At 59.9% G+C, this 57,671-nt stretch carries 48 protein-coding genes (1 of these 48 running past the window's edge); 25 read left to right on the top strand and 23 right to left on the bottom strand.

Annotated features, from left to right (window positions below):
- The 7 genes from NUH19_RS09755 to guaA all read right to left on the bottom strand — a co-directional run.
- A protein-coding gene (locus NUH19_RS09755; RefSeq protein ID WP_125712223.1) for a replication initiation factor domain-containing protein crosses the window boundary here: on the bottom strand, nt 1-492 show its start. 789 nt of this gene lie to the left of the window's left edge; 492 of the gene's 1,281 nt are visible here — the first part of the coding sequence; its start codon is at nt 490-492; the stop codon falls past the left edge of the window.
- A 783-nt stretch (nt 493-1,275) separates the two neighbouring features.
- Nucleotides 1,276-4,386: a type I restriction endonuclease subunit R, EcoR124 family gene (locus NUH19_RS09750; RefSeq protein WP_262316369.1), complete on the bottom strand. Its 3,111-nt coding sequence runs from the start codon at nt 4,384-4,386 to the stop codon at nt 1,276-1,278.
- Between the two features lie 399 nt (nt 4,387-4,785).
- Nucleotides 4,786-5,997 (bottom strand): restriction endonuclease subunit S, encoded by a 1,212-nt coding sequence (locus NUH19_RS09745; protein WP_262316368.1) that lies wholly within the window; start codon nt 5,995-5,997, stop codon nt 4,786-4,788.
- Nucleotides 5,994-7,619, bottom strand: coding sequence for a type I restriction-modification system subunit M (locus NUH19_RS09740; protein WP_262316367.1), 1,626 nt, complete (start codon nt 7,617-7,619; stop codon nt 5,994-5,996). Before NUH19_RS09740 ends, NUH19_RS09745 begins: the two co-directional genes overlap by 4 nt.
- 101 nt (nt 7,620-7,720) lie before the next feature.
- A complete protein-coding gene (locus NUH19_RS09735) occupies nt 7,721-9,235 on the bottom strand; it encodes a nucleotidyltransferase (RefSeq protein WP_262316366.1) in 1,515 nt (504 codons plus the stop codon).
- Between the two features lie 9 nt (nt 9,236-9,244).
- Complete coding sequence (locus NUH19_RS09730; RefSeq protein WP_262316365.1) at nt 9,245-9,964, bottom strand: SMODS-associated NUDIX domain-containing protein; 720 nt, start codon at nt 9,962-9,964, stop codon at nt 9,245-9,247.
- A 297-nt stretch (nt 9,965-10,261) separates the two neighbouring features.
- Nucleotides 10,262-11,812, bottom strand: coding sequence for a glutamine-hydrolyzing GMP synthase (guaA, locus tag NUH19_RS09725; protein WP_262316364.1), 1,551 nt, complete (start codon nt 11,810-11,812; stop codon nt 10,262-10,264).
- Nucleotides 11,813-12,380: 568 nt separating this feature from the next.
- On the opposite strand from guaA, the gene NUH19_RS09720 reads away from it, so the two are divergent.
- Together NUH19_RS09720 and NUH19_RS09715 are read left to right on the top strand one after the other, a co-directional pair.
- Nucleotides 12,381-12,536: a hypothetical protein gene (locus NUH19_RS09720; RefSeq protein WP_225047704.1), complete on the top strand. Its 156-nt coding sequence runs from the start codon at nt 12,381-12,383 to the stop codon at nt 12,534-12,536.
- A gap of 1,054 nt (nt 12,537-13,590) precedes the next feature.
- Nucleotides 13,591-14,796, top strand: a complete 1,206-nt coding sequence (locus tag NUH19_RS09715; RefSeq protein ID WP_262316363.1) for a hypothetical protein — start codon at nt 13,591-13,593, stop codon at nt 14,794-14,796.
- Between the two features lie 337 nt (nt 14,797-15,133).
- Here NUH19_RS09715 and coaA read toward each other — a convergent pair whose 3' ends face one another.
- The 7 genes from coaA to NUH19_RS09680 all read right to left on the bottom strand — a co-directional run bounded on the left by coaA (nt 15,134) and on the right by NUH19_RS09680 (nt 23,230).
- Entirely contained in the window at nt 15,134-16,057 is a 924-nt protein-coding gene (coaA, locus tag NUH19_RS09710) for a type I pantothenate kinase (RefSeq protein WP_262316362.1), read from the bottom strand.
- A 451-nt stretch (nt 16,058-16,508) separates the two neighbouring features.
- Complete coding sequence (locus NUH19_RS09705) at nt 16,509-16,682, bottom strand: FeoB-associated Cys-rich membrane protein (RefSeq protein ID WP_262316361.1); 174 nt, start codon at nt 16,680-16,682, stop codon at nt 16,509-16,511.
- A gap of 13 nt (nt 16,683-16,695) precedes the next feature.
- Nucleotides 16,696-18,789 carry a ferrous iron transport protein B gene (gene feoB / locus NUH19_RS09700; protein ID WP_262316360.1) on the bottom strand — a complete coding sequence of 698 codons (2,094 nt, stop codon included), beginning with the start codon at nt 18,787-18,789 and terminating at the stop codon, nt 16,696-16,698.
- Nucleotides 18,782-19,267: a FeoA family protein gene (locus NUH19_RS09695; RefSeq protein ID WP_262316359.1), complete on the bottom strand. Its 486-nt coding sequence runs from the start codon at nt 19,265-19,267 to the stop codon at nt 18,782-18,784. Before NUH19_RS09695 ends, feoB begins: the two co-directional genes overlap by 8 nt.
- Before the next feature lie 233 nt (nt 19,268-19,500).
- Nucleotides 19,501-19,977 (bottom strand): acyl-CoA thioesterase, encoded by a 477-nt coding sequence (locus NUH19_RS09690; RefSeq protein WP_262316358.1) that lies wholly within the window; start codon nt 19,975-19,977, stop codon nt 19,501-19,503.
- Nucleotides 19,978-19,981: 4 nt separating this feature from the next.
- Nucleotides 19,982-22,273, bottom strand: coding sequence for an RNA polymerase recycling motor HelD (gene helD / locus NUH19_RS09685; protein ID WP_262316357.1), 2,292 nt, complete (start codon nt 22,271-22,273; stop codon nt 19,982-19,984).
- Nucleotides 22,274-23,056: 783 nt separating this feature from the next.
- A complete protein-coding gene (locus tag NUH19_RS09680) occupies nt 23,057-23,230 on the bottom strand; it encodes a Tat pathway signal protein (RefSeq protein WP_262316405.1) in 174 nt (57 codons plus the stop codon).
- 56 nt (nt 23,231-23,286) lie between these two features.
- On the opposite strand from NUH19_RS09680, the gene NUH19_RS09675 reads away from it, so the two are divergent.
- A complete protein-coding gene (locus NUH19_RS09675) occupies nt 23,287-25,107 on the top strand; it encodes a monovalent cation:proton antiporter family protein (RefSeq protein WP_262316356.1) in 1,821 nt (606 codons plus the stop codon).
- A gap of 279 nt (nt 25,108-25,386) precedes the next feature.
- Here NUH19_RS09675 and NUH19_RS09670 read toward each other — a convergent pair whose 3' ends face one another.
- Nucleotides 25,387-26,019 carry a nucleoside/nucleotide kinase family protein gene (locus tag NUH19_RS09670; RefSeq protein ID WP_262316355.1) on the bottom strand — a complete coding sequence of 211 codons (633 nt, stop codon included), beginning with the start codon at nt 26,017-26,019 and terminating at the stop codon, nt 25,387-25,389.
- Nucleotides 26,020-26,458: 439 nt separating this feature from the next.
- Here NUH19_RS09670 and NUH19_RS09665 point away from each other — a divergent pair, with 439 nt between their 5' ends.
- The 4 genes from NUH19_RS09665 (at nt 26,459) to NUH19_RS09650 (ending at nt 30,427) form a co-directional block, all read left to right on the top strand.
- Nucleotides 26,459-26,923: an RNA polymerase sigma factor gene (locus NUH19_RS09665; protein WP_262316354.1), complete on the top strand. Its 465-nt coding sequence runs from the start codon at nt 26,459-26,461 to the stop codon at nt 26,921-26,923.
- Nucleotides 26,913-27,815, top strand: a complete 903-nt coding sequence (locus NUH19_RS09660) for a sigma factor regulator N-terminal domain-containing protein (RefSeq protein WP_262316353.1) — start codon at nt 26,913-26,915, stop codon at nt 27,813-27,815. The genes NUH19_RS09665 and NUH19_RS09660 overlap by 11 nt, the downstream gene beginning before the upstream one ends.
- Nucleotides 27,816-28,827: 1,012 nt before the next feature.
- Nucleotides 28,828-29,694, top strand: coding sequence for an AAA family ATPase (locus NUH19_RS09655; RefSeq protein WP_262316352.1), 867 nt, complete (start codon nt 28,828-28,830; stop codon nt 29,692-29,694).
- A gap of 19 nt (nt 29,695-29,713) precedes the next feature.
- Nucleotides 29,714-30,427: a class I SAM-dependent methyltransferase gene (locus tag NUH19_RS09650; RefSeq protein WP_262316351.1), complete on the top strand. Its 714-nt coding sequence runs from the start codon at nt 29,714-29,716 to the stop codon at nt 30,425-30,427.
- A 48-nt stretch (nt 30,428-30,475) separates the two neighbouring features.
- On the opposite strand, the gene NUH19_RS09645 is transcribed toward NUH19_RS09650, so the two are convergent.
- Nucleotides 30,476-31,519, bottom strand: a complete 1,044-nt coding sequence (locus tag NUH19_RS09645; protein WP_262316350.1) for a hypothetical protein — start codon at nt 31,517-31,519, stop codon at nt 30,476-30,478.
- Nucleotides 31,520-31,531: 12 nt separating this feature from the next.
- Nucleotides 31,532-32,704, bottom strand: a complete 1,173-nt coding sequence (locus NUH19_RS09640) for a DNA cytosine methyltransferase (protein ID WP_262316349.1) — start codon at nt 32,702-32,704, stop codon at nt 31,532-31,534.
- A 443-nt stretch (nt 32,705-33,147) separates the two neighbouring features.
- On the opposite strand from NUH19_RS09640, the gene NUH19_RS13200 reads away from it, so the two are divergent.
- The 7 genes from NUH19_RS13200 to NUH19_RS09610 all read left to right on the top strand — a co-directional run bounded on the left by NUH19_RS13200 (nt 33,148) and on the right by NUH19_RS09610 (nt 39,220).
- Nucleotides 33,148-33,288 carry a type I toxin-antitoxin system Fst family toxin gene (locus NUH19_RS13200; RefSeq protein ID WP_420844683.1) on the top strand — a complete coding sequence of 47 codons (141 nt, stop codon included), beginning with the start codon at nt 33,148-33,150 and terminating at the stop codon, nt 33,286-33,288.
- Between the two features lie 439 nt (nt 33,289-33,727).
- Complete coding sequence (locus NUH19_RS09635; RefSeq protein WP_262316348.1) at nt 33,728-34,633, top strand: proline-specific peptidase family protein; 906 nt, start codon at nt 33,728-33,730, stop codon at nt 34,631-34,633.
- A 90-nt stretch (nt 34,634-34,723) separates the two neighbouring features.
- Nucleotides 34,724-35,557 (top strand): aminoglycoside 6-adenylyltransferase, encoded by an 834-nt coding sequence (locus tag NUH19_RS09630; protein WP_262316347.1) that lies wholly within the window; start codon nt 34,724-34,726, stop codon nt 35,555-35,557.
- Between the two features lie 46 nt (nt 35,558-35,603).
- On the top strand, nt 35,604-36,266 hold the full coding sequence (locus NUH19_RS09625) for a histidine phosphatase family protein (protein WP_262316346.1): 663 nt from the start codon (nt 35,604-35,606) through the stop codon (nt 36,264-36,266).
- The gene (locus tag NUH19_RS09620; RefSeq protein ID WP_262316345.1) at nt 36,266-36,823 is read left to right on the top strand and encodes a TetR/AcrR family transcriptional regulator C-terminal domain-containing protein; all 558 of its coding nucleotides are present in this window, start codon (nt 36,266-36,268) and stop codon (nt 36,821-36,823) included. Before NUH19_RS09625 ends, NUH19_RS09620 begins: the two co-directional genes overlap by 1 nt.
- Before the next feature lie 152 nt (nt 36,824-36,975).
- Complete coding sequence (locus NUH19_RS09615; RefSeq protein WP_262316344.1) at nt 36,976-37,101, top strand: hypothetical protein; 126 nt, start codon at nt 36,976-36,978, stop codon at nt 37,099-37,101.
- A 424-nt stretch (nt 37,102-37,525) separates the two neighbouring features.
- The gene (locus NUH19_RS09610) at nt 37,526-39,220 is read left to right on the top strand and encodes an oleate hydratase (protein WP_262316343.1); all 1,695 of its coding nucleotides are present in this window, start codon (nt 37,526-37,528) and stop codon (nt 39,218-39,220) included.
- 321 nt (nt 39,221-39,541) lie between these two features.
- Here the strand turns inward: NUH19_RS09610 and NUH19_RS09605 are convergent, their stop codons facing one another.
- Nucleotides 39,542-40,561 carry an aldose epimerase family protein gene (locus tag NUH19_RS09605; RefSeq protein ID WP_262316342.1) on the bottom strand — a complete coding sequence of 340 codons (1,020 nt, stop codon included), beginning with the start codon at nt 40,559-40,561 and terminating at the stop codon, nt 39,542-39,544.
- A gap of 417 nt (nt 40,562-40,978) precedes the next feature.
- On the opposite strand from NUH19_RS09605, the gene NUH19_RS09600 reads away from it, so the two are divergent.
- From NUH19_RS09600 to NUH19_RS09580, 5 genes are all read left to right on the top strand, one after another.
- The gene (locus NUH19_RS09600) at nt 40,979-41,320 is read left to right on the top strand and encodes a nucleotide pyrophosphohydrolase (RefSeq protein ID WP_262316341.1); all 342 of its coding nucleotides are present in this window, start codon (nt 40,979-40,981) and stop codon (nt 41,318-41,320) included.
- A gap of 307 nt (nt 41,321-41,627) precedes the next feature.
- Nucleotides 41,628-43,037 carry a DHA2 family efflux MFS transporter permease subunit gene (locus NUH19_RS09595; protein ID WP_262316340.1) on the top strand — a complete coding sequence of 470 codons (1,410 nt, stop codon included), beginning with the start codon at nt 41,628-41,630 and terminating at the stop codon, nt 43,035-43,037.
- A 121-nt stretch (nt 43,038-43,158) separates the two neighbouring features.
- Nucleotides 43,159-43,965, top strand: coding sequence for a Cof-type HAD-IIB family hydrolase (locus NUH19_RS09590; RefSeq protein WP_262316339.1), 807 nt, complete (start codon nt 43,159-43,161; stop codon nt 43,963-43,965).
- Between the two features lie 67 nt (nt 43,966-44,032).
- Nucleotides 44,033-44,611 (top strand): hypothetical protein, encoded by a 579-nt coding sequence (locus NUH19_RS09585; RefSeq protein ID WP_262316338.1) that lies wholly within the window; start codon nt 44,033-44,035, stop codon nt 44,609-44,611.
- A 742-nt stretch (nt 44,612-45,353) separates the two neighbouring features.
- The gene (locus tag NUH19_RS09580) at nt 45,354-46,484 is read left to right on the top strand and encodes a hypothetical protein (protein ID WP_262316337.1); all 1,131 of its coding nucleotides are present in this window, start codon (nt 45,354-45,356) and stop codon (nt 46,482-46,484) included.
- Between the two features lie 62 nt (nt 46,485-46,546).
- On the opposite strand, the gene NUH19_RS09575 is transcribed toward NUH19_RS09580, so the two are convergent.
- On the bottom strand, nt 46,547-46,747 hold the full coding sequence (locus tag NUH19_RS09575) for a hypothetical protein (protein WP_262316336.1): 201 nt from the start codon (nt 46,745-46,747) through the stop codon (nt 46,547-46,549).
- Nucleotides 46,748-46,806: 59 nt separating this feature from the next.
- Between NUH19_RS09575 and NUH19_RS09570 the strand changes: the two genes are divergently transcribed.
- Together NUH19_RS09570 and NUH19_RS09565 are read left to right on the top strand one after the other, a co-directional pair.
- On the top strand, nt 46,807-47,499 hold the full coding sequence (locus tag NUH19_RS09570; protein ID WP_262316335.1) for a Tim44 domain-containing protein: 693 nt from the start codon (nt 46,807-46,809) through the stop codon (nt 47,497-47,499).
- 47 nt (nt 47,500-47,546) lie between these two features.
- Nucleotides 47,547-47,924, top strand: coding sequence for a hypothetical protein (locus tag NUH19_RS09565; protein WP_262316334.1), 378 nt, complete (start codon nt 47,547-47,549; stop codon nt 47,922-47,924).
- Between the two features lie 101 nt (nt 47,925-48,025).
- On the opposite strand, the gene NUH19_RS09560 is transcribed toward NUH19_RS09565, so the two are convergent.
- Nucleotides 48,026-48,502, bottom strand: coding sequence for an S-ribosylhomocysteine lyase (locus tag NUH19_RS09560; RefSeq protein WP_262316333.1), 477 nt, complete (start codon nt 48,500-48,502; stop codon nt 48,026-48,028).
- A gap of 217 nt (nt 48,503-48,719) precedes the next feature.
- Complete coding sequence (locus NUH19_RS09555; RefSeq protein WP_262316332.1) at nt 48,720-49,844, bottom strand: vitamin B12 independent methionine synthase; 1,125 nt, start codon at nt 49,842-49,844, stop codon at nt 48,720-48,722.
- 445 nt (nt 49,845-50,289) lie between these two features.
- Here NUH19_RS09555 and NUH19_RS09550 point away from each other — a divergent pair, with 445 nt between their 5' ends.
- Together NUH19_RS09550 and NUH19_RS09545 are read left to right on the top strand one after the other, a co-directional pair.
- On the top strand, nt 50,290-50,799 hold the full coding sequence (locus NUH19_RS09550; protein WP_262316331.1) for an NUDIX domain-containing protein: 510 nt from the start codon (nt 50,290-50,292) through the stop codon (nt 50,797-50,799).
- Nucleotides 50,796-51,098, top strand: coding sequence for a hypothetical protein (locus NUH19_RS09545; protein WP_262316330.1), 303 nt, complete (start codon nt 50,796-50,798; stop codon nt 51,096-51,098). The genes NUH19_RS09550 and NUH19_RS09545 overlap by 4 nt, the downstream gene beginning before the upstream one ends.
- A 75-nt stretch (nt 51,099-51,173) precedes the next feature.
- Here the strand turns inward: NUH19_RS09545 and NUH19_RS09540 are convergent, their stop codons facing one another.
- Nucleotides 51,174-52,457: a hypothetical protein gene (locus tag NUH19_RS09540; RefSeq protein ID WP_262316329.1), complete on the bottom strand. Its 1,284-nt coding sequence runs from the start codon at nt 52,455-52,457 to the stop codon at nt 51,174-51,176.
- A gap of 116 nt (nt 52,458-52,573) precedes the next feature.
- Nucleotides 52,574-53,446: an alpha/beta hydrolase gene (locus tag NUH19_RS09535; RefSeq protein ID WP_262316328.1), complete on the bottom strand. Its 873-nt coding sequence runs from the start codon at nt 53,444-53,446 to the stop codon at nt 52,574-52,576.
- Nucleotides 53,447-53,595: 149 nt separating this feature from the next.
- Here NUH19_RS09535 and NUH19_RS09530 point away from each other — a divergent pair, with 149 nt between their 5' ends.
- Both NUH19_RS09530 and NUH19_RS09525 read left to right on the top strand, forming a co-directional pair.
- Nucleotides 53,596-54,030 (top strand): MarR family winged helix-turn-helix transcriptional regulator, encoded by a 435-nt coding sequence (locus NUH19_RS09530; protein WP_262316327.1) that lies wholly within the window; start codon nt 53,596-53,598, stop codon nt 54,028-54,030.
- Nucleotides 54,031-54,346: 316 nt separating this feature from the next.
- Nucleotides 54,347-57,671, top strand: a 3,325-nt coding sequence (locus tag NUH19_RS09525; protein WP_262316326.1) for a KxYKxGKxW signal peptide domain-containing protein, incomplete at its 3' end; no start/stop codon positions are given.

Raw genomic sequence — 57,671 nt, 5'->3', positions numbered from 1 at the left:
GTACGATTCAACGTAGCGGCAGCCTTGACCTTTCAACTCAATCATCGTGCCACTATCCTCACTAGGATCATAACCGTCTGCATTTACATCTTGATATGGCGACAGCAACACGTCGATTTCGCCACATTTGAAGGTCGCACTGTAACCATAGCGCGCGCCTTCCTTAAGACTGAAGTGATTGAGGTTGAGCTGGAACAACTCCGTCACCAGCTCTTCATAGTCGTGTGACTTGAAGGTGACGCCCAAATAATCAATACAGACGTCAATATTGTTCTGACCGGTCAGCGATCGCAGTGCCAACGTCAATCGCAATCGCGCTTGCTTGTTAATCGGACTCTTCCCTGTCAGCAACTGGTTCAAATGCGACCGACTATAATCAGCCGTCTTCGCTAATTGACCCTGAGTAATCTTGTGCATGCGCATCTCATCATGAAACTGGTTTAGCCAGTCGGTATTCGTCATCCCGCCGACTAAGTTCAAATCTTTCAGCATGTTAGCTCCTTTCGAAGCAACCTGACAGCAAAGCCACCTATCTGCCTACGCAAAGTGGCTTGCCACCGGCGCTTTCGTCCTACTTACGTGTATTTTGTCTCTAATATTTGCCCCCCTATTAGAGACCGGGGGCTTGTGGCGGCCGGCTAACGCCGACCGCCGCCGCTCGCGCTAGCGGCTTTCGCGCTGCACGCCGCGCGCGGCGGCGATACGTTTCAAGACCCTTCCGGAAGGCCTGTGAGAACTTTCGCTCTCACCATATACAGACGGTTTGTAGGACGCGTTTTGAAACTGAAAGCTGAACTGTAACAGGATCTTAATGTGATTGACGCGAACGGTCAATACGAGAACATTACAGGATTGGAGACCGCAATGATTAATAACATGTACAGTGTCGAATTGCGAATTACTACATGGAAATCACAATGAGCGCATACGAGTACTCCACAGTGGCGGGAGCGCTGATTGATAGAATCTGGACAACAGATGAACGGGCGACAAATGATGAACTGGTGAATATTGGTGTGAAACTGATTAATGGCTTGACCATTAATTTAAACGAGAGGGGAAAGTGGAAATTAAGAATTCCAACGTCCACACAATGGCATTCTAGACGATGCCGATTCATGGATGTTTTTGAATGGCCTGAATAGTATTCTAAGTGGACAGCTTTCTGACGTGGGTGAACGAAAACTTGGTAGAAGTGGATGATTGCAATGTCCCCCTTCAGTATTTCAAGATAAAAAGGCATCCCCTACGCTTTAGTTGGAGATGCCTTTGTCTTTAAAAGTAAATTAAAGGTGCCACGTCTTCACGCAACGTTGACGCTAGATCTTGGTTAAAGTTTTTCGCATACTTGAACGGGAAATGTTCCTTCTTGCCACCATGTTCCAAGTATTGATCAATCGAAAATGAACCCTTTAATTCCGGGTAGCCCGGCTGCTCTTGTACCTTATCGGCTTTAGGATCGAAGTGACGCGCCGTATAGGCCAACTTATCACTATCAATTTGCCACTTATCAGAGAAACCATCAAGCGCTTCATGAAGCTTGTCACCGACTTCCTCATTAAAGCGATTCATCAAATCCGCTGAATGCAAATCACCGGCGTCAACTGCACCCCACAAATCATTAATGATGGCTGCAATCTTTGGATTATCCTTGGACATCTTGTCGATTGCGTCAGCAATTTCAGCGGCACGCTTGTCTTGCTGAGCATCGGTTAAGTCGTCCACTTCATCAGAATACGCAGCGATCAATCGCATGATGTAATTGTAGTCGATAATATCAGAACGATATAGCGACAGCTCAAAGTCCAACTCTACCAGTTTGCGGACATCATCGGAGTCGCCATCATCGGTCACACGCGACTTCAAGTGCTCCAACACATTTTGATAATTGCCGTTATACTCGTCAAAGAAATTGTCATCAATGCCGAACTGTTCTTTGACCTGGTCAGCATCGAACTCCGCATAGAATTTGGCATCCTGGTAAGCCTTGGCAAACGATTGGAATGCCTTCACAAAGTCCGTTTGCTCAGTGACTGTAGATTCTTCGGTCACGGTGTTCCACTCAGGCGCCACTTGTTTGAGTTTAGCTACCGCATCATGTAGCTTAATGCGCGCGGGCTTCCATTCTGGTGCCAAAGCCACTGATTCACCACCATGGGCATACAACGTAATAGCGGCGTTTACCGCGTGTCGATACGTTACTGGTGATTGGAACGTCACAATTTGGCCGTGCGGCTTGTCGCGATCATCAAACGTTCGGTTTGTCCGCGAGAACGACTGGATCAACTCTGCTGCGCTCATCACTGGCCGATCAACGTATAACGTTGACAGAATTGGTGCATCAAATCCCGTTAGTAATCGCCGCGCAACAATGACCAAGTCCAATTGTTCAGAGCGCGACGTATACTTAGATTCCTTACGAGACAGGCGTTTTGACAAATCGGAATTGTATGATGCAATGCCTTTTTGGTCGTGCTGGAAAGTGGTCCCAAACATCTCGTTGTAGTCATCAATTGCGGCATACAAGTCTTCGGCCCGTTCAACATCACCGGTCTTATTGTTATCCGCTGCGGAGTATGTCAGCGCAATCTTTGGAAATCCATCCGGTGCCATCAGCTTAATGCGCTTCTTCATGGCATCAGGGTTCTGCAAGGCTTCCTTGAACCGTTTATAATACGCGATTGCCCGAGGAATCGTCCCGGTGGTCAGAATCCCTTCAAACGTATTGCCGGACCCACGCTGGAAACCAAGCTTTTGGCTAGACTTGTTCAGAATATAATCGATGACGCTATCCAAATGCTTTTCGTCGTCAAAATATTCAGATGGCAACAAGGATTCCTTTTTCATCGGGTCCATATCAGTCAGTTCAGCTTGCGTTTTCCCACTGGCTGCCGCGACCGCCGCATCCAGATCATAGTCTTCAAATGGCCGCTGATAGTCTGGCTGGAAGTCCAACACGCTGCCATCCCTCAACGCATCTTGGATGTTATACGTCGATAGGACTTCACCGAACTGCTTTTCGGTGGTATCAGGCAATTGTCCCTTTACGTTCTTCTTGTTTTCATCGAAGATCGGCGTCCCGGTAAACCCGTACCAGTCACTTTGCGGGAAGAATTCCTTAATGTAGGCCATCTGTTCCGCGGAAATTGACCGATGACACTCATCGACAATCATCTCAAGGCGCAAGCCATGCAAGTGCTTAGGATCTTGATCCCCGTATCGTTTCTTATAGTAATCGATCAACTTGCCAAGCTTTTGCGCCGTGGTGATAATGGCCGTTTGCTTCTGCTCATGCAGGGCATCGATCAATTGGCCAGAGTTGTCCGTACCTTCCACTGAGAAGTTCTCAAATTTGGCGTAAGACTGGAACGCATCCGTCGCTTGGTCATCCAAGTCAACGCGATCAACGATATAAACCGTGTGATTGACCGATGGAATCCACAATAAGCGCTGGGCGACCTTGTAGGCTGTAATGGTCTTGCCAGAACCAGTTGTATGCCACACAAACCCAGACTTACGGTGCTTCGCCGCCTCAAAGACAGCCTCTAGGGCATGGATCTGATAAGGGCGCATCAGCATCAAGCGTTTGTGGGCGTAGTCAATGACGGTGAAATGAGCTACCATCTTATGACCCATTGGAATCGTCAAAACATCCTCTGCAAACGTCTGAAGATTCTCCACTGGCCGGTTCTTATCATCAGACCAGCGAATCAAGAAACGTCCGTCAAAGTCTGTCGCAGCAGCTGGTGCGAAATACCGTGTGTTGCTACCGTTTGAGACAACAAACATCTGCACGCAACTAAACAACCCATGGAAATGGCCTTCACGCGTGTACTTCTCGAGCTGACGGTAAGCATCCATGTAGGGATGATTTTGTGTCTTCAACTCAATGTGAATCATCGGAATGCCGTTGATCAGCAGCGTGACATCAAACCGCCGGTCATTGGCATCCTCACCAACCGCCTTCGACTTATTGGAAATATACTGGTTGATGATCTCGTAGCAAGACGTTCCACCGGCAATATCACGCGCCACAAAAGCCACCAAGGATTGCCGCTTGCGACTGGCATCTGATGGTTGGTAAGGAATATGGGCCACGCCGTTTTCGCCTTGAAGCCATGTAGCCGCATCATAGGCTGAGTTGAACGATAGGAACGTCTTCACCTGGGCAAACTCATTATCAGTAAGCTTTTTGCCGAGTAAAACATCCTTGTTAGTGGCATCGAGCTTCTGGCGTAAATTGTCCCACAGTTCATTATCGGTGGTAATGTCGCCACGATAAACCCACTGACCGATATTGGACTTAGTGTCCTTGACCAGTTGGTCGATTAGATTTTCTTCAAGAATGGCTTCAGCGCCAACCTCATCTTTGAAATAGACAGACATACAGTGCCTCACTTTTAATTAGTGTGATTCGGATTCTTTCGACCACAACTGAACAAGAAGATCAAGTCGTTGGCGTTCCGGCAACTGATTCCAATTCTCTGTTGCCAGTTGCAATTCCTGGTCGGTCAAGAGCTGCTCAGCATAGGTAAACCCATCAGTAGGCCGAACGCCAAATTCAACGCGTCCAATAACCAGTGCTCATCTGATAAATATGACGTGCCCACGGCTTCAAAGGAGACGGAACATTGGCCCGTTGAGTCTTGAGATCATCATCAAGATAAGACAGCCGATACGCATCAGCGCCCGTCTTTTCGATGGTAATGACTTTTAAGATTCGTCCTGACATGGACTTTGGCAAATTCTGCAATGGGTTTCCCACGGCAATCATCTTCTCTCCTATTATACGAACATGTTATCCAGCGCCCAACGCTTAACCTCTTGGAGATCTGCGATGAGTTGTTGTTCTGACTTGATACGAGCATCGATTGTAGTGAAGACCTTGGCAATAGCCTGCTGCTCAGCCAATGACGGATAGCTGATGCGAATTTTTGACAATTCTGGATACTTCAGATTCCAAGTGTCAGAGGTGAGCCCCTTTGAATGACGCCGAAAGATAAACACCAGCGGATCATTCTTAAATAAGAGACTGATAAAGTTCCCGTCAACAGTCGGCTCTAACTTAACTACCGTATAAGCTGGACTTACGATACCATCATACTTCGACAAGCCACTGGCACCTTGCCACATCCGCATTGAGTTATAAACTAAATCACCTTTAGAAACCCACTTATAGTTAGACTTGTCATTGCTGGAATTATCCTTACGACCAGTCTCAGAGAAACGTACCACACCATTGTGCCGAGTTACAGATAGGAGCTCACCATTTGCTGAACGATCTTTGATCTCTTTACAAATATCACCAATATTGGTACTCGTCCATGCACCGTCGAATTCATCAACACGAACTTTCGGGGTAATTTTATTCGATGTCGGAAACAAATTCTGTTCTGCCCAGCTGCGTGCTTGCTGCAAACCTGAAAGTTTATGCTGATGAGAAATAACAGTATCATCTAGCTTCTGAATTAAAGTGCAGTTTTTTAACTGTTCGTTAAGTGACGGAATCAAAATTTCTTTATTCATCCACATCCGAACGTTAAACACCAACTTCTCGATATCGATACCATATGAACTCAAGAAATATAATAAATACATTTGAGGACGCTCACTAAGTATCCGAAAAAAATCAGTATTCAGCATACTGTTTCCGCGAAGGACGAGATACTCGTTGGAAACAATAGCACCATCAAGAGAACGAGGGACTATCCCAGTTGCGCCATGAACCACTTGTCGTTTCGAAATAAGAAAATCTCCAGATCGTAATTCAAACTGTGATTTGACAAGGACTTCATTACCCTTAAACTTACCTCGAGATACAACACCGCCATTTCTACGCTTAACGGTAACTAGCTCATATTCCGAATTGGCTTCCATATTTATCGGCCGTGATTGCGTTTCAAATAGCCCACTGAGCTTACGCTGTTCCCAATCACCGGTAAATCCAGCAGCTCGAACCGCAGGCGTCATCTTCGGGCTTTCATTATTCAAGCTCATTCAAACAACCCCCGAATCTTATCTACCTCAGCTTGCTTAGCAGCGTCTTCACCAACAAACTGCCCGAACAAGTCGTGCAGCTGCTTGTTCTGGTCTACAATCTGCCCTTGCACGTCATTAACGTCTGAGACAAGCGCATTGACGTCAACCGGTGCCTCTGGCAGGTACGTATCAACGTACATTGGGATGTTCATATTGAAGTCATTGGCTTCCAGATCTTCAAACTTCACCAGGTGGCTAAACTCGGTCCCGTCCTCGTTATAGGTCACGTCTTCACGATCCACGAGCGTCTTCAAGATTAGATCCGTATGCTCTGGACCCATCACATTTTGGTTCTTAGCCTTGCGGAATTGCTTGGACGCGTCGATGAACAGCACGTCATTGTCGTCGCGTTGCTTCTTCAGCACGATAACAACCGTCGGGATACCCGTGTTGTGGAAGATATTTGACGGCATGCCGATCACTGCCGAAATATTGCCCTTCTTCAACAGTGCTTCACGGATGCGCCCTTCAGCGCCACCACGGAACAAGACGCCGGTAGCCAAAACAATAGCCATCGTCCCGTCAGCCTTCAAGTGATACAAGCCATGCGTCAAGAACGCATAGTCGGCGGCGCTCTTAGGCGCTACGTCATACGCTTGGAAACGCGGATCAGTTGACATTGCCTTAGTTGGCTTCCATGACAGGCTGTACGGAGGGTTCATAGTTACAATATCAAAGTTGGTTGGTTCATCACTCGGCCAATCTGTACCCAACGTGTTGCCAAGGTTCAAATGCTGGTTAGATACTGGCACATCGTGAAGCATCATGTTCATGCGCGCCAAGTTATAAGGCGCGGTCTTCACTTCTTGACCGAAATATTGAATCGAGTCAGGATGCGAGTTGTAGCGCTTTGCATTCAACAGCAGTGACCCTGACCCCATGGCCGGATCATACACGGAAACCCCTTGAACGTCTTCGCGCCCTTTCATGCCGATCTGCATCATCAAGCGACTAACGGCTTGAGGCGTGTAAAATTCCCCTGCCTTTTTAGCAGATTCCGTTTGAAACTGGGAGATCAGGTACTCGTATGCGTTACCCATCACATCAAGGCCGGTATCAGCGGCGAAGTTGATTTGGTCTAACGCACTCATCACATCACCGATGACGCTGTTACGCTCTTGTTCGGTGCTACCAAGCTTGGTGGCATTGAGGTCAAGATCATCAAACAAGCCCGCAAATACAGGATCAGAGTCTTCAAGGTTCTTCAAGGCTTGCGCCAAGTCAGCGGTTTGAAAAGTCGCGGCGTGCACGTCCTTAACCAAATGATGAAACGTCTTGTCAGGATCAATCATAAAGCCGATTGCATCCTTAACGTAATCAACGACTTCCTTGGCATCGTCATCTTGCAAAGCGGCCTCATACGTAGCCTGCGCATCGTCTAAATTGGTAAAGTCAACGCCTAACCCTTCAGAGATTTGGCGCAAGAAGCGGTCAGACTCGTACTTATAGAAAATAAGCCCTAACGTGTAATCACGATAGTCGTTGGCTTCCATGCCAGAATTACGCAAAGCATTGGCTGCTTGCCAAATACGGTTCTGCAAATCTTGAGTTACTTGTTGCTGTTCTTGTGACGTCATCATTGAGAGATTCTCGCTTTCATTTTTGTAATTAACTCTCCGGCTCTAATATTATCCAACTGACAATTTTAACTCGCTATTGATACCTCTACTCAACATGAGTTTCAAATACTTCGTACAATATTGACTTGAAACGGTGCTGACTTACCAACGCATTTACCATTTTCAATTAAAAATGCCTGAACGTAATGTTGTCCCACGTATCGCGTGCTTTCCATTCGAAAGTATGAACCGCCGTCTCGACTGGCCGCCTGAAATTCACCTCTCAAATCACCCGCATATTTCGCCTCAGCACCAGTATTCGTAACTTGCCAGTAGATATTCTGACTAGAACTAATAACATCATTAACACGAAATCGAATCGATCTATTAACTAAGACTCTCTGCGCGTCGCCAATTGGAACGGGCATAAATTTATTCGTGTAGTCTTCGACGGATATTTGAATTTTTCTTTCACCAATAATAGGCCATCTAAGTGCTTGATGATATGGCAGATAATTCAGAAATTGCTCACGTTGCGCCGAAGATTGCACTTTAAAATCAAGTCCCATCGATTTGCGAACTTCAATGTGATTCAAATCATCATTTTGAGATTGAGAGCCTATTCCGAAGTCTTTAAGAAGCTGCTTATGCCAATCTTGAAACGCTGAAAAATAACGAGGTTCTTCTGACCATTTATCTGCAAAGTTTTCATTTGGATTGACAGGATTTAGTATCTCAATTTTCTCAGAAGAATCATGAATGATGTACTTCGGCATTATCTTGATGATTTCTCGAAGTAAACTGTCCAGATTGTGATGCTCAACTTTTTCTAAGTCCAAATAAGCGTGGGCGGCAAGAGTTGTAATAATAATTGATGTCGGACAGTACTCCATTCTTCCATCAAACATTACTTCAGCATGTCGTTTTAACAGTTGTACGAAACGTTGCAATGGTGTCTTTACTCGATACGCTGGAATCTTTTCAATTGACTCCTGGTTTTCAAACGCCATCGACTTTCTCATTTCATAAAACTTTGATACATTTTGGAACCACTGATAATATCCTTTTGGATTACTAAGGTTCCAATCATTTGCAATTTGATAATAATGAGGATGCCGCTTATCTGTGATGTTAATACCTGAACTATCCGCATCACTAACAATTTTCCTCAGTTGATAAGAATCAACAATTTCTGGATATCTCTTTCTGGAGGGAACCGCGACAAGTACATCAATGTGGAAATTGTAGCTATCTTGATACAAAAGTGTCCAGCATCGTTTCCCGTCTTTAGCTTTCTCCTTGATTCGCTTTGAAGCAACATAGTCCTTTATTTCGATACCAAGTTTATGTTTCAGGTCCGCTTGCGAAATCTTATTTATCGACTCCTCTTGCAGTACACATACGACGTCCACATCATAGCTTCCATCCTCAGTAACTGGCCTCACCGCCGTTCCAAGTTTGATTGAACCTTGGAGGAAGATATCAAGGTTGTACCGCTTGATTCTAGAGTTGTCCCTCACCAACCATTCAGATAATGATCGGTAACTCTGTTCAGCCCGTTTATATGCATCTTCTGGGATTTCAATATCAGCAAGAGTTCTCTGCAACTCCTTTGAAAAAGTTAACGAATTAGGCATTTGATCTCCTCACAAAATATATTCAGTATGGGCACCAATACTGAAAGATTTTCCATTGATTACAAGATTCTGCTTTCTTATCTGATCCTCAGTAATTTTCATAAGGCTTCCAGCTCCAACTGCTTGTAAAATTTTTTGCTTGATAACTGCCGTCAGATTCAGTTCATATATATCAAAAATATGAAGCTCATCAGCGTCAAAGTATACAGAATGTGAAATTGGCAGTTTCGTTCGTCGCAAAAATTCAATTTCCATCTGTGCCAAGTCGGCATAGTCTAAAATGCCAGTTTCAATAAGTTCTTCGATAATTTCTCGTTGGACTGTAACTTCCCGATTTTTCTCACTTTCAAACCAAGACAAAAATTTACCAAGATATTTCCCTTTAATTTTAATTCGAAGGTCACTTTGCTCATAGAATCTTTGGCCCGGTTCCGCCTGAATTTGCCACTCACTCTTCTTTTCGTCAAAACTTGAGAACGTCTTATACACTCCACCAACCGGTTGATATTGTTCAATGTGTTTACCTGGCATCAAGATGTACTCTCCATCAACTTGAATCCGAAACAAGTAGGCTGCGCTTACTCGAATGAGTTTATTGTATCTTACTGTGGATTGAAGCCATATCTGTAACCGACGTCTGTTAAACCAGACCGTGGTCAATCCAGCTACTATCAGATTCACACAAATACTACTAATAATCCCCCACGCTCCCGAAAGAAAAATCGGCATCTATTTATCCCCTCTGATTTTCGTTCTACATTCACAATCTAGCATTGCTTCCTCTGAGACAATTATCGTCGATATTGACCAATGGTTCAACGTACTTTTCATTGGATTTCAACATCACCGTACCACCGAATTAGACTCTAAGAGAAATAAAGAATCCCCGCCAACTCAGCCCTCATTCGGCCCAAACTTGGCGGGGATTTTGGCGGGGAACGTAACAATTTCCCCGCCAATCGTATCCTTTGTATCTTCCGAAAATGCCGTTAAATCAACATTCCGGGTTCAATTTACATGTACCTTTTATTCCCATTCAACCGTTGCCGGCGGCTTGCTCGTGATGTCGTAAACCACGCGGTTGATGTGCCCGACCTCGTTGACGATGCGGGCGGAGATCTTTTGGAGCACTTCCCAGTCGATGCGGGCGAAGTCGGCGGTCATGCCGTCGATGCTGGTGATGGCGCGGATTGCGATGGTGTAGTCGTAGGTGCGGCCGTCGCCCATCACGCCGACGCTGCGGAAGCCTGGGAGCACGGTGAAGTACTGCCAGATGCTTTCGTCCAGGCCCGCCTTTTTGATCTCGTCGCGCAGGACCCAGTCGGATTCGCGGACGATCTCGAGCTTGTCTTCCGTGACCTCACCGAGGACGCGGATGCCGAGGCCCGGGCCCGGGAACGGCTGGCGCCACACGAGTTCGTGCGGGATGCCCAGGCGTTCGCCGAGCTCACGCGCCTCGTCCTTGAACAGCTTGTTCAAAGGCTCGATCAGCTTGAATTTCAGGTCCTTGGGCAGGCCGCCGACGTTGTGGTGGGACTTGATGGTCTGAGCGGTGTCGGTGCCGGACTCGACCACGTCGGTGTACAGCGTGCCCTGGGCGAGGTACTCGATGCCGTCGAGCTTGCGGGCCTCTTCATTGAAAACTTCGATGAAGTCGCGGCCGATGATCTTGCGTTTTTGCTCGGGGTCGGTCACACCCTTCAGGTCGCCGAGGAAGCGGTCGGCGGCGTCGACCTTGATGATGTTGACGCCGAGGTCGCGGGACAAGGCGGCCATCACCTGGTCGGCCTCGTTCTTGCGCAGCAGACCGTGGTCGACGAAGACGGCGGTGAGCTGGGAGCCGATGGCCTTGTTCAAAAGTACGGCAACGACGGATGAGTCCACGCCGCCGGAGAGGCCTAGCAGGACCTTTTTGTCCCCGACTTCCTGGCGAATCGCGGTCACCTGCTGCTCGATGAAGTCGCCCATGTTCCAGTTGGCGGTCGCGTGGCAGATGTCGAAGGCAAAATGGTGCAGGATTTCGTGGCCGTAGCGGGTGTGCTGCACCTCGGCGTGGAACTGGATGCCGTAGAACTTGCGGACATCGTCGTCCATGGCGGAAATCGGGCAGTTGTCGGAGGTGGCGGTGACGCGGAAGCCCTCCGGCACCGCGCGAACCAGGTCGCCGTGGCTCATCCACACGGTTTGCTCGGCCGGCAGGTCTTGGAAGAGCTTGGCGGAATCGTCGGTCACCTTGATGTCGACCTTGCCGTACTCGCGGTTTTTGGCGGATTCAACGCGGCCGCCGAGGCGCTGCGCCATCAGCTGCATGCCGTAGCACACGCCCAGAATCGGAATGCCCAGCTCGAAAATCTCGGGGTCGACGTCGAGCGCCCCTTCATCGTACACGGAGTTCGGTCCGCCGGAGAAAATAATCCCCTTCGGCGCGATATCACGCACTTCTTGAGCGGAAATACTGTGCGGCTTGAGCTCGGAGTAGATGCCGAACTCGCGAATGCGCCGCGTGATCAATTGGTTGTACTGACTGCCGTAATCGAGAACGATGATCTGGTCATAGTCCTGGGTCGTCTTAGCCACGTTTATGCCACGCTCCTTATTTGAATTATATCAATGATACTGAAAAGTGCCGGCAAGGTCAACCGTTGCCGGGCTTAGATGAGGGAAATCGCGACCATCGCCGCGGCAGTTCGCGCCATTGTCCGGAGCTGGCCGGCAAACCAGGGCGTGGCCGCTGGGATATGCCGGGATTCGCGAACCGGAGCCGCCGGGATTTGCCGGGATTCGCGAACCGGAGCCGCCGGGATTTGCCGGGATTCGCGAACCGGAGCGTGGCCGTCGGGATATGCCGGGATTCGCGAACCGGGGCGGTGGCAAGGCGGCCGGTCGTGGGTGAAAAAGTCCAGAATTGGCGAACCGTGCCCGGTTGCAGGGTTGCTTGCGCTGCTTGGCCGCCCGGCCGGCGGCGTGGTGACCGCAGCGCTTGGGCCTCCCGTCACCGAGTCGTGAATGGCGGCGGCCGCGGCGGCGCAACTTGTTAAGCTTTGCTCAAGCCGCGGCCTGGGAGGCGCCACGACCGTCAGTCCGGGCTTATACTAGGGGCAACAAGTCACGTGGGCGCCCTTGCCCGCCAGTCAGGAGGTCCAACATGTTCTTACCTTTCACAATCACCGGCATTTTGGTCCTGGGCCTTGCGGTGTTCGGTCTGGCCACGCACCGCGGCCGGCTGGCCAAGGTCGCCTTGGCCGTCGGGATGCTGGCGATGATTGCGCCACTGTTCATTTTCTTCATCATTCCCTGCTAACGCAGAAGCGACGGGCCACCGATGACCCGCCGCTTTTTTGTTGCGCAGACCAAAAGCGCCGGCAGAATCGCCGGCGCCGGACGCGCCGAAGCCACCGCGGGGTACACCCGCGGCAGCCTCGGTGTTTTTTTGTTGCTTGGTTGCGAGAATCTTGGTTGCCGCAAGTGGCGTGGTGCGACTTGCGTGCGAGTGGTTCAAGCCACCGGTCAATGCACCGCCGCAGCTACCTCGCAAGCGAGTGGGCAGTACACTAAACAGCCGGTGGGTGGAGGTCCAACCCTGGTATTCGGGCCCGCAGGTGGGCGCCGTTACGCGAAAACACGTGTGTTGAAAGCCAGATTCGGCTTGGTATGAGCGGGGTACTGGGAATGCTTATGTCCCGGACCGTTCCCCATGGGCAGTGGACACGCAACGACCAAGGCCTTTGGCCGCCTCCCTGTCCTAGAATAATCATCCAAGTTCAGTGTAAGCCCTGTCTTTTTACCCGTCAAATTTTACGCTCAGTTGCGGCGCAGGCAGATTTCGTTACAAATCGTGCCGTCACGATTATACTAGCGGAAACGGGAAAGAAGGTGTCTCGATGCCGCTGCACGCGCTTCAGCTCACCACCACAATCACCGGCAGTTTCTCTGGGACCTTACTTACAACGTCACTGTCTCCAATTCGGCGCCGGTGGCTCGCGGTCACATTGTCCGCACTAACGCTTGCCGACGGAACCAGCCACTTTTTCGGGTCAGTCCCCGCTTACCTGGCGTTCAAACCTGAGCTTGCCCAACTCGGGCTGCTGTGGCGAACCGGTGACACTTTGAGCGTTACCGGAACTGTGACGCAATGGCGCGAACTACCGGGATCAGCCGCCTTCAAAAAGGTGGTGCATGTCTGGCGCCGCACAAAGGCCCAAGTCGTCGACGACACCGCGCGTTGGCTTGGTCAAATCTCGGACGTAACTTGTCGTCGCAACCTCACGGCAACGCTGTCCGATTATCAAAACAATCGGTTATCGTTCGCCGAATGCCAGACCAAGCTGCTTGAGCAAGCCCAAGTGCTGCCCCCAATGGCACGGTCACAGCTCGCCCACCTCCAGCAGGCCCAAATCGCCTTGATGCGCAAGGTCTACGCCGCGCTCGACGCCGTGGCGCCGGAGCACCTGGTGATCGCCGCGCCGACCCAGCTGCGGCTGCTGCAGGCGACGCCGCCGGACAACCGGCCGGTGTACCAGGTCGACGCCGCCAGGCTGGGCGACCCGCAGTACCAGGCCGCGCTTTTGGCGACCATCACTCCGGCCGCCAATTGGCCCACCGCCCTGCCGCTGGATCCACGGCCGGTTGCGCCGTCGCAGCTCACGCCTTACCGCATCAGCCTGCACACCAGCCTGGCGCAAACCCGACCGCGGCCGCAGCGCCAGCGACTGCGGGTGACCGTTCAACGCGCCACCACCACGCTGTTGCTGGACGATAACGACCACACCCACGCGCAAGACGGCCTGCTGGCAACGGTCGAAGCCGCCACCGCCGTGGAAAAAATCAACGCGCATGAGGAGACGTTCAGCGGCGACCTGCACCTGACGCCGCACGTGCCGGTGGTGCTGGCCTTCGACGCCGCCTTGATTCGCCTGCAGCTCAGCCTGGGCTGGCAAGGCGGCCTGACCGGCAGGCTGCGGCTGGCCCGGGCCATCGCGCCCAACCAGGTGGCGGCGCTGCGCCGGGCCCGGGCGGCGGCGGTGGCCGCCATCGCCAAGCTGACCCGGCGTCAGGCTGGGGCCAGTAAGTACGATGCCGGTGAGAAGCGCAACGCGGTTACCGATCAAAACCTTGGCGTCAAGCCCAAACACGCCACCGACCGGACGGCCACCCCACGCGCTCACACATCCGCCCAGACCGTAGACATGCGCCATCAGGCTGCCAGCCGGACCACCGGTCAGCATCCGCCAATCGCTGCGGCGACCGTCGCCCAGCTGGCGACCCAGCTGCAGGCCGGCCGCCTCACGTTTGCAGCCTACCAGGCCCAAATCGCCGCCTTGCTGCCACCCGCAGACAACCTGGTGGCGGCGCGACAAGCCGTCTGGGACCGCTACCTCACCAAGCGCGAGGCGCTGAGCCATCCCGTCTACCTTTTGGCTGGAGTGTCCGCCCATGACTTTGCAGACGGCGGCGCGATGATGCGCCAGCTGGCAATCGATCCCGCCAGGCTGAAGCAGGCCGCCTACCGCCACCGGCTGTTCACCCAGTGGCGGCAAAACGCCAAAAACGCCGTCTGGTGAGCGACGCCACCAGGACCACCACCCCACCGATTGTATCTCCGCACAGACCACCACCCCGACCGGCGCCGCCCCGGGCCACCAAAGCCAACGCGGCCGACTGGTTGCCAACGCGGCCGACACCAAAGGCGGTGCGACCTCCCCATTCGGGAAGCCGCACCGCCTCTGTCGTGTGCCGCCGCCTACTCGGGAAGCCGCACCGCCTCTGTCGCGTGTCGCCGCCTACTCGGGAAGCCGCACCGCCTTTATTGCGTGTCGCCGCCTATTCGGGAAGCCGCACCGCCTCTGTCGCGTGTCGCCTCTGCCGCTTTTTGTCGCTGCCGCGTGTCGCCGCCGACCGCTAGAACTTGCGCAGGCTGACGCGGTCGATCACGTGGTTGTCGGTTTTGTGCAGAATCACATCCGCGCGGTTTTTGGTCGGCAAGATGTACTCGTTGAGGTTCTTCAGGTTGACGTCCTTCCAGACCTGCCGCGCCATGGCGAAGGCGTCTTGGCGGTCGCCGATGGCGTATTGGTAGTAGTAGTTGGTCGGGTCGGTGAAGGCCGTGTCCAACAGCATCCCGAACCGCTCGAGGTACCACTGCTCGATCAGGGCCGGGTCGGCGTCGACGTACAGCGAGAAGTCGAAGTAATCGGAGACGTAGATCGGCGCCTGACTGGGCAGCTGCAGCACGTTAATGCCTTCGACAATCAGGATGTCGGGGTGGTCGATGACCTCCTCTTCGCCGGGCACGATGTCGTAGATCTGGTGGCTGTACTTGGGGGCCCGCACCACGCCCGAGGCGTTTTTGACGTTGTTGAGAAAATGGATCAGGAGGTCCATGTCGTAGCTTTCGGGAAACCCCTTGCGGTCCAAAATGCCGCGGCGTTCGAGCTCGGCGTTGGGGTACAAGAAGCCGTCGGTGGTGATCAGTTGGATGCGCTTTTCCGGGTAGGCCCGGGCCAACAAAAGCTGCAAGAGCCGCGCCGTCGTGCTTTTGCCCACCGCCACGGAGCCGCAGATGCCGATGATGAACGGGTGCGGGTGGTGCGGCGCGGCCATGAACTGGCTGAGGTTGAACTCGGCGCGTTGGTAGTCGCGGTAGCGGATGTGCAGCAGGTGGCGCAGCGGCGAGTAGATCGCCTTGACGTCGTCCATGCTGATGGTGTCGTTCAAAGACCGCAGCGACTCCAGCTCCTCATCGGAGACGCTGGCGAAGTTGTGGGCGTGGAAGGTCGACCACTCCGCGCGGCTGAACTGGTAGTAATTCATTAGCGATTGCATGATGTCCTCGTTGGAAGTAGGGTCACGCCAAGGCGTGCCAGTGGTGCAAGGAAAAACGGTACAGGGTGAGACCAGTTGCGGGGTTCGGGGTTCGGGGTTCGGGGTTCGGGGTTCGGGGTTCGGGGTTCGGGGTTCGGGGTTCGGGGTTCGGGGTTCGGGGTTCGGGGTTCGCGGTTCGGTGGCCGCCTCGGCCAGTAACCCAGTCGGTCGGCCGCTCAGTCAGACACGCGGCCGGCCGCCCAGCGGGTGCCGCCGCTCGCCACGCCGGTCCGAAGCCGTCGCGCTGGGTCGACCGGATTGGCGATCGAACTTCCTGGTCCGGCCGGCCGGAGCCGTAACGCTGGTCCGGCCGGGCCGGCGCCCGGCTTTGCAGCCGCTACCTCGTCCGGTCAGGCCGGCCCGGCACCCGAATTCCAGATGCGTGCCGCCCTCACGCGCGTGGGAGCAGATCTCACGCGTGTTTTTGGTTGTTGACCTTCAGCCGCTGGGCCTGGTCGAACAACGGGCAGCCGACGTCGTTGCACTTGCTGCAGCCGGCCGCCTTGCGCTTTTTGCTCAAAAACTGGGTGTAGACAACCGCGGCGACGGCCGCAACCAGCAAAATCGTGATGATAACAGTAGCCATAGTGAAATCTCCTTTACGCGAGTTGCGCCGCGGCGCTTGGCCGTGGCCGCTTGAGAACCAGTCCGTACAAGATGGCGGCCAAGGCCACCAGCAGGAACACCAGGCCCAGCGCATCGATTGCGCCATCGAGCAGCCGCGCGGTTTGGTACACCACGACGCTCAGCAGGTAGGCGATGCCGGTCTGGTAGCCGATCGCCATCAGCGTCCACTTGCGCTGGCCGAACTCCTTGTACATCGTGCCGATCGACGCGAAGCACGGGGCACACAGCAGGTTGAACACCAGGAAGGCAAAGCCCCCCATCGGCGCGTAGGCGGAACGCAGCTGGGCCGCGAAGTTGCCCGGGCCAAAGGCGATGCGCAACGTGCCCACGCAGTTTTCCTTGGCAATCAGGCCGGCGACGGTCGCGACGGTCGCCCGCCAATCGCCAAAGCCCAGCGGCGCGAACACCGGGGCCAGCAGGCTGCCGAGGTCGCGCAGCAGGCTCGCGTTTTGCGGGACCATCTGCAGGCGCCAGTTGAAGTTGCTCAAGAACCACAGCCCGACGCAAGACAGGAAGATGATGGTGCCGGCCTTGTGAACGAAGGCCGTGGCGCGTTGGCCGACGCTGCGGCCGAGGTTGCGCAGCAGCGGGCGGTGGTAGGCCGGCAGCTCCATCACGAACGGCGCTGGCGGCCCCTCGAACAGCCGCGTTTTTTTCAGGAACACGCCGGAGCCGACGACGGCCAGCACCGAGATGAAGTAGGCGCTGGGGGCGACCCAGGACTGGCCGGGGAAAAACGTGCCGGCGACCAGCGCGATTACGGTCAGCTTGGCCGAGCACGGCATGAACGTCGTCAGCATGATGCTCATTTTCCGGTCACGGTCCGACTCGATCGTGCGAGTCGCCATGATACCCGGCACCCCGCAGCCCGTCGCGATCAGCATCGGGATGAAGGCCTTGCCCGACAGGTTGAAGCGGTGAAACAGCCGGTCCATCACAAAGGCGATTCGCGCCATGTAGCCGCAGTCCTCAAGAATCCCCAGGCACAAGAACAGCATCGCGATCTGCGGCAAAAAGCCGAGCACCGCCCCGAGGCCGCCGATCAGCCCGTCGACCAGAAGCGACTGCAGCGGCCTGGCGACGTGCCAGGCGGTCAGCCAGTGGTTGGCGATCCCCGGCAGCCAGCTACCAAACACGGTGTCGTTGAGCCAATCGGAGCCCAGCGTCCCGACCGTCTGGATCGACAGGTAGTACACCGCCCACATCACCGCCGCGAAAATCGGCAGCGCGAACCACCGGTTGGTGACGATGCGGTCGATGCGATCGGACGCCGTTTCCACGAAGTCCCCGGCGTCGACCACGCTCATCGCGACGACCCGGGCGATGAAGTCGTACCGGGCGTTAACCATGATCGCATCGGCGCTGTCGGCGAACAAGTCCTCGGCGGTGCGAATCGTCTGCTCGATGTCGGCCCGTTGCGCCGCCGTCAGCGCCACCGCCTGCTGGACGGCGGCGTCGCGCTCGAACAGTCGAATCGCGTCGAAGCGCCGCTCCGCCACCGGTACCGCGGTCAGCTGGGCTGCGATCATGCCGATGGCCGACTCGACGCGCGGGTCGTACTCGGGGTACGGGTAGCGGCCGGATTCCTTGGCCGTCGCCGTGGCCACCAAGGCGTCCAGGTTGGTGCGGTTCAAAGCCGAGATACCGATCACCGGCACCCCCAGCGCGTAGCTGAGCTTCTTGAGGTTAATCGTTCGCCCCCGGCCGCGCAGCGCGTCGATCATGTTCAGCGCCAGAATCAGCGGCCGCCCCGCCTCCATCACCTGCAGCGTCAGGTACAAGTTGCGCTCGAGGTTGGTGGCGTCGACCACGTTGATCACCTTGCTGGGGTCGCCGTTGAGCAGAAAATCGCGGGTCACCAGCTCCTCTGAGGAGTACGGCGACAGCGAGTAGGTGCCGGGCAGGTCCTGCAGCGTCACCGCCGCGGCCGCGCGTAACCGGCCGGCCTTGCGCTCGACGGTGACGCCGGGCCAGTTGCCGACTGCCAGCCGGGCGCCGGTCAGCGCGTTGAACAGCGTGGTTTTGCCCGAGTTCGGGTTGCCGACCAAAGCCAGTGTCTCACCCATGTTCCGCCATCCTTTCCACCCGCACGGCCAGCGCGTCCTGGCGCCGAAGCGTCAGCTTGTAGCCCCGCACCGCAAGCTCCAGCGGGTCGCCCATCGGCGCCACGCGGATCAGGTGGACCAAGGTGCCGCGGGTCAGCCCCATGTCCAGCAGCCGCTGGCGCAGCTGGCCCTGGCCCTCAATCTTGCCGACCACCGCGCGTTCGCCGACGGGCAAGTCGGCTAAGGGCATCAGCGCCGCCGCGTCGACCTGCCGCAGCGGCGCGACCTGGACCTGACCGGCGATTTCGTCGGACACGGCCAGCCGCTGGCCCTGAAAGAAAATCACCATGCCGGCGGCGTTCTTGCTGGTCTGAATCACCGTCAGCCGCTGGCCGGCTCGCAGGCCGAGCTCGGCCAGGTGCCGCGCCAGCGTCGGCCGGGCGGTCACTTGCATGATGAGAAAGTTGCCTGGGGTCACAACATCGGTCAACGCTTGCATCACTGAACACTCCAAACTGTGCTAATCCGCTACGCCTATTGTAGCGTTTTCTTCCTTGCCTGTGGGCCTTTTGCGCCAAAAAATCGTAGCCTGTCATCTGTACTAGAAAAGCCCCGGCGAACCGGGGCCGTGCAGCTGACCGTGCCGTGGCACTCGGGCCAAACTAAACCGTGCGGCCGGCCGTCGTGCGACCGGTCACCGGCCAGGGACGATTCGGCCACCCCGCGGCCGCCCTACTCCGTCAGGCTCAAGTCGACGCCGTCCAGCGCGTGGCGCCGGGCCCGGTTGGCGGCGGTGCGAGCCGCGTAGCCGGCCGCAAGCGCGACCAGCTCGGGCTGATCCGCCTCGACGCTGTTAAGGTCTGGGCCGGGGTTGGCGACGAAGGTGGAAAAGGCCGTCGCAATCAGGGTGCGGGAGCCGGCGTCCAGGTCCTCTTCGATCACCTTGGTGAAGACCTCCATCGAGCGGCGACCGACGCCGGTCACCACGCTGTGAAACTCGATGGCCTGGCCCAAGTGGCCCGGTGCCAGGAACTGGAGGTTGTCCAGCGCCCCGGTCGCCATGCCGCGCCGCGCCAGGCGGTGGGCGGCGACGCTGGCCGCCTCGTCCAGCCAGTACAGCAGCTGGCCGCCGTACAGCGTTTCGTGCTCGTTCAGCTGGGCCGGGAACACGCGGTGCGTGGTCACGGCCTTGGTTTCACTCATTTTCATCGGCTTACTTCTTTTCGTATAAGGTCTCTGGCATGTCGGCGAGCAGCGGCGAGAGGTCCGGGCTGGCGAAAATCGTCAGGCGGTGCATCGCGCGGCTGGCGATGGTGTACAACAGCTCCCGCTCGTCCTCCTCGTGGAAGGTGGCGGCGTTGGCCTGCCACAAGATCACGGCGTCGAACTCCAGCCCCTTGGCCAGGTAGGACGGCACCACGATCACCCCGGCGGCCAGCCGCTGGTTCTCGCTTTGAATCAGGGTCACCGGCACCCCGGCGTCACGCAGCGCCGAGTAGACCGCGTTGGCGGCCTCCAGGGTCTTGGCGATCACCGCCGTGGTCTGCTTGGCCGCGTCGTCGATGTCGATCTGCTTGAGCATCGCGTCGACCAGCGCTTTTTGGGAGTCGCGCAGGTAGACCACCGGCAGCGGCCCCTGGCGGTTGAACGCCTCGATTTGCTGGCCGGAGCGCAGGATGGCCTTGGTGAACTCGGTCACCTGGCGCGTCGAGCGGTACGACTGGGTCAGCTGCACCACGCGCGTTTTGTCCGGGTCGAAGAGCTTGGCGACGTCTTGAATCAGGGTGTGGGAGTCGGACTTGGTGAAAATCGCCTGGTTCAGGTCGCCCAAAAGCGTGAACTTGGCCTTCGGGAAGCTGGTCTTGAGGTAGGCCAGCTGGTACGGCGTGTAGTCTTGAATCTCGTCGATGAAGACGTAGCGCATGTTGCGCTCGCCGTGGCGGCCGGTCATCAGGTCGTACAGGTGCAAGTACGGCGTGGCGTCGGCCATAGCCAGCCGACGGTCCTTGAAGGCGACCAGGAACGTGGCGACGTCTTGGTCCCACTCGGCCTGGCTCAGGCCGAACGCGGCAAGGTCGACCACGCTGCCGGCGTTTTTGAGGAAGGCGACGTACTGGCCCCGCACGTTCAGGAAGTGGTTGCGGACAATCGCGGTCTGGATCTGCTTGAACGCGTCCATCACGATCTTCTTGGCAAAGAACTTGTACTCGGCGTCCGAATCCTTGAACTCGGCCGGGCCGTTGCTTTGCAGCTCGCGAATCTGCTCGTCGGACAGCGCCTCGACGGCCTGCTGGACCCAGTCGGCTCGCATCTCGGCGTCGACGCGGTGGTTCAGCGCGTTGATCAGCCGCTCCTTGGTCGCGCTCAGGCGGTTGCCCAGGTGGTAGTTCTCGTTGTAGCTGTAAAAAATCTCGGCGATGCGGCGCTTGGAGAAGAACACGCGCCCTTGGAACTTGATGTCGCGAAACTTCATGCCGCCCTGCTCAAGCGTCGCGGCGTAGGCCTTGGTCGCGGCGAAAAAGGCCAGGCTGCCCTTGAGCCGCGCCACCTTTTTGGCCGCCGGGGTCAGGCGCTGCTCGAACTGGGCGAACAGATTTTGGACCTCGATGTTGGGTACCCGCCGCGTCACGTACTGGTAGAACGTGAACTGCACCATGTTCTGCTCGCCAAGCTCCGGCAGCACGTTGCCGATGTAATCGGAGAACAGCTGGTTGGGGCTGAACATGATCACCTGGCTGGACGTCAGGTTGCCGCGGTAGCGGTACAGCAGGTAGGCGACGCGCTGAAGCACCGCCGAGGTCTTGCCGGACCCCGCCGCCCCCTGCACGAACAGCAGGTCGGCCGTGGTGTCTCGGATAATCTGGTTTTGCTCGCGCTGAATCGTCGTGACGATGCTTTTCATCTGGGTGTCGGACTTTTCGCCCAGCACCTCGAGCAGCATCTGGTCGCCGATGGTCTCGGTGGTGTCAAACATCGTCTGAATCTGGCCGTCCTTGATCACGAACTGGCGCTTCAAGTCAACGTTGACCGTCTGCGGCCCGTCCGGCGTCTGGTAGGTCACCGCGCCGAGGCCGCCGTCGTAGTAAATCGAGCTGATCGGCGCTCGCCAGTCGTAGATCAGGAACTTGCCGCGCTCGTCGGTGAACGAGCCCAGGCCGATGTAGATGGTCTCGGGGCGTTCCTGGCCCTCCTGAAAATCGATCCGGGCAAAAAACGGGTTGACCGTCAACCGCCGCACCGTGGCCAACAGCTGCGTGGATTGGCGCCACGCGTTTTGGCGTTCGTCCAGCATCTGTTGTTGCTGCTGAATGGACGCCGCCGTCTCAATGGTCTCCGCGTCGTTGCTGAGGTTAATTGAAAAGTCGCTGAAGAAGTTCTGGTTCAGGTTCTTCTCCTCGGCCTTGGTTCGCGCGATTTCGGCCGTCAGTCGCTTGTCCGCGGCCGACAGCTGCTTCATAATCCCGTTGAGATGGGTCTGCTCCAGTGCTTTTTCCTGATCTGCCATGGAAGAGGTCCCCCCTTATCTTAATAAAAGCGTTGTACTATCTTACCATTAAAGGGCCGCCAAAACAACGGGCCTGAGGGCGAGGTCATTTTCCGCGGAAGGGTCGCGGCCTCCGGGCTCCGGGTGGGTTGGGCTGCGCGGCCGGACTCCGCCCTATCTAGTGGTACATCCACTAACCATTGGCATTCTAGGCTAAATACAGACTGGTTTTATTTCCAGATGCTACCAGCCGGCCGACTAGACCACTCATTCCGACCTCTTCGGGCTCCGACCGAGTCTGAAATCTGCGTCATAACGACGGCAACAGACCCTCCCGCTACGAAACATTAAAGTAATCCGCAGTCAACCCAGCCACGCGCGACGCCCTGTTCGTCCCGTACAACATCCAACTGGCAACGTGAAATCACGATTAACGCCAAGTCTTGCCCTGTTCGACGCGAATCGTGGCGACGGCGAAGCCACACCGCAGCCTTCTTGTTCAAACCCCACACCGTAGCCGCCGCAGGGCCCCGGGCCGGGTCGGACCGTGAAAGAATCAGCGGCTCGGCAGACGCGCGGGTTGGGCGCGGCTTTCGCGCGGCTGATTCCGGCAAAAGGTGAGACAAGCACGAGGCCGTAGGCGGCGGCTTGGCTCACCTTTTAGGCCGGAGCCCAAGCGGGTGAAGCGAGGCGGGTTTGGCCGAACGGAAGCCGCTTGGGCAAAGGCCGGCCGCACAGCCCGACCCGGCCCGGGGCCCGGAGGCCGCGGTCGCCTTCATTGCCGGCACTGCCGACGCCGGCCGGTCAGGCCTTCTTCTTGAACAGCGGCGTGTAGGCCTCCAGGATGTAACCGACGGCCAGGCCGACGGCGACGCCCAGCAGGATCTTTTTGAACGGGAGGCTGATGAGGAGGCCGAGCAAGACGCAGGTGCCGACGATCAGAGATTTTCTTGTCACAGGCGAACACTTCCTTATTATTCGGGTATAATGACCTTATCTTTTGACTAACTATTATACCGGAGATGAGCCCCAAAATGGAAAGCATTTCGCTTGAAATCGTCCTGTTTGCCGCCTTGGTGATTCCACTGGCCATGGCCAAGCTGCGTATCACCAGCACCCCGACCGCGGTGGCCGAAATCGTGGTCGGCATCGTGCTGGGCCAAAGCCTGCTGGGCTGGGTCACGCCGACCGCCACGCTGACGCAGCTGCGCCAGCTCGGGGTGATCGTGCTGATTTTCCTGTCCGGGATGGAAATCGACTTCTCGCTGTTCAAGCCGACGCAAAAAGACGGCGCGATCGGCCCGGCGAAGCTCGCCATCCTGGGCTTCACCGGCGTCGTCGCGGCCAGCGCCGCCTTCAGCTGGGGGCTCGACCGGCTGGGGCTGTTCCACCACATCGGCTTTGCCACCATCCTGTTTTCGACCGTCGCGCTGGGCGTCGTGATCGCGGCGCTGAAGGAAAAGGAGCTGTTGAGCAAGCCGTTCGGCCAGACGATGCTGCTGCTCGCGGCGCTGGGCGAGGTCGTGCCGCTGATCGCCTTGACGGTCTACGCCAGCCTGAACGGCTCGACGACGCGGTCGGTGTGGTGGCTGCTGCTGATTTTCCTGGCCGCCATCGTGCTGTTGCTGCGCTTTCGCCGGCCGTACCAGTTCTTCGCCAAGATTGACAAAAGCACGACGCAGCTGGACATTCGCCTCGCCTTCTTCCTGATCATCACGCTGGTCACCGTCGCCGAAAGCGTCGGCGCCGAGAACATCCTCGGGGCCTTTCTCGCCGGCATGGTGATGAAGCTCCTGCGGCCGCGCGAGGAGACGCAAGACAAGCTGACCTCGCTGGGCTACGGCTTTTTCATCCCCATCTTCTTCATCATGACCGGCGCCAACATCGACCTCAAGGCGCTGCTCAAGGACCCGCAGAGCCTGGCGCTGATTCCGGTGCTGTTGGTCGGGTTCCTCTTGGCCAAAATCCTGCTGTGGCCGATTCTGCGCCTGCGCTTTCGCCAGACCAACGCGTTGGCCGGCACCTTCTTGATCTCGACCACCATCACGCTGGTCATTCCGACCTTGACCGTCGGCCGCAACCTCGGCATCGTCACCACCCAGCAAAGCGGCGCCTTCACGCTGGCGGCGATCATCACCTGCATCACCTGCCCGATTCTCTTCAACCGCTTCTACCAGGAGGAAAAAGCGGACTTCAAGAAGACGCGGCTGCACATCATCGGCACCAACCTGCTGACGGTGCCGATCGCCCAGCAGCTGTCGCGCGGCCTGTACGACATCACGATGTTCACCGACGACGCCGAGAAGTTCGCGACCTACAACTCCGAGGCCAACGTCAAGAAGCTGGCCGGCCTCGCCCAGTCCGACCTGGCCCAGGCCCAGGCCTTCGACTGCGACATCTTGCTTTTGGCCTATTTTGACCACGACAAGAACTACCAGCTGGCCCAGACCGCCATCGCCGCCAAGGTGCCGCGCATCATCGCGCGGTTCGAGGCCAAAAACGTCGAAAACGCGCAGTACGACGAGCTCGCCGCGGCCGGCGTCGAGGTCTACAACACCTTCGAGGCCAACATCTCGATGCTGCGCAGCCTGATCGAGTCGCCATCCACGCTGAAGATTCTCGAGGACACCACCGCCGGGATCTTCGAGATCACGGTTCGCAACCGGCGCTTCACCGGCCTGGAGGTCAAGAACCTGCCGTTCATCGACTCGATGACGATTTCGCAGATCTACCGCGACCACGCCTTCATCGCGCCGCACGGCGACACCCAGATTCACCTGGGCGACCACATCATTTTCTCCGGCGACAAGGCCGCAATCGCCGACATTCGCCGCCAGCTGGAGCTCGCCAACTGACTTGTGAAATCGCGTGAGCATGCTATCATGTGACTATAGAAAAGAGGGATATTATGGCCAAATACACCGTTGAGCTGAGCGAGGAAGACTTGAACATGATCAAGGACTGCCACTCCAAGAACCCATCCATCATGAAGGCAATGAACGACGCGAAGGAAAGCAAGTAATGCTTCGCCGACGCCAAGCAGGCGCGACCTCCCGTAATCGGGAAGCCGCGCCTGTTTTTGGTTGCGGTCAATGGGGTTCGGGTCACTTGCCGCTGGTGCGGCGGCCTCGTCGTCAGCCCTCGCCTTGGATGACCGGTGCCTCCGGGTCGTCGTTGGCGATCACGATGGCGCCGCGCTCGGGTCGATCCGCCGCCAGGTAGCGGCGATACACCGGCAGGTAGCGCCTTTCGTACAGCGCCATGATGCCGGGCCCGTACAGCGGGACGTCGCGCAGGCGCCCCCGGGCCAAGATGGTGTCTTCTTCAACCGTCAAAAAAATGCGCAGGTCCAGGTACCCGATCACCGGCGGCCGAAACAGCAGCATCCCCTCCAGCAGCACGATGGCGTCCGGCGCGATGTCCAGCCGCAACGCCAACACGTTGGCCCCTTGCGCCCAATCCAGCACCCGCAAGTCGGCGTGAAGGGCGCCGGCTTCGGCCAGCGGCGCCAGCACCAGCTCGCACAGCCGCTCGCCGTCAAAGGCACGCGCGTAGAAGGTCTCGACCTCGCCGCTTGGCTCTTGTTCGTCCCACTTCAGCGTCTGAAGCGGCCGGTGAAAGTCATCGTAGTGGAGCACGACCACCCGCCGCCCCGCCTGCCGCAACACCGCCGCCAGGTCCGTGGCCAGCCGTGTCTTGCCCGAAGTGTAGGCGCCGCTGAGGCCGACAATCAACGGTCCCGCCTTCGCGTCGGCCGCCTTCGTCAACCGCGCCGCCAAGGTGGCTAAGACCGCCTGGCGGCCTGCGCCGCGCCGGCGTCCCCGGTTTGCTTTGGGGTCTGCCTGGCGCCGCCGCTCAAGGCTCGCCTCGTGCCTTTGCCTGCGGGCTGCGTCACGTCCTTGGCCGCGGGCCGCGGGGCCAAGGACGGCTCACGTTCAGGTTTCGCATGTTCACGCGCTTCGCTCATCATTCACACTCCCTGCGCCATTTCTGAGGCGCCGTCGAACACCGCGCCAACCGCATTATGGCCGACTTTTGGGGTTTTGGCAACGGATCCGGCCGCGGCACGACCCCGCGCTGCTTGCCCTCGGCCGCCCGGCGTGGCATGCTGAAGGCAACGACGCCATCAAATTTTGGCCGCCGGGTTGTCCCCTTTGCCCGGTGTTGCGCGTCTTATGGGTGAGGACTGGGAAAGGAGGGATGGGGATGGCTCGCAACGGGTTTGACGACCACCTGCTGGCGCTGGGCAAGCGCGTGATCGGGCTGTTGGCCGCTCGCGGGGTGCCGCACGCCGACGCCGAGGACGCGGTTGGTACTGCATTCGAGCGGATTTACGTGCTGCTGCCGACGCTTGACGTGCAAAACCTCGACGGCTGGTTCTACCGCGTCGCCCTGAACGCCTACCTCGACGCGCTGCGCCACCGCCGCCGCGAGCAGCTGACGGCCAGGGTGCCGGAGCCTGCCGCAAGCGCCCCCGAGCATTTTTCCACGCTGGTCGAAGCGGCTGCGCCGGCCGACCGCGAGCTGTTGGCCCTCAAATACTACTACGGGTTTTCGGTGGCGGAGATCGCCGCGGCCCTGGCCTTGCCGCCGGAAACCGTCAAAAAGCGCCTGCAACGCTCGCGGTCGCGCCTCGGCGCGGCCCTGAAGGAGGAAGACCATGGATCTTGAGCAAGCCCTGCGCCGGGCCAAGCGGCGCCAATTCTTCAAAACACTGGGTCAGGCCCTGGCCGCCGTCGTCGTGATCGGCGTTTTGGCCGGCCTCGCCGTCAACCGGGCGGCCGCTTGGCAGATGCAGCGAACCTTCGATTCGCTGCAGGTCTACCACCAAGTCGCCGAGCCCAACGTCACGGTCGGCTCGGAGATGCTTCAAAACGGTGGCCTGGCCTCGGGCAACGTGGTGACCGTCGAGTACAAGGAAGTCGCCGGCATCCCCGTGCCGTGGCGAACGCTGACCAGCCGCTTCACCCCCTTATCTTACCAGCTCGACGACACGCTTAGCGAGCGTCACGCGCTGAACTTCGGCACCGGCAACGCGACGCCGGAGCAGTCTTACACCACCAACACGATGCAAAAAGTCGCCAACTTCTACAGCGACCCCAAGGCGCTGACCAGCAACGAAGGCCTGAAGCTTGCGGGAATGACCGACACCTTCGCGGAGCTTGCGGTCACCTTCAAGTCGCCCAAGACCCTAGCGGCGGTCAAGGCGTGGCTGCCGGCCAACGTCAAGCTGCGCTGGGGCTACATCCTAGACGACCCCAGCACCGACGCCAACGGCCTGGCCAACATCGCCGACCCACTGGGCGTCGACCTCACCGTGCCGCTTGACTACAAGGATTGGCGCGGCTACCTGCGCCAGTACTGGCGCGGCCTCGATCCGCGCTACGCCAACATTCAACCCTACCGCACCGCCATGGCCGCGACGGCCAAAACGGTCCGCTTCAAGGGCGTGACGCTCACCGGCAGCGCCCAGGCCCTGGCCGCGGTGGCGAAGCGAACGGCTGTCGCCGGCTCAAGCGTCGGCGTCAGCGTCCATCCCGCCCCCTACCAGGACGTCTGGTGAGTTCAGGCTGCGCAGACACCAACGCGGCGGCGCAATCTGGCAATTTGCATGGCGAGACGGCGGCCGCTGCCATTTCCCTCTCATTTTGAATGCGGGTGGTTTTCAGCGACCGTGAGCGGCGCGTTCCCTGTCACAGCAAAGATTGCGGCGGTAAGCTAAAAAAGTTTTCAACCGAATTCTGTGGCAAACATTAAAATCGGCCGGTTGGACCGCCATTTTTTCCGGTCGCGCCGGTGGGGTCGCTCTCATTTAGAAAGCGGTGCAATTGACCGCACCGGTCGGACTCGTGTTCTCGATTCAAAGACACAATTGATCAGCCATCACGGTCCGGCCGCCCTTGTCCGCCAGGTTGTCCCTACAGTCCCAAGCGATTGCGGCCGTGTGGCGGGGTAATGAGCCTTCTCATAATGGCCGCATAATGAGAGCGGCGGCCAATTGCTCACAATTGACTTGATTAAAACAACATGACCGCTTTGCGAAAACCTGCCCATCGAACGCTTAGACTCGCGCCAAATTTTCAGCAAATAAGGGGCGAAAAGCTGTTCGATTTCTTAGGCAATGCTTAGCGCCCTCTTCTTGCTGCGGGGCCTCCTGCTGGTTAAGATAGACTTGTAAATAAGGAAGTCGCAAGACATCTCACAAGTAGGAGGAAAACGAATCATGATTTTGGCTGCGTTCGGTATTGTTGTTTTAGGATTGGTTGTCGTTGCTAGTGACCAGAGGATTGATGATGTTCAAACCCCTGACAGTCTTCAGCCACAACACTAGTCTTACCAAGAAAGTCGCCTAAGGGCGGCTTTTTTGGTATCCAGGGTGAAGCCGAGCGAACTTAGCGGGACGGGTAGGTCGTCTCCGAAAAGCTGGGCCCCGGGCCTCACCCCCCTATTTTCGGATCCGGCCCGGAATTTTCCAAGCCCTAGCCGCTGCAGATTGCCCGCCGCTGACACGTCTGCTCTCGACGCCTTGAACCAACTTGCGTAGAATGTAAGTAACGTCACGCAAGGAGGTCGCCATGCAGTACCTGGAAAGCTTCACGCTGGCAAGCGAAGATCAGGAATGGGAGTTCTTCGTCAAGGAGGCCAAAAGCCGCGCCTACACGGACTACTACCCGTTCCAACTGTTTCCTAATAAAGACGTCCCGACGCTGCGCTTCGCCGACGTCACCATTTTGTACGGCAACAACGGCGCTGGCAAGTCCACGCTGCTCAACGTGATGGCGGAAAAACTGGGGCTGACTCGCAACGCCCTGTACAACCGCTCGGCCTTTTTCGGGTCGTACCTGGCGCGGTGCGACTACCAGCTGGCCAGCCCCGTGCCCGAGGGTTCGGCCATCATCTCAAGCGACGAGATCTTCAATTACATGCTAGACACCCGGGCTTTGAACCAGGGCATCGACGCCAAGCGCGACGAGATGTTCGCGGATTACCTGGATCACAAGTTCGGCACGTTCCAGTACCACGACCTGAGTGATTACGACGAGCTCAAAAAGACGCTGGAGACGCGGCGCAAAACGCAGTCGCGGTACGTGCGGGAGCACCTGCACAAGAACGTCACCGAACGCTCCAACGGCGAGTCGGCGCTGGCCTATTTTGACCACAAGCTCCAAGACAACCACCTCTACTTGCTGGACGAGCCGGAAAACTCGCTGTCGCCGTCCCACCAGCAGGCCTTGGTCGAGCTGATCGGCCAAAGCGCCCGGTTCTTCGGCTGCCAGTTCATCATCGCCACCCACTCGCCCTTCGTCTTGGCGCTGCCGGGAGCCAAAATCTACGACCTCGACCACGCACCGGTGGTCGTGCGGCCGTGGTCCGAGCTGCCGGAGGTGCGGGTGTTCGCCGACTTCTTCAAGGCTCACGCACGGGAATTCGAGCAAGACTAACCACAACGCGGAGGTCAAAATGTCCACAATCGAACAGTACCACCAGTACGTGTATGAAACCCCGTGGGGCGCGATGTTTTACCGCCTGCTGTGGAATCAGCTGGATCCCTTGATTGAACCGGGGGCACGGGTGCTTGATTTTGGCAGCGGCTTCGGCCACACCGCCAAGCACCTGGCCGCCAAGGCGCAGGTCACCGCCTACGAGCCCGACGCCCGGATGCTGGCGTTGGCCGCAACCGGCTTCACCCAAACCACCGGCGACTGGGCGACGGCGCTTGGGGCCCAGCGCTTCGATTGGATCGTGCTACACAACGTCTTGGAGTACGTGGCCGACCCGGCCGGCTTGCTTCGCCAGCTGACCGCCCGGCTGACGCCCAACGGCCGCTTCTCGATTGTGCGGCACAACCGGTTGGGCCACGTCTTTGCCGCCGCGGTGCTGCAAGACGACCCGGCCCAGGCACTGGCCGCTTACGAGCAAGCGCCGCTTGCGTCGCAGTCGTTCGGCGCCATGAACTTGTACGACAACGCACAGCTGGCCGGCTGGCTGGCCCCGAGACAGCGCATCGCGATGACCTGGGGACTTCGCACCGTGTTCGGCCTGTCTGCCAACAGCGCCATCAAGGCGACCCCGGCCTGGCAGACGCAGATGTTGGCCCTGGAGCGGCGGCTGGCGCTTGACCCGGTGGCGCGAGAAACCGCCTTTTTCCAGTACGTGGTGACGGCGGCGCAATAGCCGCGCAAAAAAGCCGCCTGGGTTGGTCCCGGACGACTTTTTTGCGTCTCACTGCGGCTTTCTGGAAATGGTGTACCGCCGCCCAGTGTCATCGCTGATTTCGAGGGTGCCGCCTTGGTTGCGCAGGGTGATGGCCGTCGGCTGTGGCGCGATGCCGGCCGCGGCGGCCGCAAACACCGGGTGAATGTACGTCTCGATGAACGTGTTCATCCCCGCCTCAGCGTTGGCCGCCAGCAACTGCCACGCCGCCTCCCCGACCGCGCAGCGGCCGCCGGCGTCCAGATAGGCCTGGCGCAGCTCCGTCAGCCGCGGCGACGGCGTCGGGTCCAACACGATCAACACCGGCGTCAGCCCCGCCGCGGCCGCCTCCTTGGGAAAGGATAGCTCCTCGCTGAAGCGCCCCTGCCCCGAGGCGGCGATGGTCATGCGCATCTTGAGCTCGTAGACGGTTTGGGTGGCCTCGACGTAGCAGTCCACCTGGCGGCCCTCTGGCGTCGGCTCGCCTTGCGCGTTCAGCCGGTGGACGACGGAGACCTTGGCCCCCAGGCTCGTGCCACCGAGGCAGCCAACCAGAATCGGCTCGAAGCTGTAGCCCGTCTCCTGGGCGCTGCGGTTATCCAAGTCGTAGGCCAGCTTGCGCCAGCTCATCCAGGCGAACAGCAGGTCGGCATCGGCCAGGCCGTACTCCAAAATCGCGCGTGGCGCAATCTGATTGGCGGTGGGAAAAGGCTGCGTCTGAAGGATGCGGGCGTACTTCACGCGCCGGCGGTAGAGCATCGCCAGGGTACTCATGTAGAGATACTCCGGCTGGTCGTTGTCGTCAACCGCCGCCAGGTGCAACACCTCATAGGCCTGCTCGTCGGTCACCGGCGGTAGCGCCGCCAGCTGGGCCGCGTCGATTGCGTACAGGCCGCGCTGGGCCAAGGCGAAGGTGGCGTCGTCCATCCAGGACTCGCGCCGCCCGGCGTGTAGGTCGAGCCGGGTGATGGTCGCCAGAAGCACCACTTCCTTGGGTTCAATCAACACCAGCGTGTCGCCGGTGCCGTGTGACGCGAACTGGCGGTAGAATTTGAGCTTTGAGCCTCGAAGCATCGTGGTCTCCTTTCAGATATCCAGGTTCAGCTGCTGAACCGTCAGCGGCTGAAGCAGCGCCAGCGTCCGTTGCAGGGCGGGGCTGACCCCGGTCGACTTGGTCAGCTGCGCCGCCACCAGCCCCTGGGGAACAACCGCGGCCGCAGTCTGATCCGCCTGCAGAATCGAGGCGGCCAAAAGCGCGGCGAAGCGCGGCGGCACCGCGTTGCCGATCTGCAAAAGCCGCTGGCTCTTGGTCCCGCAGAACCGAAAACTGTCGGGGAACGTCTGAATCCTGGCGCATTCGCGCAGCGTCAGCGTCCGGTCCAAGACCGGATGCACGAACTCGCGGCTGGCCGCGCTGGTGATGGTCAAGGCCGGCTCGTCGTATTGCAGCCGCTTGAGGCCGCTCGGGGCGCCGCCGCGCCTGGCGCTGGCGGTGCCGTCTTGCACCCGCCGGTGAGCCCGGCGGCTGAAGGAGTCATGCTGCAGCGTGAGCGGCAGGTCCTTCATCGACTGACCCGGCAAAAGCGCCCGGATTCGCGCCGCCTGCAGGGCGGTTGGGGCAACCGGCACCTGATCGATCGCGGCATCCACCACGTTTTCCAAGTCGCCGATGGCGTCGCGCAAGGTGCTGGCGCCGTTGCGGTAAATCGCCCCGGAGGCCGGTTCGATGGGCTGGGGAAACGCATAGCGCTTGCCCTCGCGGTTGCCCACGATGATGACGCGCTTGCGCCGTTGGGGAATGCCGTACTCCTGCATGTACACCTTCTTGACCGCCAGCGAATAGCCCAGCGCGATCATCGCCTTGAGGGTCTCTTCCAGGTAGCGCCCCTTGGCGGCCGTCAAGAGCCCCTCGACGTTCTCCATCACGAACCAGCGGGGATGAAGGATCCGCAGCGCCTCGGCGTAGTTGCGGATCAGCGCGTTGCGCGGATCGGCCCAAAACTTCGCGCCGGCGGAGGTGAAGCCCTGACAAGGCGGGCCGCCGATCACGAGGTCGAGGTCCCCGGCCAGCGCCAGCTCGTCGCGCATGCGGTTGAAATCGCAGCTGGCCAGATCCACCTGGTGGGCCACCCCGACGTTTTGGCGGTACGTCTGGACCATCGGCGCCATGTTGTCATACGCCGCCATAATCTCGACGCCGGCTTGCTGGAAGCCCAGGTCTAACCCCCCTGCGCCTGAAAAAATGCTCACGGCCTTCATCCGCCACGCTCCCCTTCTGAACAACGCCCGTTGCCGAGCTGAATACGTCTCATTATACTACACTTACAATATGTAACAAACATGTCGCCAGATCAGAGCCCATTGTCTCATGTGACGCGCGGTGGCGACCGCCTCGCGACCGCCGCCATTGTGCCAAAAAGGAGTAGCTTTAACTTTGAGATCACACACTGACACATCGGCATTATGAGATGTTCTCGGCGCCCGGCACGCTTTGAATTAGGTCATATCAGGCACTTAGATTACTAGAGCCACCGGCCACGGTGGCGTTATTGATGATGGAACAAAAAAAGCCGCACAGCTTGCGGACTGTGCGGAATGGGCTAGTCGCCCCTGTTTGACCTACGATGATTATAGCACGTTGCCCGTTTGGAAGCAATTCGAGCACGACTGTTCAGCCCGGCTTCTGTCAGATATAATAAGCTGTGCCGCTGCGCCTTGCGAACGCGATACCGCGCCAAAAGGTGGTGGTTAGTTTGTCCCAGTTTGACCAAGCGATTGTCGCGCCGCTACTTGTCGGTGTAATCCTGCTCATTATGGATCACTGGCTAGACGGCCGCAAGTAGCTTAACAAGCGGCGGCAGCGTCTAGCAGTTTGGTATCAGGCGTCACCTTCTTGCGGGGGTGGCGTTTTTGTCCTTTCTAATCCGTCGGAGGATGATTGGCATGATGGCCAGCGCTTTCCCAGAATCCAACGTGCGTCATAATGTTGTCGCTAAGATGAGTGGAAAGAATGCTACAAGTACCCACAGTGCCTCGCCTACTTTCTGCTGCATGCATCCACCGGCATCCGGCGTTGCGAGGCTGCTGCCTTGACCTATTGACGCTGGCTTTGAGCACAACACAATCGACATTAACAAGACTCAGTAAGAGATTACTGTGGGGATTACTAGCAGCAGTTTTGATTAGCGTCAAGCATGGTCAAGCCCGTCACATCAACGATTAAGTGCCATTTCAGCGTTATAGTGCTAAAATGAGGTATCTCTTAGAAAAGCGGTGACTGTAATGAAGCAAGGAACCACCATCTTAACGCTTGATAACGGCTACCACCTGTGGACCAACACGCAAGGGCAAGGCGACATCCACCTGCTTTGCCTGCACGGCGGCCCCGGCGGCAACCATGAGTACTGGGAAAACTTCGGTGAGGAGCTCGCCGACCTCGGCGTGCAAGTCCACATGTACGACCAGCTGGGCTCGTTTTACTCCGATCAGCCGGACTACTCCGACCCGGAAATCGCGGCCAAGTACCTGACCACCGACTACTTCCTCGGCGAGGTCGAAGAGGTTCGCCAAAAGCTCGGCCTGAATCACTTCTACCTGATCGGCCAAAGCTGGGGCGGCGCCTTGACGCAGCTTTACGCCCTGAAGTACGGTGAGCACCTCAAGGGCGCGATCATCTCCAGCATGATCGACAACATCGACGAGTACGTGGTCAACATCAACCGCGTTCGCGAAGAGGCCCTGCCGCCGTCGGCCGTCAAGTACATGCAAAAAATCGAGGCGGAAGGCAACTGGAAGGACGCGCAGTACCAAAAGTACGTCGACATCCTGAACAAGGGCTACGTGGACCGCAAGCAGCCGCCTGCCATCTCTCACCTGATCGACACCACCGGCACCGCCGTCTACAACGCCTTCCAAGGCGATAACGAGTTCGTCGTCACCGGCAAGCTCAAGGACTGGGATATCCGCGACCAGATCCACAACATCACGGTGCCGACGCTTTTGACCTTCGGCGAGCACGAAACCATGCCGGTTCGCTCGGCCCAGCGCATGGCCGAAGACATTCCCCACGCGCGGCTGGTCACCACCCCCAACGGCGGCCACCACCACATGATCGACAACGCGCCGGTGTACTTCAAGCACCTCAAGGACTTCATCTCGGACGTCGAGAACGGCACGTTCAACGACTAACCCGATTGAGACCGGCCACCGCCGGTCTTTTTTCGTGTGGTCAAAACGGTATAATAAAATCGATTGCATCATCACCCACAGGAGGCCAACATGACAGACTTAGACCGCTTCATCGCCCTGGCCGAGACCGACGCCAACGTCTTGGCGATCGGCACGGAAGGCTCAAGCAACAACCCCAACACCCACCCAGACGCCTGGGTCGACCTGGACGTCACGCTTTTTGTCGCCGATCCCACGGCAACCGACGGCAACTGGTGGATTCACCAGGTCGGGTCGCCGACCTTGGTGCAACACCTCGCCAACGAGGCGCTGTTCGGGGCGTCCAGCAGCGTCTGGGACACCTACCTGACCCGCTACCCCGGAACGCGGCGCATCGACCTCAAAGTCGCCCCGGCCACGGACATCGCGGGCTACCTGGCGGCCGATTCGCTCAACGGCCTCGTCTGGCGGCGGGGAAGCGGCCGCCAGACGCCGACCACCGACGCGTCTAGCCACTGGGTCGCCGTGCCCGACCAGACGGCGCTTGACGCCTGCGCCAACGAGTTTTACTGGTGCCTGGGCAACGCGGTCAAGGGCGTGGCCCGACACAACCTGGTTTACGCCAACGAAATGCTGAACCGCTACACCCGGCCGATGCTGATCGACATGCTGGGCTTTCGGGCGACCGCGCAACGCCACGGCCAATTCGACGCCGGCGTCTGCGGCAAGTACACCTGGGAGACGCTGACGGCCGCCGAGCAGCAGGCTTTGGCCGCGACCTACAACCAAGCCGACCTGACCGGCATCACCGCCAGCATCAGGGCTTGCCTTGACCTGTTCACCCCGGTTTACCAAGACGTGATGGCGCTGACGGGGCTTGCCCCGATGCCGCACCTTGCGACCGCCCAAGCGCAGTTTCGCGACTGGCTGGCCGAGCTGGCCTAGCCTGCCTGTGGTAAAATAGTCCCAAGCAAACACATTGGAGGTCGTCATGAAAACAGTCACCGTCTACTTGGTCCGTCACGGTCAAACCTGGTTCAACAAGTTCAACAAGATGCAAGGCTGGTCCGACTCGCCGTTGACCGAGTCCGGCCTGGCCGATGGCCGCCGGGCCGGTGAGGCGCTGAAGCACATCACCTTCACCCACGCCTACTCCAGCGACACCATGCGGGCCAGCAACACCGCCGAGCTGGTTTTGGCCAACAACTTCAACACCCACGTCACCCTGACCACCACGCCGCTGTTTCGCGAGCAGTTCTACGGCTACTACGAGGGTGAAGACTCCGCCAAGGCCTGGTACGCCGTCGGGGCGCCGCACGGGGCTCGCACCTTCAAGGACCTGATCGCGCAGTTCGGCGTCGACGCGACCAAGGACTTCATGCACGAGGCCGACCCCTTCCACGACGCCGAGGACGCCTTGACCTACTGGACCCGCCTGCAAAAAGGCTTCAAGATGCTGCGCGACGAGAACCAAAACGGCGACAACGTGCTCCTGGTTACCCACGGCACCACGATTCGCAGCATCATCGACAAGTTCGGCAAGGACGACGGCTTTGTGGTCACCGACAGCCCCCGCAACGGCTCGATTTCCAAAATCGCCTTGACCGACGAAGGCGTCAAGGTGCTGAGCTACAACCAGCTGGCGGTGATGTGATGAGCCGGCCGGACACCAAGCAGCTCCTGGCTGCCACGCTGCGCGACATGATGGCCACCACGGCGCTGGATCACATCACGATCAACGCCCTGACCGCCAAGGCCGGCGTCACCCGCAACACGTTTTACTATCACTTCGAGGACATCTACTCGCTGCTCGCGTGGGTCTACCAGCAGGAAATTATCACGCAGATGGAAAAATACGCGCAGATTACCGAGTGGACCACCGCCTACCGCATGCTTTTGACCTACATCGAGGACAACCGCGCCTTTTGCCTCGCGAGCTTCAACTCCGTCGGCCGCGACCTCTTGGAGCAGCTGCTGGCGACCGTCGCCGAGCAGTTCGTTCGCGGCGTGGTGGAAGGCACCGACGCCAAGCTGCCGCGCCACTTGCAAGACGACATCTGCAACTTCTACGGCCTGGCGCTGGTCGCCCAGGTCATCCAGTGGCTGATGCGCGGCCTGATCGAGGACAAGGACGCGATGGTCAAACGCGCCGAGGTCATGATGACCGGCGCCTTGGCCCTGGCGGTTCGCAACTCCCGCACCATGTATTAACATAATTATTTAATCGCCGAGTGGGGCTGACCCGCTCGGCTTTTTGATTGTCCAGACCAATTCGATTGGACAAACCCCAGTGCTTGTCCATTGAACGGCCTTGTTTCACCGGCCTATACTGAAAGCGTAATCAAAAAGTGAGGTGAAAGGTTATGAAGAAAGCGTTATTACTGACCGCAGTCGGCCTCGCTGCCGCCACGGCCTACACCCTGTACAAGTTGGACTGGTTCCACGACGACGCCAAGGACTACGCGAAGTACGAATCGAACAGAGCGTGAGCCAAGCCGGGCTTAGCGGGGCGGCTTTGGGAACGCGTTTAGCGCGTGAGACACGGCGTATTTAGCGAACCGATTGGCTCTGCTAGTCTCGGAAATCCGGGCTCCGGCCCGGGCACACCACTACTTCCAGCTCCGGGCCGGGGCGGCCGAACCTCCGTCCTACCTAGAGGGTCATTAAACAAAATTGATTCTCGAAACTAGCCACAAATTGATTTTTAGTTTTAGATACGCCCTCGCCACGCGATTGAGTGGGTCTCACCTCAGTGGTGTGGCGTCGCGAATCACGTTCACATTGCGGCGGGAAACGCGTTTAGCGCGTGACCCCGGCCAAACTTAGCGCGTTCGCAAGCGCATCTGGGTCCGATTCCCAACGCGCTTGCAAAGCCGCACGTTTCATCAGAACTGACAGATTAGGAGGAATAGTATGATCAAACACAAAGCGATCATGATCGGGGCCGGGCTGGCCAACATGGCCAGCGCCGTCTACCTGATCCAAGAAGGCCACTGGAACGGCGACGCCATCACCCTGTACGGCATCGACGACCACGGCTCCAACGACGGCAGCGCCGCCTCCGAGCAGGCGGCCGACTACTGGAACGCCGAACACCCGCTGGACAACAGCACGGGCTACATCGCCCGGGGCGGCCGGATGCTGAACTACCGCACCTACGTCGACCTGATGGACCTGCTGTCGCGCGTCGACTCCGCCACGGAGCCGGGGATGACGGCGGCCGAAGACACCCGCGACTTCGACGCCAAGCACCGCACCTTCGACAAGGCCCGGCTGATGCGCCGCGGCGACGGCATTTTGCAGGCCGGCAAGCTCGGGTTGAACAACCTGGACCGCGCCCTTTTGACCAAGCTTGTGATGATGCCCGACAAGGACGAGACGCTGCTGGACAACGTCTCGATCGCCGAGTATTTCAAGGACGACCCGCACATGTTCACCACCAACTTCTGGTACATGTGGGAGACCACGTTCGCCTTCCGCACCCAAAGCTCGGCCCAGGAGCTGCGCCGCTACATGCACATGATGCTCTACGAGTTCACGCAAATCGAGCACTTGGTCGGCGTCAACCGCACCCGCTACAACCAGTTCGAGTCCATCATGCTGCCTTTGATCAACTACCTGAAGGCGCAGGGCGTGACCTTTGCGCTGGGTAAAATCGTCACGGACTGGACCTTCGCCGACAGCCCGATGCAAGACGAGATCACCGTCACCGGCCTGACGATTCAAGACGCCCACACCGGTGACGTCGAGCAGGTCGCAGTCGACGACGACACCGCCGTGATTTTCACCAACGGCAGCATCACCGACTCCGCGACGCTTGGCGACTACGACACACCGGCCCCGGAGAACATGGACTACGGCTTGTCGGCCGCGCTGTGGAAAAAGGCCGCGGCCCGGTTCTACAACCTGGGCAACCCGGACAAGTTCTTCGCCGACCGCGCCGCCTCCGAGTGGGTCAGCTTCACGCTGACCACCAAGGACCACGTGCTGCTCAACGAGATCACGCGCATCACCACCCAGGTACCGGGCAACGCGCTGAACAGTTTTCTCTCGACGGCGCCGATCACCGACCTCGGCAAGCCCGACGTGAACATGTCCATCGTCGTGCATCACCAGCCGCACTTCACGACGCAAAAGCCTAACGAGGCGGTCATCTGGGGCTACTTCCTGTACCCACGCCGCACCGGTGAGTTCGTCAATAAGCCGTACATCGAGATGACCGGCAAGGAAATGCTGCAGGAGCTGATTGGCCAGCTCAGCATGGTCGACCCGGGCCCAATCAACATCCGCGAGCACACCGCGGCAATCATGGACTCGGTCATCAACTGCATCCCGTGCTACATGCCATACGCCTCCGCGCTGTTCAACAACCGCGCCAAGACGGACCGGCCGGAGGTCATCCCCGCTCACTCGACCAACCTGGCCTTCACCGGCGAGTTCGTCGAGCAGCCTTACCAGATGATCTTCACCGAGCAAAGCGCCGTGCGGTCGGGGGAAATCGCCGCCTACCACTTCGCCGGCATTCCGATGAGCCACCTGGTCAAGACGCCGCGCTACGACAAGGACCTGCCGACGCTGCTTCGCGCGACCAAGAAAATGTTTGAATAAAAGTTCCACGCAAATAGCCCTCCCGACACACGCCGGAGGGGCTATTTTAGGTTATAAGAGATCACGCTACTATCGTTTCAGCGTGTCGTGATGCGTTCCGGTCGCCAGCAGCAGAAACAGTGTGTCCTGATCAAGGATCCGATATCGCAGAACCCCGGCGCGTATTTCTGACCAACGCGGCTGTCCCAGTCCGGGGCAACCTTTCTCGTAACAGGTGATGACCGAGACGCGCCATCTCCGCCGCGTTCTGGGTTAACAAAACCCCAACCACGTGGTCCAACCAGGCCATTTTGGCCCCACTCCGTTCACGCCACTCGCGCTTCAGTAGCCAAAGGTCCAGCTGGTCGTCGCGTCAAAGGCCGCCCCCGGCACCAGCACGATGGCGTTGAGCGTTGGGTCGGCGGTCGGCGGGAATTGCGCCTCAAGCGCCACGCCCGAGTAGCGGCCGAGGTTGGCGGCCACACCGGTGTGATCGAAGTGATTGGCCGTGTAAACCACAATCGCCGGTTGCGTCGTCGCCATCGTCACGCTGCGACCGCTGCCAGGCAGCGTCAGCACGGCGGCCGGAGCTTGGCCGGTCAGCAAGAACGGGTGGTTGAGTCCATTTTGCGCCACGATCTGCGGCTCGGCACTGTCCAGTGCCGTTGCCAGCGGCTGGCCCTCACGAAAGTCAAAGGCGGTGCCGGCCACGCTGCGCTGACCCAAGGTTGGGATGCTTTCGGCGTCCAGCGGCAGGTAACGGTCGGCGGCCAGCTGCAGCACGTGCTCTGCCACCGTGCCATCGCCCAAGTTGAAGTAGACGTGGTTGGCCGGATTGAACGGCGTCGGCGCGTCGCTCACCGCGTGAAGCCGGTAGGTCAGACAATCGGCGTCGTCCAAGGTGTAGGCCGCCTCGAGCCGCACGTTGCCGGGGTAGCCGGCGGTATCGGCCGCGTCGAACAGGCTGAAGGTGACGGTCGCGGCGTGGTCGCCTTGCTGCAGCCGAAAATCAAAGACTCGTGTATCGTAGCCGTGCGGCCCCCCATGCGCGTGGTTGGGGCCGTCGTTGCACTCAAAGCGGTGCAACGTCGAACCCTCCTGCCACTCACCGTGCCGCATCCGGCCGATAACCCGCCCGACCGTGCCGCCCAGGAAGTTACGGTCCCTGGCGTAGTCCTCGCGGGTGTTAAGGTGCATGATGGCGTCGTGCTGGCCCCCTTGTGGCGTTGGCAAAAGCACCCGCTCAAGCGTCGCCCCGTGGCTCAGCAGCTTCACCACCACGCCGTTGCGGTTGGTGAGCGTGAGCTCGCACAAGTCCCGGCCGGCCCGGCGATCGTAGGCCTCAACGTTAATTCGATTCATTGTCATTCCTCCTCAGTAAGCGTTGTCAGCTCAAGCATACCGCAGCGCCACGCCAGGTCAATGGGCAAAACGCGGCCGCCAATCCCCCAGGTTGGGCGCTGACCATTGGACTGCGAACCGGTGCGTCGCTGCCGGGACTGAGTCGGCAGCGGAGGAGCCAGCAGCGGATAAGGCGGCAGAGGAGGAGCCAGCAGCGGATTGGCGGCAGAGGAGGAGCCAGCAGCGGATTGGCGGCAGAGGAGGAGCCGGCCACGGAGAAGCCAGCGGCGGACACCCCAGCAGCAAGCGGCAGTCACCACCAGTCGGCGCCTCGGCCTGTCGCCGGCGCCGCGCCGGCCGCCGCTCGCCCTTCTCCTGGCCGAACCGCTGTGCTACACTGGGACCAGTCCCCATCACTCAATCAAAGAAGGTAACGTTATGACCGTTCATCCCATCGCCCCAACCAAGGTCGCCGTCGACCAAGACAGCGCCGCCGCCTACCGGGCCCTAATTCAGCAGATTGTAGCGTTTCGCAATGCCCGCGGCTGGGACGAAGCCCAGTCGCCGGTCAACCTGGCCAAGTCGCTGAGCATCGAGGCCAGCGAGGTCCTGCAGTGCTTCCAATGGGCCGATACGCTGCCAAAAGAAGACGTCCCGCACCTGGCCGAGGAGCTCGCGGATGTGCTGACCTACAGTTTTTACCTCTGCGACCGCTTCAACCTCGACCCACTGAAGTTAGTCGCCGCCAAAAACGCCATCAACGACCACCGCGAGTGGTGAACCGCGTCGACTCGGCGACGCGGCGTGGCCGCCGGTCGCTCCGGCGTAGTGCTTGCGTCGCTCGCGGTCGCCAGCAGGTTCCAGCCGCGCGGTCGCCGCAAGTGCTGGCCGGTCGCCGCGCGTTGGCGGTTGACTTTTCCCGCCGCGGTCATTAAGATAATCACCGTTACTTTTCATTCGGCGAAATGCCCACACAGCCCAGCGCTATGCCTATGCGTTGCGACAACACCCTTCCGGCCCAGACCGGAGGGGTGTTTTTGCGTCCCAGGTGCGGCTCGCCACTTTACAGTAAGGATGGTTTTATTTTATGCAAAATGATTCAACGCTTCCCAAGGCTCGCGTCACGCTCGCGCATCCCGCGCTGGCGATTCTCGGCCTGATGATCGGTTCCTTCGTCGGCATGTTCTCCGAAACGGCGCTGAACATCGCGCTGCCGTCGATGATGACCGCGCTTCACGTCACGCAAGGCACCATTCAGTGGCTGGTCACCGGCTACATGCTGGTGATCGGCATCTGCATGCCGCTGTCGAGCCTGCTATCGCGGCGCTTCCCCACCAAGGCCGTCGTGCTGACGGCGCTTGGCGCCTTCATGCTCGGCGCCGTAATCGCCGCGGTCGCCAGCACCTTCCCGGTGGTCCTGGTCGGCCGCATGATTCAGGGCATCGGCACCGGGCTGGTGCTGCCCTTGATGTTCAGCATCGCCTTGCAAATTTTCCCACCGTACAAGCTCGGCGCGGTGATGGGCATGGCGGCCTTGGTCATCATGTTCGCCCCGGCGATCGGGCCGACCTTGGCCGGGCTACTGCTCGCCAAGTTCTCCTGGCACGCGATTTTCTGGGTGCTGGTGCCGATTCTGGCCATCGCCTTCGTGCTGGTCGCCGCAACGCTGGGCGACGCCTTTGAACGTCGCAACGTCGCCTTCGACTGGCTGGCCATCGTGTTGTCCACCGTCGGCTTCGGCGGTATCGTGATCGGCGTCTCCAGCGCCTCTGACCACGGTTGGCTGGCTGCCCCGGTGCTGCTTGCCCTCCTCGTCGGGATTGTCGCCTTGGTGGCCTTTGCGCGGCGGGAGCTGCACCAAGACGCACCGATGCTGAACCTGCGCGTGTTTGACAGCCGCGCCTTCACCTTCGGCACCTTGCTGGTGATGCTCGACTTCGGCGTCATTTTGGCGGCGATGTACCTGCTGCCGACCTACCTGCAAAAAACGATGGGCCTGCCCGTCGCGATGACGGGCCTGGTGATGCTACCGGGCGGCGTGGTCAACGCGCTGGTGTCGGCCCTGGCCGGGCGGCTCTTTGACCGCTACGGCGCCAAGTGGCTGACCAAGCTTGGCTTTGCGATTGCGGCAATCGGGGTGATTATCTTGATGACCACCAACGCTCACAGCAGCCTGGCCCAGGTGATCGCCGGCCACATCGTGCTGATGATCGGGGCACCGCTTGCGATGTCGCCGGCGCAGACTTACGGGCTGAACAGCCTGGACGGCGCGACCTCCGCGGATGGCAGTGCGATTTTGAACACGCTGCAGCAGATTGTCGGCGCCGTGGCGACCGCGATTGCGACCAGCGCATTGGCCGCGGGGATGCGCAGCCAGCCGGGGCTGGCCGGCCAAACCGCCGGCGCCCACGCCGGATTCGCCTTCGTGCTGGCGCTGGCGGTGGTCGCCTTTGCCGTTTCCTTTGGCATCCGCGGCAAGGACCAGGCCGCCAAGTAACGCGTTTGACAGGGACCGCCGCGGCGGTCCCTTTTTGCTGTCCAACGGGGAAACACTTGCCGCCTCAGCTGAAAACGCTTAGACTGGCCAGTGAAGCAAACTAACTACAAAGGACGTCATTATGTCACCATACGCAATTTTCATGGATATCGACGGCACCCTGGTCGGCCGCAGCCAGGTGCCAAGCCCCGCCACCAAGGCCGCCATCGCTAAGTACCGCGCGGCCGGCCACCAGTTCTTCATCGCCACCGGTCGCGCCTTGTTCTCGGCCCGGGCGATGGCCGACCGCATCGGCCCCGGCCTGAACGTGATCTGCGCCAACGGCTCGGTCACCCAGGTCGCAGGCGAGACCAGCGGCATTCGCCTCGGCGCAACGGAGCTCGCCGGCATCTACCAGGTCGCCAAGCGCTTCGGGGCCCGGGCGACCTTGTTCACGGAAACCGGCGTGGTGTCGCTGGAGGACACACCGATTGCCGTCAGTCGCGACGCCGCCCACCGCATGGCCGGCGAGGACCCGCGGCGCAACCGCACCGTGCATTCGGTCCAGGAGCTTTGCGCCTTGGCGCCGGACATCACCAACGGCATCATTTTTCACCCGGACCCAAGCACCCTAGCTCAGGCCAAGCAGGCGCTTGGCGCCTATCCCGGCCTCGACCTCAGCTCGTCGAACTTCGACAACATCGAGATCACCAGGCACGGCATCAACAAGGCCAGCGCGATTCGCCAGGTCTGCGCCCAGCTCGCCATCCCGCTGCGCCGCACGATGGCGTTCGGCGACGGCAGCAACGACCTGCAGATGCTGACCACGGTGCAGTACGGCGTGGCGATGGGCAACGCCAACGCCGAGGTGCTGGCGGCCACCCACTACAAGACGCTCGACATCAACCACGACGGCGTCGCGCATTACCTGAACGCCTTCTTCAAGTAGCGGCACTTTTGCGTTTCGCCCAGGGAATTGGTACACTGAAACCAAATCCTGACTAAGGAGCCAATCCATGAAACTCACCAAAAAACTGATCGCCGTCGCCGCCTTCGTCGTCCTGCTGGGCGCCGCCGCGGTGCAAACCACCACCGCCGCCGACTCAGGCGACTCGGCCCAAACCAGCAGCAGCCAAAAAGCCAGCAGCAAGGCCGCAAGCAACAGCGCGAAGGCCGCAAGCAAGGACGCCAAGGCGGCCAGTGGCAGCAGCACCAAGGACGGCGCCGAGGACGCAAGCGCCGACGCCGCGAGCCTGGCCCCGGGCGAAAAGCCCGAGCCCAAGGTGACCGAAAGCAAGGCCAGCAAGGGCGAAAAGAAGCGGCTGGTCGCCTACCTGGAGATCACCAACGACCAAACCGGTAAGGCGGTTCGCTACGGCCAGGTCTACGACACCAGAGACAGCAGCGGCCTCAAGCGCGACCACGAGCAATCCGGCTGGATGGGCATGACCTACAACGACATCCCGAGCTTCCCGCGCTTCAACCTGACACCGGCCGAGATCAAGGCCGACGTCGCGGCCGTCGGCGTGACCGCGACCAACAAGCAGACCTGGAGCATCACCCAGCACAAGGTGACCTTCCCGGAGGCCGAATGAGCACCACTGAACAACTAGGGCCCAGCCGACGCGAGACGTCGGCTGGGCCCTTGGCGTGTTGCCTCGCTACGCCAAATTTTTCAACCGCCAAGCCGCATTGCGAGCTTCAAAGTTGACGGCCAACATAACAAGGCTTACACTGGCTTCAGATGATTATCTTAGGACGGGGCGGCGGCTTTGATCACAGCCGTTGCATCGCCACCGTCTATGGGGAACGGTCCGGGACATAAGCATTCCCAGTACCCCACTCATGCCATGCCGAACCTGGCAACAACGCCGACGTTTTCGCGCAACGGTCCCCTCCGATTGGGACCGACCACCAGGGTGTGGACCACCACCCACCGGCCGCGTTTTGTCCCGCCTACTCGCAATGCGAGGTAGCTGCGGCGGAGCATTGACCGGTGGCTTGTTTCAAGTTGTACTGCCGGCCAGACACTACCGGCCGCCAACCGCACGAATGCTTGCAACGCACCAATCTGAACGCCTGGCCACCGGCGGCCTTGTCCCCGGTGGCTTCGGCGCGGTCGACACCGCAAGAACCCCGGTCGAAGCAACTTCGACCGGGGTTTTTCTCGCAGACTGCACAGCTACAGGCCACACCGGCCATCTACCGGACCCGGTCCCAGGCAGTGCCACGCCGGGTGCGTTTGACGAACGCTGCACCGTTTTTGCTTAAGCTTTGGTCAAGGCTGCCCCCGGCGCCGGCCATTGTGCGACAATGGAGAAAACTTGGGGGCAAATTATGAACAAATGGTTTCGCATCACCGGGCTCGTCGTGCTCACCTTGGCGCTTGCCGGCTGCCACCGCAGCCAAGACGCCCAGACCGTGCGGCGCAACTCGGCCAAGATCTTGAACCGCGCCGAAACGCTGTGGTGCGAAGACGCCACGGTGACCGCCGCACTCAAGGGCGACCAGCTGACGCAGGTTCGCGCCACGCAGACGAAGGCCAATCCCAACGTCGTCACCACCCGCCGCGGCTTGCTCGGTGCCGGCACCACCAAGATCAGCTACGCCATGGCCAAGCGCCTGATGACCGCAACGGCCAAGCAGCAGCACCAGACCATGCGCCTAGCCAGCCTAGCCGCCTTGAACCGGGCGCTGACCGCGGCCAAGGCCAGGTTCAAGCTGACCGGCTACAACCAGCTGACCACCTACAAAACCACCGGCACCCAAACCGCGTTGGGAATCGGTTACGTCGCGGCCGGCGACACCTTGTACGCGCTGAGCCTGGGCTACGACCCGGCAATCACGGACCTGCCGGTGGCCACCGTCTACGTCAGCGGCCAGCTGAAGGTGCCAAAGACGCACCTGAGCAACCCCCAGCTGGCCGGCCGTTGGTTCTCAGAAGACAAAACCCAGCAGCTGCGCGTGACCGGTAACCAGCTCTATCACGTTCAGGTCACCGGCACCTACACCAGCGTCGAGCGCTTCGCCATCCAGGACCTGAGGCGCCAAGGCGTCAACGCCACTTACACCGGTACGTTCCAGGCCGCGCAGCTGGCCGCCGCCGTGTTGCACTACGGCATGCCCAAGGCGACCACCCGCGCCGCCAGCGACGGGCAGGCCACCTACCTGTTTTTGACCAAGAACACAATGGTCAAGCTCAGCCAGGGCCAGGTGACACACTTCACCAAAACCGCCAAGGGCCACGATACCAGCCGCGTCCCGGCGGAATTCGCCGCGGTGTTTGCCGCCTGCGACCGTCAGGAAGGCGTGAATCGGGCCCTGGCGGTGTCGCCGATTGCCGCACATCAGTACGAAATCGTCTACAACGACCCCAACCGGCTGACCAACGTCTACAACCGCTCACTGAACCGCTACCGCTTCGCGACGGTCGAAGGTGGCCGCGCCACCCTGCGCGACCAGCAGTGAGCTCGCCGCCTTGGCGCCACCCTGTGGCCGATGCGCGGCGGGACCCGGCCGGCCCATTGACCCTAGCGCCAGCGTCTCACCTTGCTCAGGTCATCGACATAGGTGCGGACCACGGTGCCGCAATCGCGACACACCGTATAACACAGGCTGGCCCGGCCGGTGAGCCCGACCACCGCGCTTTTGGCGGCCACGTTTTGGTAAGGCAGGTGCTTGGCTTCGACGAAATCCCGACCGCCGCACCACGGGCATTGTTGTTCTGTCATCTGATCCCCTCCATTCAACACGCACAGTGTATCATAGGTCCGGGGTGAAAGGTTTTCTCATGAAAAAAATCTACATTCTTCTGATGGTGCTGCTGGCGCTTGCGGCGCTGCCACTGACGCCGACGCTGGCCCGGGCCGGCGGGGCCACCGGCGGCGGCACCACTGGCGGCGGCGGGACAACCGGTGGCGGCACCACTGGCGGTGGCACGACCACCGATCGCACCACCACCCGCACATATAACAACGCGAACACCAGCCCGATCACGGTGTTCGCCTCCTTCATCGTCTTGACCGGCGGCCTGGGCGTCATCACCTACAAGCGCAACCACCCAAGCACCGGCACCGGTCGCGTTGGGGCCACCACCGCGCTTGATCCGGAGGTTGAGGCGACCTTCCCGGCGCTGTTTGACGCCATGGAGGCTGCCTGGAGTGCCGACGACCAGGCGACGCTTGCGACCCTGATGACGCCGCGCTACTTCCGCAGCCAAAAGCGCCTGCTGGACCACTGGGCCAAGGCCGGCAAGCGCAACCGCCTGGAAGGCATGACCGTGATTGCGCTGGCCCAGGTGCCGAGCCGCACCGGCCTGCACGTGGTGGTCACCGCCCAGGGCCGCGACTGGTTCGAGTACCCGGCCCAAAGCGCGGCGTTCAACCAGCAGCAGCACGATGACGCCATGATCAGCCGCTTCACCGAGGTCTGGGAGCTGGTCGCAATCGATCAGGTCTGGCGCGTCAGGCGCATCCGCCAGTAGTGGCGATTTGCGCTTGAAACAGGTAGACTAAGCCTGAGGTGTGTGTCATGAAAATCAGTTCCCTGAATTCCATTTTGCTGGCCATCGAGGCGATCGGCGTGTTGCTAGGTTACCTGGTCCTATTCGCCCCAGGCTACCACGTCGCGGCCTGGATTGCCTTGGTGGTGTGGCTTTTGGGCTGCCAGCAGGCGTTCAACTGGTACCTGCGCCGACGCAAGCGCGACCTGCGACTCATGTGGCAAAAGGCGGCTGAGCTGGGCTTTTCCGCCGACGCCTTGGCTGGTCTTGCCCCGCAGTACGACGCAACCCAATGGGCGATGTCTGCGCCGGACTACCTGCAGTTCCTGCCGGCCCCCAAGGTGGTCGCCGCCATGACGCGCAGGCTTGAGGCCCAGCTGGCCAAGCGCGAGCAGAACCGCTGGTAACAAAAAGCACCGCAGCCCGCCTTCGGATCCGCGTGTCGGCCATCACGGCTAACAGGCGCCATCCCGAAGTGCGGGTGCGGTGCATTTTTTGTGCAATCAGCTTAGGCGAGGACGCTGCGGTCGAATGGGTCAACCGAGATGCCTTGACTCAAGATTAGCTTGCTCCACTCCTTGGCGGAAAACAGGCTGTGGTCCTTGTAATTCCCGCAGGACTCGATGGTCGTGCCAGGCACATCGGCCCAGGTGATGTCGTTGGCAATCGCCTCGAGGCTGCCCTTCAAGGCCTTGGCGACCTCGGTGGTGCTGTGCTCGCCCCAGGTGATCAGGTGAAAACCGGTGCGGCAGCCGAACGGCGAGCAGTCGATTACGCCGTCCATGCGGTCGCGCAGCAGGCTGGCCAGCAGGTGTTCAATCGTGTGCAAGCCGCCGGTCGGAATCGCGTCTTGGTTGGGCTGCACCAGCCGCAGGTCGAAGTTCGAGATCTTGTCGCCCTTGGGCCCTTCCTCCACCGTGATCAGCCGAACGTAAGGTGCCAGCACCTTCGTGTGATCGAGTTCAAAACTTTCTACTTTAGCCATGCTGAATTCCTCCTATTGAATGCCTTTGTAACCTGAATCAAAAACTGCCGTCGCCTTCATGCTACCGCGTCGCCGGGCCACCTGGCAAGGCCGCAGCCGCAATCGGTCGCCGCTAGCATGCGGCCACCACGCCGGTCGGCGACCCGCCGCCACGCGGCCCGTTCTGCCGGCGAGCCAGTGCCGCGCCGGTCCATGCGCCGCCGGCCGGCTGGTCGTGCTACTTGCCCCAGACGTCCTGGGCGATGTCTTGCACCAGCTGCAGCTTGGCCCACTGCTGGTCCTCGGTCAGCTTGTTGCCTTCCTCGGTCGAGGCGAAGCCGCACTGAGTCGACAGGGCGAGGTTGGCCAGCGGCACGGTTTGGGCCGCCTCCTGCAGCCGGGCCTTGATGGCGGCCGGGTCCTCCAGTTCCGGGAACTTGGACGTGATCAGCCCCAGCACCAGCGTTTTGTTCGCATCGCCGTTCCACAGCGTCGCAAGCGGTGCAAAGGAGCCGGACCGCGCGTTGTCGTACTCGAGGAACAGCCCGGAATACGGCAGGTCCTTGATGTAGTCGGCCACGTACTCGTAGCCGCCGGTGAACAGGTAGGTCGACTGGAAGTTGCCGCGGCAAATGTGCGAGGTCACGGCCAAGTCGTCGGGCAGCTGGCTCAAAATGCCGGCCAGTAGGCGGTGCGACCGCTCGGCCAGCTCGACGTAAGGCTTGGCCGCCGCCGCGTCACCCTCGGTGCGGCGCAGGTTGTGAATCAAAAACGCCCAGTTAGTGTCGTCGATCTGCAGGTAGCGGCAACCCAGGTCGTAAAAGTGCTGGATGGTCTGCACGTAGGCCTTGATCACGTCCTGCTCAAGGGCTTCAAGCGAGTCGTAGTAGTCGGCCCAGTTGTCGCTGCGGTGATCGCGGAACAGCAAGGCCGGCGTCGGAATGGTCTGCTTGGCCAGCACCCCGGCCGGCACGACGCTGTTCAGGTAGCTGAAGGCGGCAAAGAACGGGTGGTCCGGGTTGTAGGCGACCCGGCCGTTCAGCCGCACGTTGTCGGCCGGGGCGATGTCGCCTTCGAAGTTCTTGTCGTACTGGGCGTGACGGACCTCGGCCACGCCGTTCAGCCCCCACAAAAAGTCTAGGTGCCAGTACTCGCGGGAGAACTCGCCGTCCGTCACCGCCTGAAAGCCGAGCTTAGCCTGAGCCGCCACGATGCGGGCGACTTCTTGGTGCTGCACCGCCGCTTCGGCGGCCGCGGTGATGGTGCCGGCCTTGAGCTGGGCGTTGGCCTGTTTTAGATCCGCCGGCCGCAGCAGGCTGCCGACCAGGTCGGCGCGAAAGGGAATCGTGGTTGATTGTGTCATGTTTTTTTCCTCCTGTGCGTTCGTGCCGCAAAGGCGCTGTGAGACGCAAAAATCGCCCCTCGACCTCTTCGGTCAAGGGACGACTTGTCGCGTTACCACCCTGTGTTCGTGGGCCAAGCCCACCTCAACGGTACCTAAGATACCGCGCATTGATAACGGTTGCGACCGGCCGGGCGGCGTGAACCCCCTGGCTGCTGATCGGAGCTCATCTTCACCCAAGCCTTGCCGCCCCTTTCTCACCAACCGGGTTCTCTTTGCGGCGCCGCCGGAGTTACTCTTCTCCTCGTAGCACGAACGATATGTTGACTCCATACTAGTGGCCGTTCCTCATGATGTCAACAGGAAATTTTAATTTCATCTCATTTGGGACTGGGCAGCGGCACCGCGCTGCGCTATCATCAGGTGACAAGAACAGACCACAACGGCACTGGCCGAGGGAGGACGCATGCAAGAAGATCAGGATCTGCGCTATCAAGTCGGCGCGACGCAACAGTTCGGTGTTCGGGCCGTGCTGCTTTTGAAACACGGTGACCAGGTTTTTCTCAAGCACGTCCAAGAAGGTGGCCAGGCGCTGTTCATCGCCCCCGGCGGCGCGGTGAAGTTCAACGAAACCGGCGTTGAGGCCGCCACCCGCGAGGCCCAAGAGGAGCTTGGCCTGACGCTCACGCCGCGGTTTGCCGGGCTCGTCGAGGCCTTCGTCGCCATGAACGGCGGCCAGTACCACCAGCTGCTGTTGGTGACCACCGCGACGCTAAGCGCCGCCCAGGCCGAACGCCTCGCTCACCTGGACCGCACCGGACTGGACCTGCCGAAAGACACTGTGCTGGGCTGGGTGCCAATGGCCACGGCGGCTGCGCGGCTGCGGCCCCAGGCGCTGGGTCGCTACCTCACCACGCCAGCCCCCGCTCACGCGGTCGACCGCCGGGAGGTGACTGGCGGCGGTGACGCCCTGTGAAGGCGCTGCGGATCTGCCAGTGGGTGATCGATGCCCTGGCCGTGGCGCTTGCGGCCTTCATACTCGCCACACCAACCGCGCAGCTGCACATGGTGCTGCGGCTGCGCAGCGGCAACACGGTGGCCCCGCACAAGTGGCTGGTGCTACTGCCGGTTTTCATCATCGTCCTCAACCTGTGGTCGCTGCACGACTGGCAAAAAAATCCCGCGGCCACCCCAAACCTCAGGCGCGATTGGTTCCCACTGGCGGCGGAGGTCGCGCTGATGGCCCTTTTGGTCGGCGAGCAGCTGGCCGGCTGAGTCCCCCGACGCATCAAACACGCCCCGCCTCCGCGGTCTTCATAACCTGCGGTGGCGGGGCGTGTTTGGTCTGGCCTAGTGCCGGTCGGTTGAACCCGGCCTCGGGTCAGGACGTGGTTTTGGATCCGGGTCTGGCTTTGGCTCCGGGTCTGGATTTGGATCCGGATCCGGGTCTGGATTTGGATCCGGATTTGGATCTGGATTTGGGTCTGGCCTTGAATCTGGATCCGACTTTGAATTTGGATCTGGTTTTGAATCTGGATCTGGCTCTGGCTTCGGTGCCGAAGCTGGTTTTGGGTCCGGCCGCGAATCCGGGTGGCCTGAAGCCGGTGACGCGTTCGGCCCTGGTTCAGGCACCGACTGTTCCGCTGCCTGCTCGCCGGATGCAGCCGCCGAATCGGATTCCGGTACTGACGCGGCGGTCGCGGCCGGCCGCGCTGCCAAGCGCCGGCGCCAGAAGACCCAGCGGGTCAGCCGCATCACCTGCGCGACCAGCGCGACGATCAGCCCCACCACGGCCACCCAGCCGGCCAGGTGCTGCCAGGTCGGAGAGAAGCGGTAAAACAGCTCGTGAAAGACGATTGGGTCGATGCTTTGAAAGCTGGTGCCCATCGCGTCGGTGAAGGTGCGGGTGCCGATGATCAAGGCCCCGATGCCGCCGAGAAAACCCGTCACGTAGGTCACTCGCCCGACCACCTTGAAGAAGCGCTGCCAGCTGTGACTACAGTACAGCATCAACGCCCAGGTAATCACCATCAGCACCAGCCCGACGATGGCGGCGGTTTGCACCGTCAGAATCAGCATCGGGTAGACGAGTCCCCAGCCCTGAAGCATCACCAGCTCGATGACGCGCGAGGTCATCAGCTTTTTCACCTTGGCCTCGGTTCGCGTCCGCGGCTTGCCGTTGTAGGCCAGCTTGGCGGCGGTGGTCTTGGCCTCAAGTGTGGCGTCGATCGCCGCGGTCAGCGGCGTCAGGCGCAGCGGGGTCTTGGCGCCGGCCGCGTGGGTCACGTACCGCGCATCGACCAGCGGCGAATTGGCCGGCACCGCGTTGAAGTCGGCGCTGATCGCAAGTCCTGTTCTAAGCGCGGCCTTCAGCTCGGCCCGCGGTGTGACGGCGGTGCCGGCCGGCAACTCGACGCCTTCGCCTTGTGCCACGGCTAAAACGGCCCGGTCAACCTTGGCCGCAATGGCGGGAAAGGCACGGGGCCCGGTCAGCACCTTGGCCACCGCCTGCGGGCTGCCGAAGGTCACGGCAAAGCCCAGGCCGACCGCGGCCACAATCAGCACAATGCTGTACATTAAACTCCAGAATCCGAGCCAGCCGCGGCTGATCGGCGTGTATTTCGATTCCTTCATGACAGGCGCCTCCATCACGATTATACCATCCGCTCGCCCGGGGGTCAGCGGTCGGCCGCAACCGGACGCGCCGCTTGCGACGGGTCGCGCGGCAGTGGCTTAGCGGGGCGGCGGCGCTACATCGCGGCCTTCAGCCAGGCGAGAACACGCTTGCGGTACTCGGCCGGGTGCTTGGTGAAGCTCTGCGCGTGACCGGCCTGGGGGACGATCCACAGGGCCTTTTTGGCCGTCGCGGCGGCGTAGTTGCGGTAGGCCATGCTGGTCGGCACGAATCGGTCTTCGGCGCCGTGGATGAAAAGGATGGGCCGCGTGTTGCGCCGCAGCGCGGGAATCGTGGTCGCCGCCCCGACATTGTAGCCGGCCCGAACGCTGGCGGTCGCCGCCACCAGCGGCACCAGTGGGTAGCGGGGGATGCCGAACTGGCTTTGCGCCTGGGCCGCCAGTTCGTCTTCAATGCTGGTGTAGCCGCAGTCTTCGACGATCGCGCGAACCTGTCGCGGCAGCTTTTCGCCGCTCAGGTACATCACCGTCGCCCCACCCATCGACTCGCCGTACAGCGCGATGCAACCGGCCGAGCCGAGCCGCGCCACCAGCCGGTCCAGCCACTTCAGGTAATCGCCGCGGTCGTCCGGGGCCAGCACGTTGTAGCCGGCGTCGTGAAACAGGCGGATTTTGGCCGCCATGTCCCGAGCCGAGCCCATGTAACCATGGGCGACGACCACCGCCTTGGTGGTCGGCTGCTTGGCCGGCACGTAGGTCGCGGCCAGGCGCAGGTCGGCGCCGGCCGCCTGCTCGTGCCAGGTTTCCTTGGGCACCGCATCGTACCAGGCGAAGGCCTTGCGCTGCGCCACGCTGACCGTGTTGTTCAAGAATGTTTTGCGCTTAGGTACGAATGCATAGTCGTAGAAATATAGGCTGGCGCCGAGCATCCCGGCGACCGCTAGCATCCCCAACGCGCCGGCCACAAGCCAGAGCTTCCGGTGTTTCATGCACATTCCCCCTCAGGTGTCATCCATGTTAGCGAATCCCGGCCAATTCGTCAACGCCGTAACCTTTCACACTTTATTTCGGTTAAAGTTTGTTGCCGCCTGCAAATCCTGATAAAATAATCACAAGGCTGATTGGAGGAGGTTAGAAAATGGACAAAGACAGCCTGTTAGCAGGCTTCATCGATGTGTACTTCGGCTCGATCAAGAACGTCGAGACCTTGATCTCGCGCCCGGTTGCGGAATACCGGCTCTCGTTCGAGCAGTACCAGATCATGCACGATCTCGCCCACAATCAGGTGACGAGCCTGACCGAAATCGTGCAGCGACGCGGGGTGACCAAACCCGCCATCGCCCGTCAACTGAGCGTCCTGCGTGAATTGGGGTACGTCACGCAAAAGGTCGCACCGGACGATCACCGCCGCCACATCCTCGCCTTGACCCCGAGCGGTCGACGAACCGAGAAAGAGGCGGAAGCCGCCTCGATTGCGGAGTTCGACCGTTGGGTGGCCGTGCTCGGCGAGGAAAAGCTGGAAGCCCTTCTCAGGATGCTTGAGGAGGCCAGCGCCAAGTTATTCGTTTCATGATCGAAGTGTGCGGTGTGGGGACTGCACTTTTTTTATGCGCTCGATTACGTGACCGTGCAATTATTCGATTTCTATCTGTGATTTTTTTCGTGTCAATTGCTTCCACGTGCCGTCCCAGCAAGGCGGTCTATTCAGCCGATTAAATAAACAATTTATTTATAATAAATCTTGATTCGCCGGAATATTCTGGTATTCTGACCTTGGGGAGCTTTTTACCGTAAGTTAATGTATCTGCAATGCCGTTTCCTTGCCGCTGTTTTGCATCAGCGGCTTTTTGCGTGGGGGCAAGAAACCGTACCCATTTGGAGGGATAGGTATGAAAGCACAATGTTCTGGCGCCAAAAAACTCTACAAGGCAAAGAAGCAATGGGTCACCATGGGCTTGGCGACCGGCGCTTTGAGCCTCTTGGCCCTGGCCCCAGCGGTTCATCCGCAGGCGGCCACCGGCACCGACGGCATCGAGACGGCGCCGACGGCCACGGTAGCGGCAGCGCCGCTTGGCAACACTGTTCGCCTGACGACGGGCAGTCAGGCTCAGCCGGCGGTCGCGACAACCGCGACCAGCCCGGTGGCGTCAACCACCGCTTCAGCCACCGGCGAGCGGGCAACCAGCGGCGAACCGGCCGCGACCGTACCGACCACCACGACCGCAGAAGCTACCGAACCGGCGGCGGCCACAACCGAGGCGCCGGTGATCGCGACCACCACAATTGAAACCCCGGCGACCGAGACCGCTCCAACCGCGGTTCAGTCCCCCGAGGCCGCCACGGCGACACAAGCCGAGAGCGACCCGGCGACCGCGCCGCAGCCGGCCGAGGCCCCGGCAGTCGCTGTCGCGGTGCCAATCAATTACTACGACCAAAACGGGCAGCTGCTCGGCACCAGTTCCTACGCGGGAACGCAGGACCAGGCCACCAGCTACGACCCGACGACCGATGCCGCCACCCTCGATGGGCTGACCACCGGTAGCGGCTGGACCGTCATCGCCACGACCCAGACCACCCCGACCGCCGGTGCAACCGGCAGCATCACGGTCACCTTGGGGGTTGGTGAAATTCACCACTACGACGCTTCGCCGGATTACGTCCCCGGGCAAAAAACCGGTTTAGCGGCTGCGACCAACTCGGCCACCGACCTCCTGTTTGATTTTGACATCAGCGCCGAGGAACGCGAGACCTTCGCTGCCGCCGGGTATTACAGCACCAAGGACATCGCGATTGTTCGCGACGCCAACGGCAACGTGGATCCGAACAAGTCGCAAAAGCTGCACCTGGCCGAGATCACCCTGCCGACCAAGGCAGGCTACCACCCGGTCTGGTTTTACCAAGAAGATTACGATGATTTCGAAAGTTCCGAAACGAAATTTTACAACCAGACCTATATCATCCCGGCCCATGACGCGACCATCGACACGCTGAACCCGGCCAACGGGCGAATTCAAGTTCGCTACATCAAAGACAATCAGCTGGTGCCGGTTGAGCTGAAGGACCAGGCCGGCAACGTCATCAAGACGGTGTACGTCACGGTCGAAAACCAGCTGACCGCGCATCCTGAATCGCTGCTCGTTCACAGCCCAAGCCTCAACGGTGGCGGCAACGTGACCCAAACCAAGGTCGACACCTTCGCCGTCACCCTGACCGCCCCAACGCTGGCCGGCTACCACCTCGTCGGCCCGGCCACCCAGACGCTGACGCTGAGTACCGACTACCTGAAGGTCGCTGATTCAACCATCGTCACCAATAACCCGCAGCTGTACGCCGACCTCGCATTCGGCGCCAACAAGCCGGCGTTCACCTACGCAGAACAGACCGTCGTGGCCAACCACACCTTCGTGGACCAAAACGGCAAGGAACTGCTGCCAGCGACGACGGATCAAAGCCTTTTTGCCCCGGTCGCGGCCATTACCGACTACGGCATCAACCCAACCCTGTCGACCATCACCATCGAAGGCGACGGCCAGACCATCGTGCCACCGACCGACCTGATGACGGTGCTGGCAGGCCTTGAGCCCCTCATCGGCGATCAAGACGCCGAGCAGTTCGCCAATGACGTGATTACCCAAGGGCAACAGGCCCTCGCCGCCAACGGCAGCGACCCTGCGCTGGCCGCCACCAATCAGCACATCGCAGACCTCATCACCACCGCTCAGGCCGTCTTGGCCAACCCAACCGCCGAAAACGTGCTGACCATGGCCCTGACCTACTTCGGCTTCACCGATCAGCCAATGCTCGATGCCTTGAACAGCAGCGATGCCACGGCAATCACCATCACCACCAAGTACGTCTACCAGCTTAACCAGCGGCGCGTGACCACGACGCACACCTACACCGATGCGGCCGGCAACGCCATTTTGGCCGCGACCCATGAGACGGATGTGTTACCGATGGCGCCACACATTCGCGGCTACGAGCTGAACCCGTTCAAGTCCACCCTTGTCATCACCGGTGACGGTACCGACTACTACCCGGCCAACCCAAGCGGCAAACCTGAAACCCTTGGCGCCATCGCGGTCGAATTTCAGGAGCTGATGACGGAAGATCCCAGTCAGGCTCAGCTAATTGTGGACGCCGCCGACCACAGCCTCGCGGAACTGGACGCCAGCGACCCCGCCAACGCCGCCGAAATCGCCAAGCTCAACGTCATCAAAAACGCGGCGAAGGCCTGGCTGGCCGATCCGTCACCGGCCACGCTTTTCAACCTCGCCCTCGGTTACTACAGCATCGATGGCTTACCGATTTTCGACTCGGTAATCCCAGGCATTCCGGCCGCGGACATCCAAGTCGCCACCAATTACGTCTACGACAAGGTGCCGATGCCACAAGTCGCCGCCGGCATTCACAACCAGACCAAAACCGTGACCTACACCGTCAACTTCGCTGGCACCGACCACGCGCCGCTGGTGGTGACCCAGACCTTCACCCGCCTGGCCACCGATCAGTCTCTGGTGCTTTGGACGCCTGACGTCACGCTGCCGGACGTCCCAGGAACGCAGCACCTGAATTACCTGCCGGCAGCCAATATCTGGGCCGACCCGACTCGGCTTGATTTTGACTACACGGTCGACTACCGGGCAAGCGAGCAGACGCTCTTGGTCAGCTACGTCGATGAGGCCGGCCGCAAGCTTCAGGCCGACCGCCTGATCAACGGCGTCACCGGCCAGGTCGTTCACCTCGACGTTCCCCAAATCGCCGGCTACACGGCCACCCGTAGCGAACACCAATACGACGTCACCCTGGCCGCCAACGACCTGACCATTCAGCACGAAGTCATCACGTACCGGCCGAACACCGAGCTCGACGACGGACCGCGCGTTCGCACCCAAGTCACCGGCGGCATTTACGTCACCCCGGAGGACTTCTACGACAACACCAAGCCTAAGCCGCAGCTCGACGACGGGCCGCGCGTTCGCACCCAGGTGACCGGCGGCATTTACGTCAACCCGGAGGACTTCTACGACAACACCAAGCCTAAGCCGCAGCTCGACGACGGGCCGCGGGTTCGCACCCAGGTCACCGGCGGCATTTACGTCACACCGGAGGACTTTTACGACAACACCAAGCCTAAGCCGCAGCTCGACGACGGACCGCGCGTTCGCACCCAGGTCACTGGCGGCATTTACGTCACACCGGAGGACTTCTACG

Source organism: Lacticaseibacillus parakribbianus (assembly GCF_025490915.1).
Classification (GTDB): Bacteria; Bacillota; Bacilli; order Lactobacillales; family Lactobacillaceae; genus Lacticaseibacillus; species Lacticaseibacillus parakribbianus.
Note: the sequence above shows the minus strand (reverse complement) of the source record. Positions and strands in the feature narration are given on the sequence as shown.

Bases quoted from the DNA above. Each gene is read 5' to 3' on its own strand.
- NUH19_RS09750 (WP_262316369.1), bottom strand. From the start codon at position 4,386: ATGTCTGTCTATTTCAAAGATGAGGTTGGCGCTGAAGCCATTCTTGAA.
- NUH19_RS09745 (WP_262316368.1), bottom strand. From the start codon at position 5,997: ATGAGCTTGAATAATGAAAGCCCGAAGATGACGCCTGCGGTTCGAGCT.
- NUH19_RS09740 (WP_262316367.1), bottom strand. From the start codon at position 7,619: ATGATGACGTCACAAGAACAGCAACAAGTAACTCAAGATTTGCAGAAC.
- NUH19_RS09735 (WP_262316366.1), bottom strand. From the start codon at position 9,235: ATGCCTAATTCGTTAACTTTTTCAAAGGAGTTGCAGAGAACTCTTGCT.
- NUH19_RS09730 (WP_262316365.1), bottom strand. From the start codon at position 9,964: ATGCCGATTTTTCTTTCGGGAGCGTGGGGGATTATTAGTAGTATTTGT.
- NUH19_RS09720 (WP_225047704.1), top strand. From the start codon at position 12,381: ATGTTCTTACCTTTCACAATCACCGGCATTTTGGTCCTGGGCCTTGCG.
- NUH19_RS09715 (WP_262316363.1), top strand. From the start codon at position 13,591: ATGGCACGGTCACAGCTCGCCCACCTCCAGCAGGCCCAAATCGCCTTG.
- coaA (WP_262316362.1), bottom strand. From the start codon at position 16,057: ATGCAATCGCTAATGAATTACTACCAGTTCAGCCGCGCGGAGTGGTCG.
- NUH19_RS09705 (WP_262316361.1), bottom strand. From the start codon at position 16,682: ATGGCTACTGTTATCATCACGATTTTGCTGGTTGCGGCCGTCGCCGCG.
- feoB (WP_262316360.1), bottom strand. From the start codon at position 18,789: ATGGGTGAGACACTGGCTTTGGTCGGCAACCCGAACTCGGGCAAAACC.
- NUH19_RS09695 (WP_262316359.1), bottom strand. From the start codon at position 19,267: ATGCAAGCGTTGACCGATGTTGTGACCCCAGGCAACTTTCTCATCATG.
- NUH19_RS09690 (WP_262316358.1), bottom strand. From the start codon at position 19,977: ATGAAAATGAGTGAAACCAAGGCCGTGACCACGCACCGCGTGTTCCCG.
- helD (WP_262316357.1), bottom strand. From the start codon at position 22,273: ATGGCAGATCAGGAAAAAGCACTGGAGCAGACCCATCTCAACGGGATT.
- NUH19_RS09675 (WP_262316356.1), top strand. From the start codon at position 23,287: ATGGAAAGCATTTCGCTTGAAATCGTCCTGTTTGCCGCCTTGGTGATT.
- NUH19_RS09665 (WP_262316354.1), top strand. From the start codon at position 26,459: ATGGCTCGCAACGGGTTTGACGACCACCTGCTGGCGCTGGGCAAGCGC.
- NUH19_RS09660 (WP_262316353.1), top strand. From the start codon at position 26,913: ATGGATCTTGAGCAAGCCCTGCGCCGGGCCAAGCGGCGCCAATTCTTC.
- NUH19_RS09655 (WP_262316352.1), top strand. From the start codon at position 28,828: ATGCAGTACCTGGAAAGCTTCACGCTGGCAAGCGAAGATCAGGAATGG.
- NUH19_RS09650 (WP_262316351.1), top strand. From the start codon at position 29,714: ATGTCCACAATCGAACAGTACCACCAGTACGTGTATGAAACCCCGTGG.
- NUH19_RS09645 (WP_262316350.1), bottom strand. From the start codon at position 31,519: ATGCTTCGAGGCTCAAAGCTCAAATTCTACCGCCAGTTCGCGTCACAC.
- NUH19_RS09640 (WP_262316349.1), bottom strand. From the start codon at position 32,704: ATGAAGGCCGTGAGCATTTTTTCAGGCGCAGGGGGGTTAGACCTGGGC.
- NUH19_RS09635 (WP_262316348.1), top strand. From the start codon at position 33,728: ATGAAGCAAGGAACCACCATCTTAACGCTTGATAACGGCTACCACCTG.
- NUH19_RS09630 (WP_262316347.1), top strand. From the start codon at position 34,724: ATGACAGACTTAGACCGCTTCATCGCCCTGGCCGAGACCGACGCCAAC.
- NUH19_RS09625 (WP_262316346.1), top strand. From the start codon at position 35,604: ATGAAAACAGTCACCGTCTACTTGGTCCGTCACGGTCAAACCTGGTTC.
- NUH19_RS09620 (WP_262316345.1), top strand. From the start codon at position 36,266: ATGAGCCGGCCGGACACCAAGCAGCTCCTGGCTGCCACGCTGCGCGAC.
- NUH19_RS09615 (WP_262316344.1), top strand. From the start codon at position 36,976: ATGAAGAAAGCGTTATTACTGACCGCAGTCGGCCTCGCTGCCGCCACG.
- NUH19_RS09610 (WP_262316343.1), top strand. From the start codon at position 37,526: ATGATCAAACACAAAGCGATCATGATCGGGGCCGGGCTGGCCAACATG.
- NUH19_RS09605 (WP_262316342.1), bottom strand. From the start codon at position 40,561: ATGAATCGAATTAACGTTGAGGCCTACGATCGCCGGGCCGGCCGGGAC.
- NUH19_RS09600 (WP_262316341.1), top strand. From the start codon at position 40,979: ATGACCGTTCATCCCATCGCCCCAACCAAGGTCGCCGTCGACCAAGAC.
- NUH19_RS09595 (WP_262316340.1), top strand. From the start codon at position 41,628: ATGCAAAATGATTCAACGCTTCCCAAGGCTCGCGTCACGCTCGCGCAT.
- NUH19_RS09590 (WP_262316339.1), top strand. From the start codon at position 43,159: ATGTCACCATACGCAATTTTCATGGATATCGACGGCACCCTGGTCGGC.
- NUH19_RS09585 (WP_262316338.1), top strand. From the start codon at position 44,033: ATGAAACTCACCAAAAAACTGATCGCCGTCGCCGCCTTCGTCGTCCTG.
- NUH19_RS09580 (WP_262316337.1), top strand. From the start codon at position 45,354: ATGAACAAATGGTTTCGCATCACCGGGCTCGTCGTGCTCACCTTGGCG.
- NUH19_RS09575 (WP_262316336.1), bottom strand. From the start codon at position 46,747: ATGACAGAACAACAATGCCCGTGGTGCGGCGGTCGGGATTTCGTCGAA.
- NUH19_RS09570 (WP_262316335.1), top strand. From the start codon at position 46,807: ATGAAAAAAATCTACATTCTTCTGATGGTGCTGCTGGCGCTTGCGGCG.
- NUH19_RS09565 (WP_262316334.1), top strand. From the start codon at position 47,547: ATGAAAATCAGTTCCCTGAATTCCATTTTGCTGGCCATCGAGGCGATC.
- NUH19_RS09560 (WP_262316333.1), bottom strand. From the start codon at position 48,502: ATGGCTAAAGTAGAAAGTTTTGAACTCGATCACACGAAGGTGCTGGCA.
- NUH19_RS09555 (WP_262316332.1), bottom strand. From the start codon at position 49,844: ATGACACAATCAACCACGATTCCCTTTCGCGCCGACCTGGTCGGCAGC.
- NUH19_RS09550 (WP_262316331.1), top strand. From the start codon at position 50,290: ATGCAAGAAGATCAGGATCTGCGCTATCAAGTCGGCGCGACGCAACAG.
- NUH19_RS09540 (WP_262316329.1), bottom strand. From the start codon at position 52,457: ATGAAGGAATCGAAATACACGCCGATCAGCCGCGGCTGGCTCGGATTC.
- NUH19_RS09535 (WP_262316328.1), bottom strand. From the start codon at position 53,446: ATGAAACACCGGAAGCTCTGGCTTGTGGCCGGCGCGTTGGGGATGCTA.
- NUH19_RS09530 (WP_262316327.1), top strand. From the start codon at position 53,596: ATGGACAAAGACAGCCTGTTAGCAGGCTTCATCGATGTGTACTTCGGC.